At 68.2% G+C, this 42,778-nt stretch carries 28 protein-coding genes; 5 read left to right on the top strand and 23 right to left on the bottom strand.

Going from position 1 to position 42,778, the window contains the following annotated elements:
* Positions 1-8,885 (bottom strand): SDR family NAD(P)-dependent oxidoreductase (locus tag ACFV15_RS33735; RefSeq protein ID WP_378355548.1); only part of this gene is annotated, 8,885 nt, incomplete at its 3' end.
* 282 nt (positions 8,886-9,167) lie between these two features.
* Positions 9,168-9,833 (bottom strand): methyltransferase, encoded by a 666-nt coding sequence (locus ACFV15_RS33730; RefSeq protein ID WP_378355546.1) that lies wholly within the window; start codon positions 9,831-9,833, stop codon positions 9,168-9,170.
* A gap of 1,059 nt (positions 9,834-10,892) precedes the next feature.
* Here ACFV15_RS33730 and ACFV15_RS33725 point away from each other — a divergent pair.
* Complete coding sequence (locus ACFV15_RS33725) at positions 10,893-11,156, top strand: hypothetical protein (protein WP_378355545.1); 264 nt, start codon at positions 10,893-10,895, stop codon at positions 11,154-11,156.
* 103 nt (positions 11,157-11,259) lie between these two features.
* Here ACFV15_RS33725 and cysC read toward each other — a convergent pair whose 3' ends face one another.
* The 11 genes from cysC to ACFV15_RS33670 are packed head-to-tail and all read right to left on the bottom strand — an operon-like array spanning position 11,260 to position 27,577.
* A complete protein-coding gene (gene cysC / locus ACFV15_RS33720) occupies positions 11,260-14,433 on the bottom strand; it encodes an adenylyl-sulfate kinase (protein WP_378355543.1) in 3,174 nt (1,057 codons plus the stop codon).
* A 22-nt stretch (positions 14,434-14,455) separates the two neighbouring features.
* On the bottom strand, positions 14,456-16,765 hold the full coding sequence (locus ACFV15_RS33715) for a penicillin acylase family protein (protein WP_378355541.1): 2,310 nt from the start codon (positions 16,763-16,765) through the stop codon (positions 14,456-14,458).
* Positions 16,762-17,313: a deoxycytidine triphosphate deaminase gene (locus tag ACFV15_RS33710; protein ID WP_378355540.1), complete on the bottom strand. Its 552-nt coding sequence runs from the start codon at positions 17,311-17,313 to the stop codon at positions 16,762-16,764. The genes ACFV15_RS33715 and ACFV15_RS33710 overlap by 4 nt, the downstream gene beginning before the upstream one ends.
* The gene (locus tag ACFV15_RS33705; RefSeq protein ID WP_378355539.1) at positions 17,310-17,867 is read right to left on the bottom strand and encodes a hypothetical protein; all 558 of its coding nucleotides are present in this window, start codon (positions 17,865-17,867) and stop codon (positions 17,310-17,312) included. Before ACFV15_RS33705 ends, ACFV15_RS33710 begins: the two co-directional genes overlap by 4 nt.
* 4 nt (positions 17,868-17,871) lie before the next feature.
* Positions 17,872-18,936 (bottom strand): hypothetical protein, encoded by a 1,065-nt coding sequence (locus tag ACFV15_RS33700; protein ID WP_378355537.1) that lies wholly within the window; start codon positions 18,934-18,936, stop codon positions 17,872-17,874.
* The gene (locus ACFV15_RS33695; protein ID WP_378355536.1) at positions 18,933-20,579 is read right to left on the bottom strand and encodes an alkaline phosphatase family protein; all 1,647 of its coding nucleotides are present in this window, start codon (positions 20,577-20,579) and stop codon (positions 18,933-18,935) included. The genes ACFV15_RS33700 and ACFV15_RS33695 overlap by 4 nt, the downstream gene beginning before the upstream one ends.
* The gene (locus ACFV15_RS33690; RefSeq protein ID WP_378355534.1) at positions 20,576-21,343 is read right to left on the bottom strand and encodes an HAD hydrolase-like protein; all 768 of its coding nucleotides are present in this window, start codon (positions 21,341-21,343) and stop codon (positions 20,576-20,578) included. The genes ACFV15_RS33695 and ACFV15_RS33690 overlap by 4 nt, the downstream gene beginning before the upstream one ends.
* Before the next feature lies 1 nt (position 21,344).
* Positions 21,345-22,574: a hypothetical protein gene (locus tag ACFV15_RS33685; RefSeq protein WP_378355533.1), complete on the bottom strand. Its 1,230-nt coding sequence runs from the start codon at positions 22,572-22,574 to the stop codon at positions 21,345-21,347.
* Complete coding sequence (locus tag ACFV15_RS33680) at positions 22,571-25,039, bottom strand: PEP/pyruvate-binding domain-containing protein (protein WP_378355531.1); 2,469 nt, start codon at positions 25,037-25,039, stop codon at positions 22,571-22,573. Before ACFV15_RS33680 ends, ACFV15_RS33685 begins: the two co-directional genes overlap by 4 nt.
* Positions 25,036-26,391 carry a hypothetical protein gene (locus ACFV15_RS33675; RefSeq protein ID WP_378355529.1) on the bottom strand — a complete coding sequence of 452 codons (1,356 nt, stop codon included), beginning with the start codon at positions 26,389-26,391 and terminating at the stop codon, positions 25,036-25,038. The genes ACFV15_RS33680 and ACFV15_RS33675 overlap by 4 nt, the downstream gene beginning before the upstream one ends.
* Positions 26,381-27,577, bottom strand: a complete 1,197-nt coding sequence (locus ACFV15_RS33670; protein ID WP_378355527.1) for an ATP-grasp domain-containing protein — start codon at positions 27,575-27,577, stop codon at positions 26,381-26,383. Before ACFV15_RS33670 ends, ACFV15_RS33675 begins: the two co-directional genes overlap by 11 nt.
* A 71-nt stretch (positions 27,578-27,648) precedes the next feature.
* Here ACFV15_RS33670 and ACFV15_RS33665 point away from each other — a divergent pair, with 71 nt between their 5' ends.
* The gene (locus tag ACFV15_RS33665) at positions 27,649-28,479 is read left to right on the top strand and encodes a hypothetical protein (RefSeq protein WP_378355526.1); all 831 of its coding nucleotides are present in this window, start codon (positions 27,649-27,651) and stop codon (positions 28,477-28,479) included.
* On the opposite strand, the gene ACFV15_RS33660 is transcribed toward ACFV15_RS33665, so the two are convergent.
* The 8 genes from ACFV15_RS33660 to argF all read right to left on the bottom strand — a co-directional run bounded on the left by ACFV15_RS33660 (position 28,446) and on the right by argF (position 36,117).
* A complete protein-coding gene (locus tag ACFV15_RS33660) occupies positions 28,446-29,774 on the bottom strand; it encodes a hypothetical protein (protein WP_378355524.1) in 1,329 nt (442 codons plus the stop codon). The two genes, ACFV15_RS33665 and ACFV15_RS33660, sit on opposite strands and share 34 nt — an antisense overlap.
* A complete protein-coding gene (locus ACFV15_RS33655) occupies positions 29,771-30,850 on the bottom strand; it encodes an SDR family oxidoreductase (RefSeq protein ID WP_378355522.1) in 1,080 nt (359 codons plus the stop codon). Before ACFV15_RS33655 ends, ACFV15_RS33660 begins: the two co-directional genes overlap by 4 nt.
* Positions 30,847-31,293 (bottom strand): type II toxin-antitoxin system RatA family toxin, encoded by a 447-nt coding sequence (locus ACFV15_RS33650; protein ID WP_378355520.1) that lies wholly within the window; start codon positions 31,291-31,293, stop codon positions 30,847-30,849. Before ACFV15_RS33650 ends, ACFV15_RS33655 begins: the two co-directional genes overlap by 4 nt.
* Positions 31,294-31,312: 19 nt before the next feature.
* Entirely contained in the window at positions 31,313-32,530 is a 1,218-nt protein-coding gene (locus tag ACFV15_RS33645) for an aspartate aminotransferase family protein (RefSeq protein ID WP_378355518.1), read from the bottom strand.
* On the bottom strand, positions 32,531-33,079 hold the full coding sequence (locus ACFV15_RS33640) for a DUF6031 family protein (protein WP_378355517.1): 549 nt from the start codon (positions 33,077-33,079) through the stop codon (positions 32,531-32,533).
* Positions 33,076-34,131 (bottom strand): DUF6001 family protein, encoded by a 1,056-nt coding sequence (locus ACFV15_RS33635; RefSeq protein ID WP_378355516.1) that lies wholly within the window; start codon positions 34,129-34,131, stop codon positions 33,076-33,078. The genes ACFV15_RS33640 and ACFV15_RS33635 overlap by 4 nt, the downstream gene beginning before the upstream one ends.
* The gene (locus tag ACFV15_RS33630) at positions 34,128-35,090 is read right to left on the bottom strand and encodes a fatty acid desaturase family protein (RefSeq protein WP_378355514.1); all 963 of its coding nucleotides are present in this window, start codon (positions 35,088-35,090) and stop codon (positions 34,128-34,130) included. Before ACFV15_RS33630 ends, ACFV15_RS33635 begins: the two co-directional genes overlap by 4 nt.
* Before the next feature lie 79 nt (positions 35,091-35,169).
* The gene (gene argF / locus ACFV15_RS33625) at positions 35,170-36,117 is read right to left on the bottom strand and encodes an ornithine carbamoyltransferase (RefSeq protein ID WP_378355512.1); all 948 of its coding nucleotides are present in this window, start codon (positions 36,115-36,117) and stop codon (positions 35,170-35,172) included.
* A 263-nt stretch (positions 36,118-36,380) separates the two neighbouring features.
* Between argF and ACFV15_RS33620 the strand changes: the two genes are divergently transcribed.
* Together ACFV15_RS33620 and ACFV15_RS33615 are read left to right on the top strand one after the other, a co-directional pair.
* Complete coding sequence (locus ACFV15_RS33620; RefSeq protein ID WP_378355511.1) at positions 36,381-37,607, top strand: ATP-grasp domain-containing protein; 1,227 nt, start codon at positions 36,381-36,383, stop codon at positions 37,605-37,607.
* Entirely contained in the window at positions 37,600-38,820 is a 1,221-nt protein-coding gene (locus ACFV15_RS33615; RefSeq protein WP_378355510.1) for a hypothetical protein, read from the top strand. The genes ACFV15_RS33620 and ACFV15_RS33615 overlap by 8 nt, the downstream gene beginning before the upstream one ends.
* Here ACFV15_RS33615 and ACFV15_RS33610 read toward each other — a convergent pair whose 3' ends face one another.
* Positions 38,821-39,141, bottom strand: a complete 321-nt coding sequence (locus tag ACFV15_RS33610; RefSeq protein ID WP_378355550.1) for a hypothetical protein — start codon at positions 39,139-39,141, stop codon at positions 38,821-38,823.
* Between the two features lie 712 nt (positions 39,142-39,853).
* On the opposite strand from ACFV15_RS33610, the gene ACFV15_RS33605 reads away from it, so the two are divergent.
* Complete coding sequence (locus ACFV15_RS33605) at positions 39,854-41,881, top strand: right-handed parallel beta-helix repeat-containing protein (protein ID WP_378355508.1); 2,028 nt, start codon at positions 39,854-39,856, stop codon at positions 41,879-41,881.
* Between the two features lie 60 nt (positions 41,882-41,941).
* On the opposite strand, the gene tnpC is transcribed toward ACFV15_RS33605, so the two are convergent.
* On the bottom strand, positions 41,942-42,778 hold an 837-nt coding region (gene tnpC / locus ACFV15_RS33600), incomplete at its 5' end, for an IS66 family transposase (RefSeq protein WP_378355507.1).

The following is a 42,778-nucleotide window of genomic DNA, read 5'->3' as shown; positions in this document are numbered from 1 at the left end:
CACAAAGGACGATCCCGATCCTGGCCATAAGTCGCCAGCAACGCCTGCGCCTCGATCGGATCACCCAGCCTCGTGCCCGTACCGTGCGCCTCGACTACGTCGACTTCGTCCGCCGTGACCCCGGCATTCGCCAAAGCCCGGCGAATCACCCGCTCCTGAGCCATACCGTTGGGTGCGGTCAGCCCGTTCGACGCACCATCCTGATTCACCGCCGAACCACGCACCACCGCCAGCACCTGATGCCCGTTGCGCCGCGCGTCGGACAGCCGCTCCAGCACCAGAACCCCGACGCCCTCGGAAAAGCCAGTGCCGTCCGCACTGTCCGCGAACGCTCGGCACCGGCCGTCCGGCGACAAGCCGCGCTGGCGAGCGAATTCCACCAGCAGGTCCGGCGTGGCCATGACCGTGACGGCACCGGCCAACGCCAGCGAGCACTCCCCCGCGCGCAGCGCCTGTCCCGCGAGATGCAGCGCCGACAACGACGACGAACACGCCGTGTCCACCGTCACCGCAGGCCCCTCAAGACCCAGCACATACGACACCCGGCCGGCGGCCACGCTGGCCGCCATTCCTGTGGTGGCAAGGCCTTCGGCGTCCTCATTGCCGTATCCGTAGTGGCCCGCCTGCAGGCCGAAGTAGACGCCGACATCCTGCCCGCGCAGGGAGCCCGGGTCGATGCCCGCGCGTTCTAGGGCTTCCCATGACGTTTCCAGCAACAACCGCTGCTGCGGATCCATCACCAACGCCTCACGCGGCGAAATCCCGAAGAACGACGGATCGAAAAGGCCCGCCTCACGCAGAAAACCACCCGCACGGGCATACGTCTTGCCCACCGCGTCCGGATCCGCGTCGAACAAACCGTCCAGATTCCAGCCACGGTCGGTCGGGAATTCGCCGATCACATCGGCGCCCGCCTCGACAAGCGACCACAACGCCTCCGGACTGTCCACACCACCAGGGAACCGACACGCCATACCGACGATCGCCAACGGCTCGTCCGCCGCCGGGGCCGGTGCGGACCGCACGTCCTCGCGCTGCGCGACCCCCGACATCTCGGTGACCAGGAAGGTGGCGAGCGAACGGGCCGTGGGGTGGTTGAACGTCAGGGTCGCGGGGAGCGTCAAGCTGGTCGCGCGGGTCAGGCGATTGCGTAGTTCCACGGCGGTCAACGAGTCGAAGCCCATGTCCCGGAACGGGCGGTCGGCGTCGATCCGCGCGGCATCGGCATACCCCAGCACGGCGGCGGCATGGGTCCTGACCAATTCCAGCACCTGCGAGAACTGCCTTACCGTCCGCCCGCCGTCGACTCGGTCCGCCACCTTGGCGGCCCGGCGCGCCGGTCGGCGGATCAGATCGCGCAGGGCTTGTGGCGCGTCTTCGGGCTCGTGCCACCTCGCCGAGTCCAGCCTGGCCGCGACCACGACTGGCCGACCTGTGTCGAGTGCCGCGTCGAACAACGCGAGCCCCTCGGCCGCGGCCAGCGGCACCATGCCCGATCGGCCGAACCGACGCAGGTCGACGTCGGTCAGCGCCCCGGTCATGCCCGCACCCGTCGACCACGGTCCCCACGCCAGCGAAGTCGCGGGCAGCCCCTGCGAACACCGGTGCGCGGCCAGCCCGTCCAAGAATCCGTTCGCCGCCGCATAACTGCCGAGTCCGGCGCTCTCGACCGTGGCCGTGAGCGAGGAGTAAAGGACGAACGCGGCCAGCTCCAGGTCACGGGTCAGCTCGTGCAGGTGCCAGGCGCCGTCGGCCTTGGGCGCCAGCACGGTGTCCAGCCTGCCGGGGGTGAGCCCTTCGACGACGCCGTCGTCGAGTACCGCGGCGGTGTGCACGACCGCCGTCAACGGATGATCGGCGTCGATCCCCGCCAGCATCGCCGAAAGGTCGCCGCGGTCGGCCACGTCGCAAGCGACCACCCGGATCTGCGCCCCGAGCGCGGTCAGCTCGGCGCTGAGCTCGTCCGCGCCCGCCGCGGTCGGTCCCGAACGACTGGCCAGCACGAGATGCCGCACGCCCCGCTCCGCGACCAGATGCCGGGCGAGCAGGCCTGCCAAGCCGCCCGTGCCGCCGGTGATCAGCACGGTCCCTTCAGGATTCCACTCGGACGCTCGCGCGTTCTCGCTCGGCGTGCTGCGTGCCAGGCGCGGCGCATGGAACCGGCCGGCACGCAGGACGAGTTGCGCCTGCCCGGCCGCCACCTGCGCGGCGATGGTCGCGACGTGCCGCTCCAGCATCGCGACGGCTTCCTCGTCGGTCAGCTCCGGGTCGAGGTCCACCAGCACGAACCGGCCAGGGTGCTCGGCCTGCGCCGACCGCACCAGCCCCCACACCGCGGTGCCAGACGGATCGGCGTCCGCCGCCAGCGCGCCACGGGTGGCCACCACGAGCGGGACTTCCCGATCGGTCAGCCATGCTTGACCAAGGGTCAGCATGCGCGTCACCGCGGAACGCAGCGCCTGCGGGCCGGGCGAATCCGCCGACCAGCTCGTCACGACCGCGAGATCACCCGGTCGGTGTTCGGGCAGCGGCATCTCGTCCGGCAGGACTCGAACCATCCGTGTGGCTCCGGCGGGCGGCGCGGCTTCGAGCTCGGTCAGTACCTGCTCGTAAAGGCACTCGCCCGCCGCGTGCTCGGGCGTCGGGCGCAGTTCGGCGGGAAGCGGCCGTACGACAAGAGAATCCACCGAGATGACGGGCTCGCCCGACGGATCGGTGACGACCACGGACACCGAGTCCGCACCAGTCATCCGCAGCCGTGCGTGCAGCACCGTGGCTCCGATGGCGTCCAGCCGGATCCCGGACAGCGAGAAGGGCATGTGCTCCGGCTCGCCGCCGGTCTCGGTCAGGCTGACCGCCGCCCGCAGCACCGCGTCCAGCAGGCTCGGGTGAAGCCGGAACTGATCCGGATCCAGAGACGGGGCGAGCGTGGCTTCGACGAGCACGTCGTCGTCCGCCGCCGATTCCATTGTGGACATTCCGGTGGCCAGGCTCGCTGTCGCGTGCCGCACCCACTGACTCACCCCGGGCTGCTCGGCCTGGGAGTACACCGAGACGTCGTTCCCCTCGACGACGACCTGCAGCCGCAGGCCGCCCTGCTCGGGCACGATCAACGGCGCGTGCAGGACGAGCTCGTCGAGGCCGTCGAAGCCGGTCTCGTCCGCGATGTAGGTGAGCAACTCCACGTACACCGCCACGGGCAGGAGCCGCACCCCCCGCACGGTGTGTTCGCTCAGCCAGGGATGGTCCTGCGCCGACAACCGGCCGGCGAAGACGACCGTGGCCGCGCCTGCGACGCGGGTGACCGTGTCGATCAGCGGATGCGGCCCTGCCTGTGCCCGGTTGCCGCCAGGCAGCCAGAATCGCGTGCGCTGGAACGGATACGTCGGCAACTCGACGTGGCCGCTCAGCGGCGGCAGCGCCCGCGTCCAGTCGACGCCGACCCCGGCGACGTGCAGGCGCGCCGCCGCGCGCAGCAGTTCCCGCCTGCCGCCTTCGTTCCGCCGCAACGTTCCGGTGGCCAGGCCGGCCCGGTCGCCGAGGGTTTCCCGGATACTCGCCGCCAGCACGGGTTGCGGGCTGACCTCGAGGAAGACGCGGTGACCGTCCTCGACGAGCGCGGTGACGGCCTGGTGGAACCGCACCTGCTCGCTCAGGTTGGCATACCAGTAACGGCCATCCAGCTCGGCGGTGCCGAGCCGTCCGCCGGTGACCGTGGAGTAGAAGGGAATCTCCGAGTCCTGCGGCGACACCGAGGCCAGCGCGGCCAGCATGGCGTTCTCGACTCCCCGCACGTGCGGGGAGTGCGAGGCGTATTCGATCGGGACCCGCGCGGCATCGATGTCCAGCCGGCCGCACGCGTCCAGTACGCGCTTGAGTTCGTCGTCGGTGCCGGCGACCACCGTGCTGCTCGGCCCGTTGACCGCCGCGATGGTGAGGCCAGGGATGTCGTCCAGGAGGTCCAACTCGTCGGCGGGCCTGCGGATGGAGACCATGCCGGTGCCGGCAGGCAGCCCTGTCAGCAGCACACTGCGTGCGGTGACGATGAGGGCCGCGTCCGCCAGGGTGAGCGCGCCCGCGACGTGCGCGGCGGCGATCTCACCCTGCGAGTGGCCGATGATCGCGGCGGGCTGAACGCCCCACTGCTGCCAGGTCCGTGCCAGCGCGACCGTGATCGCGAACATCACGGGCTGGACGACGTCGGACCGCATCAGCAGCGCCGGGTCGGGATCGCGCAGCACTGTGTGCAGCCGCCACGGGACGTGCTTCTCGAGCTCCTGGGCGCAGGCGTCGAGCGCCGCGGCGAAGGCCTCGTCGGTGTCCAGCAGTGCCAGTGCCATCCCCGCCCATTGCGAGCCCTGCCCAGGGAAGACGAACACCGGTCCGGCGACCGACGGGTCGGCGGTTCCCACCATCGTGTTCCCGCTCGGGTCACCGGTCCGCAGTGCCTCGAACGCGGCCACGGCCTCCGTGCGGTCATCGGCGATGACCACCGCACGGTGACCGTGCGCCGACCGGGAGGCAGCGAGTGCGGCGGCCACCTCATCGGGCCGGACATCGGGATGCGCACCGAGGTGCCCGGCCAGCCGCCCGGACAGTTCGCGCAGTGCCGCGTCCGACTTGGCGGACAGCAACCACGGCAACGGCCCGGAGTGCGCCTCGGGTCGCCCGGGTTCCTGCTCGGCGGCCACCTGCTCGAGGATGACGTGCGCGTTGGTGCCGCTGATGCCGAAGGAGGACACGCCCGCACGGCGGGGATGATCGGTCTCCGGCCACTCACGGGACTCGGCGAGCAGCTCGACCGCACCCGCGTTCCAGTCGACGTGGGGCGAAGGCCGATCCAGGTGCAGGGTCCGGGGCAGCAGGCCGTGCCGCATCGCCAGCACCGTCGCGATGACACCGGTGACGCCAGCCGCGGCTTGGGTGTGGCCGAGGCAGGACTTGACCGAGCCGACGAGCACCGGGTGCCGACGGTCCTGACCGTAGGTGGCGAGCAACGCCCGCGCCTCGATCGGGTCGCCCAGCGCGGTTCCCGTGCCGTGCGCCTCGACGGCGTCGATCTCGCCTGCCGTCAGGTGCGCGTTCGTCAGCGCTTGCCGGATGACACGCTGCTGAGCCAGACCGTTCGGGGCGGACAGGCCGTTGCTGGCACCATCGGAGTTGACCGCACTGCCGCGGATCACCGCCAGCACCGGGTGTCCGTTACGGCGCGCGTCGGAGAGCCGCTCCAGCAGGAGCATGCCGACGCCTTCGGACCATCCGGTGCCGTCGGCCGCGGCCGAGAACGGCTTGCACCGCCCGTCGGCCGCCAATCCGTTCTGGTGGCCGAACTCGGTGACCATCCCCGGCAGTGCCATCACCGCCGCTCCCCCGGCCAATGCGAGACGGCACTCGTCATGGCGCAGTGCTTGCGCGGCGAGGTGGAGCGCGACCAGCGACGAGGAACACGCGGTGTCCACCGTGATGGCGGGGCCTTCCAGCCCCAGCACGTACGCGATCCGTCCGGAGGCGACGCTGGTGAAGCTTCCGGTCAGCGCATGTCCCTCATAGCCCTTCGCGGCTTCGTGCAACCGCGGGCCGTAGTCCTGCGCGGTGACACCGAGGAACACCCCCGTGTCGGTGCCGCGCAGTGCCATCGGGGCGATCCCCGACCGTTCCACCGCTTCCCAGGCGGATTCGAGCAGCAATCGCTGCTGCGGATCCATCGCGGCCGCCTCGCGCGGGCTCACCCCGAAGAAGTCATTGTCGAACTCGAAGGCGTCGTGCAGGAAACCACCGGTGATCCCGGCCTGCTCCCAGCCGCGATCCGCCGGGACGGGCCCGATCACGTCGCCGCCGGAGAGCAACAGCCGCCAGAGTGCGTCGGGGCTGTCGGTCCCACCCGGCCACCGGCCGCTCATCGCCACGATCGCGATCGGATCGTCCGACCGGTCCGCGACGACGGACTCCGCGGGCTGGGCCCCGGCCGTGAGGTGGTCGATGACCGCTTCGGGCGTCGGATGCTCGAAGGCGAGTGTCGCGGGGAGGCTCGTGCCGGTCAGCCGGGACAGCCGGTCGCTGAACTCGATCGTGGCCGCCGAGTCGAAGCCGAGGTCGCGAAAGGTACGGGTGATGTCGATCTCGTCGGGCCTGGCGTAGCCGAGCACGGCGGCGGCCGCCTGGCGAACCGGGTCGGCCGTGAGCGAGCGAACCGGGCCTGCTGCCGGAGACTCGGGCAGGTCCCTGGTCTCCGGTTCGCGCACCGGCGGTGAGACCGGCGCCGTGTCGATCCAATGCAGGCTTCGCTGGAACGGATAGGTCGGCAGTGCGACGCGCCGGGCGCCGGGGACGGTCTTCGCCCAATCGACATGGACGCCGTGAACGTGCGCTTGCCCGAGCGCCGTGAGGAACTGGCGCATTCCGCCGTGGTCACGCCGCAGGGTGCCTGCCGCCACTACCCCTGGCACGGTGTGCCGGATCGCTGTGGTCAGCACCGGGTGCGGGCTGCTCTCGATGAACACGTCGTGCCCGTCGCCTGCCGCCGCTCGCACGGCCTGCTCGAACTGAACGGGGTACCGAAGGTTCCGGTACCAGTAAGCCGCGGTCAAGGCCTCAGGGGCGATCCGGCCACCGGTCAGCGTGGAATAGCAGGCGATTTCCGTGTTCTGGGTGCGAATGCCGCTCAGGTCCGTCAGCAGGCGACGGCGAAGCGGCTCCATGCCGCTCGTATGCGACGCATAGCCGACCGGGATCAGGCGATGCCGGACATTCCGTCCTTTCAGGACCGCGATCAGCTCGTCGAGCGCGGCTCGGTCACCCGACACCACGGTCGACAACGGGCTGTTGCTCGCCGCGATCTCGAGGCTGCCGCCCCACCGCTCCAGCAGCGTCCGGACTTCTTCGGCGGCCAGCTCCACGGAGGCCATGCCACCACCGGAGCCTGCCGTCAGCTCGACGATCGCCTTGCTCCGCAACGCGACGACGGCCGCCGCGTCTTCGAGCGACAACGCGCCGGCGATGTGCGCGGCGGCGATCTCGCCCTGGGAATGACCGATCACCGCATCAGGTGACACACCGTGGTGCGCCCAGAGCCGGGCGAGGGAAACCATGACCGCGAAGGTCACCGGCTGGACGACATCGTCACGGGCCGGGTCGGGGACGCCCGGCGCACCGCGGAGCACGTCACCGAGCGACCAGTCCAGGTGCGAGGCGAGCGCGTCACCACACTCCTCGATACTGCGGGCGAAGACCGGCGAGGAATCGAGCAGTTCCGCCGCCATCGCCGTCCACTGGGTGCCCTGGCCTGGGAAGACGAAGACCGTCTTGCCGTGTTCGCGGGCGCTGCCACGGACGACGACCGCCGACTCTTCGCCGCGCGCCACCGCCGAGCAGGCGTTCAAAAGCTCTTCGCGACTGCTTCCCAGCAGCACCGCACGGTCCCGGAAATGGGTGCGGGTGACGGCCAGCGACAGAGCGGTGTCCCCGAGCGCCGGACCGTCCGGCGCCTCGAGCAGCTGACGAAGCTGTTCCGCCTGCTCGCCCAACGCGGCGTCCGATCGTGCCGACAGCACCAATGCCGTCGTCGCCGGCTCGTCCGCCTCGGCCTCGGCCTCGGCCGTCGTCTTCGGTGCCTCGCCGACGATCAGGTGACAGTTGGTTCCGCCGAGCCCGAATGACGAGACACCCGCGATCAGCCGACCGCCCGCCCGCCAGTCCTCCAGGTGTTGCTGTACCGCCAGCCTGGCCCCGGCGAAATCGATCCGCGGGTTCGGTGTCTCGAAGTTGAGGCTGGGCGGCAGCGCGCGGTTCTTCAGCGACAGCACCACCTTGAGCAGGCCGGTGATGCCCGCGGCGCCCTCCAGGTGGCCGACGTTCGTCTTGGCCGACCCGACTCGGAGCGGACGGCTCGCCGGCCGTTCCCGCCCGTACACCGTGCCGAGAGCCGCGGCCTCGACCCGATCGCCCAGTGCCGTTCCAGTGCCGTGCAGTTCGACGTACGTGACATCGACGGGGGCGACCGCGGCACGCCGGCACGCCGCCGCCAGCAGTTGCTCCTGCGCGGGTCCGCTCGGAGCGGTGTACGTGTCACCCGCACCGTCGTTGTTGACCGCTCCGCCCAAAATCACGCAATGGATCTGGTCGCCGTCGGCCAGTGCCGAATCAAGGCGCTTCAACACGACCACGCCGCCGCCTTCGCCTCGGACGTAGCCGTTGGCTCGCGCGTCGAACGTGAAACACCGAGCGTCGGGAGAAAGAGCGCCGAACGCGTCGGAAACCGCCAAGCTGTGCGAGGCCAGCATGAGGTTCACCCCAGCGGCGACGGCGAGCGACGATTCACCGCGACGCAGGCTTTCGCACGCCAGATGCACGGCAACGAGCGAAGATGACTGACCGGAGTCGACCACCATGCTCGGCCCGGTGAGCCCTAGGAAATACGATATCCTGTTGGCGATACCGGCACGCTGAAGTCCCGCGAACGAGTGACGAGTGGCGAGTGATTCCGCGGAGTCACCGAGCCGGGCGGCGTAATCGTCCCACATGGTGCCGACGAACACGCCTGTCCGAGTGCCGCTCAGCGTCGCGGGCGGCAGGCCCGCCTCCTCCAGTGCCTCCCAACTCAACTCGAGCGCCAGTCGCTGTTGCGGATCCATCGCGGAGGCTTCTTTCGGTGAAATGCCGAAGAATTCCGCGTCGAACCGGTCCACCTGGTCGAGATAGCCTGCTCGCTCAGCGGCAGCACCCTCGGCACGCCGGCTCGACGGCCGCTCACCGACCGCATCGCGCCCCCGGCTCAGCAACCTCCAGAACTCCGCAGGCGAAGACGCATCCGGAAGTCGGCACGACAGCCCGACGACCGCAATTCCTTCGCTTCGCGAAATTTCGCCAGCTTCACCAGGTGCCACCATATTATCAGCTCACCAATAATCGACTAGTGTTGACAACGAAGGTTAGGATAGTGCCTTTTCACGCGCGATCATCCAGGGCGAGCGGCCTATTCACTATTCCGCCATCATGTTGAAGCAGGAAGACATCGTCAAGGCTGTGAACAAAGATTCAGCCACCGAAGGAAAATGAGGCCAGAATTTGCGCATCACGTGGCCACCGGCAAGCATTTCCGCGACCAACTGGTCAGCGGCAATGATGACGCCCGCCAGAAGCCCCTTTTTCGCACGATAAAATGCAGCCGATCAGGCGGCCGTCGCACTGAACAGAGCGACGGCACCGTGGAGCCGAATCTCGCACTTTTCGAACTGCGCGCTCAGCAGTCGCTCCAGTCGCTCTGGACTGTCATTCCTATTGTGGAACGCACCGATCTGGTTGTACTTCTCGTTCACCCGCCGAGAGAACGGCGTATGGTGGACACCCTTGCCCATAACAGTGGAACCGAAAAACAATCCACCTGGCACCAGAGTGTTGCGAATATTCGCGAATGTCGCTTCCCTGTCACCGTCTTGGTCGGGCAGGCAGTGCATCACGTAGTTCAACGCCACGGAGGTGAACTCTTGCCCGATCTCGAGGCCAGGCTTACAGATGTCCGCGACGATCTTGCGCGGAGCGTAACGAGAGATGCGCCGGGATACGAACTCCAGCGGCGAGGGGTTGAGATCCAACAGCGAAATCGATGGAGTTTCCGGAAATGTGCAATGATCGAGGTAATAGCCGCTACCGGGGCCGATATCCAGGTGTTTCGCGCTGATGTTGCGATCGTAGTGCTGCAACTGAAGACTGGTCGGGCATCGCCACAGCAGGCTGTTCGACAGTCGCAGGATCAGTAGATCGTAGGTCCTCAGCCTGCCCGGACGGTAGTACACCTGATCCTCGTGCGCGACTCCACCATCAGGGGATTTCGTCATGCGGTTGCTTCTCCTGTCCGTCATCCGACGGTCGTATCGTTCGTTGTCGACGAGCAATGTTTGAGACGTACAAATCAGTCCGGGAAGCGTGCGCCTTCCTGGCGATCAAGCAGCCGATCCCCGCCAAGGCGAGATCGGCACGTCGCGCGGGCGCACACCTATAGCTCGCGACTCGATGACACTGTGGAGACCTCCTGCCTGCCTCGTCCTCGATTCCACCACATGCCGACCGTCCGACGAGTCAGCAAAACGCGCAAGTTCCTCCGGCTTCTTCGGACATGCTGCCCAGGTCTTTCGGCGGATCGAGGTTGGTCTAGATTTTAATGATCAGATCCGGACACGCGTGCGATCAATGGTCAAACGATACGTTCCTGTATGCACCGGATCCGTGTCGATCCATGTCATTCGCCAGAGTGAAACCAACACCCGAAGGCTTCGCACGAAGGCGCCGGCGCGCGCCGGGTCCACTGGAGCGGGGCGCGAGTGGGGTGCGAGTGCCGGGGTGTCTGGGACCCCTCACCAGGTCAGGCCGGAATAAAGCCCGCTAAATCCCGAACTCGCACGCCACGTTTGACCTTCCCCTCAATAGAACCTGCCAGCCTGCTCACTGATACGCGACCGGTTTCGGGACGCCAGTGCTCGATCGACTGTCATGCCTGGGCCATTCACTCTTGATCCTGCCGAACTTTTCGCGCCCTCACGAAAAACTCGCACGGTATGCGGAAAGCCGCCCCTTTTTCTCGCTCCACCCACTAGGTTCGACGAACGGGCCGAAGCGCCGCACTGGGAACGGACAGCGCGTCGGCCACCTCCCCGGTTCAGCAGGCCGAGAACCCGACCCCGCTGCCGTCTTGCGCCGCCCTTCGCACCGAGACGGCAGCGGGGTTGTCCATAAAAGGGTGAAACCCTGGTCCGCAAAACCGAGAAAGAGTTCCACAGATTGAGGGGCTCGCCGTTCAGGCATTGAGTGCGACTGGTCCATATACCTAGGATTGTTCAATCCGAAACGCGGAAGCACTCCATGCAGATTCGACAACACTCTGTCGACGGGACGAGATCATGGCTCAAGAACCACTGAACCAGCGCGCGCTGAGCATGCTGAAAGCGGTCCGTGACGGACGTGGCCAGGTCACCATCAGCCGTGAGCCCGACCTCTACGTCGATGGCATGTCGTGCTGCGACCAGCCGACCGCGCACTTACTGAGCAGGTCCGCGCTCATCGCACCCGCGCGATCGGGCAGGATCGGCGAGCGGGTCCCCGCCGTGGTGACCGAACGCGGCCTGACCGCGCTGGCCGAGCCGGGCCTCCCGATCGCCAGCTGACCGAGACGACCCCGCCGGGGATCCGAGTATCGCGGCACCGGGTCGCGAGTGACGGACCACCCGAGCCGAGCACCTCCGCCGCCCCCCTGCGCCGTCAAGCGGGTCAGAAGTTCATCGAACGCAGTTGAGCCATGATCTTCCCGACGGCGTCCTCGGCTGTCTGGGTTGTCGTGTCGATGCGGATCTCGGGGCGCTCGGGACGTTCGTACGGCGAGTCGATGCCGGTGAAGTCCTTCAACCGGCCGCTGCGCGCCTTGCGGTAGAGACCCTTCGGGTCACGGCCTTCCGCGACCACGAGCGGGGTGTCGACGAAGACCTCGCAGAACTCGCCGTCCTTGACAAGCCCGCGCGCGAGCTCTCGCTCGGCGGCGAATGGCGAGATGAAGGACACCAGCACGATCAACCCGGCGTCCGCCATCAGTGCGGCGACCTCGGCGACTCGCCGGATGTTCTCCTGCCTGTCCGCGTCGGCGAAGCCGAGGTCGCGGTTGAGGCCGTGGCGGACGTTGTCGCCGTCGAGCAGGTAGGTGTGCCTGCCTTCGGCGTGCAGGCACTGCTCCAGCAGGTCGGCGATGGTCGACTTGCCCGCCCCGGAAAGCCCGGTGAACCACACGATCATCGGGCGGTGGCCGTTCAAACGGGCTCGTTCGTTCTTGCCGACGGTCATGGGCTGCCAGCGGATGTCGCCTGAGGCCAGGTTACGCAACCCGGCCAGCCTGCCGCGTTCGAGCGGGGAGGCCGGACGCCGGTCAAGCCGCGCCGATAGGACGTCGGCCGCTTCCTCGTGCCGTCCCGCCTTGGCCAGCGCGTGCACGAAGGTGTCCTCGATGACCTCACGCTGGGCGGCGCTGCCGCCGAGGTGGGCGACGCGCGGGCGCACCTGCTCCAGCTGGGCGACCGCCGCGTTCCAGCGCCCCGCGACGACATTCTGCAGCCCGCCGCACAGCGGTGCGACCACTTGCCGGTATACCTCAGAGTCGTGGCCAGCCGCGTAGGTGGCCAATATCCGCAGCCGGGTCTGGTCCTTGGCCGCGGCCATCGCGATCGCCGCGTGCATGGCGGCGAACGACGTCGGCGGGTCGGTCAGCCACTCCTGCGGGGAGGAGGCGAGTACGGCGGTCGCGCCGTCCTTGCGGTCCCAGTTCCTGGTCATCTCGCAGCGCCACAGCAGCGAAGCCGCGTCGACGAGCGCTCGCGGTCCGCGCACTGCGGCGAGGTCACGGTCGTAGCGCCGCCGGACCGCCTCGTCGTCGCCCAGCATCAACTCGTGGAGCGCGGCGTGCCAGGCGAAGTGGATCCGGCCGTCGCTGGTGTCGCCCCAGGCGCCGATCCAGTCGTTGAGCCAGGCCAGTCCTTCTTGGTGCGCACCCGTCTCGTAGAACACGTGTGTTCGCGCGTGCACGGCGTGGCTGGACGCCGGTTCCGCTGCCAGTGCACGGGAAGCGAGTGCTTCGGCCTCGATCCAGCGTCCCTGCTCCTGCCGGACGAAAGCCAGCTGGCTTTGGTACCACCAGTCGTCGCCGTAGTGTCCCGCCAGGCTTTCCACCAGCGACCAGGTTTCCTGCTCGCTGGTGAACCCGCCGAACGAGATGGTCGGCACCGCGACGTTGACCGCGAACGCGTCACGGGGGTGGCTTTCGATGTGCCGCAGCAAAGCCCGGCCACCGGCTCGCGAGTCCGCCGCCCTGGCCGCCACCGCCGCCACGAAGCTGCGCTCCCTGCTGTCGGCACCCGCCGCGAACGCGCGCGCGTCGCGTACCGACGCGGCGATATCGACCGGCGCTCCCCATTCCAGCCCGAGCAGCGCGAGCACCGCGTGACCGAGCGCGAAACCCGGGTCGGCCTCGGTCGCGGCGACGAGGTGACCCAGCGCGCCACGCTGGCCGCGCAGGATCCCGTCGATGCCCTTGCCGAACACCGCGGCCGCCTCCCGGGTCGTGCTCAGCGTCAGGCCGTAGCGGTCACGCGGGCGCCGACGGCTGGACGCCTTCCGCCCGATCGAGGCCGACACGCTGGCGGCGACCGCGGTCGCCTGTGCCCTGATCTCCGGGAACGCGGTGGATTCCCAGAGCGTGCCGACGCGGGTCGCTCCGATCGTCCATAGTGGACCATTCGCGCGCAAGCGGCCGTCGGCGCCGGTATCGAGGCCTAGTCCGTGGGGGCCGCGAACGGCGAGCCCGCTCTCGAGCAGTGACCTCACCAGCGGGTTCGTGGACTTGCTCAGGTCGTGGCACGGACCGGTGCAGTTGACGACCGTGCCGACGCGCAGTGCCTCTCCCCCGGTCAGCTCGGCGCGCAGCCCGCCATCGTCCGGTGTGGTCGCGTCGACTTCTCCGGTATACATCAGAAGTCGTCCTGCTCGCCGGATCTCACGGAGCCGGTCGGCGGCCGCCGGAGCCATCCGGTGCCGGTAGCTGTCCCAGTAGCGTGCCTTCTCGGCGAGGAACCGTTCCCGCTCGGTTTCCGGCAGGCCACCCCAGATCCGGGGGGTGGCCGCGCGCAGACTGTCCACGGCCGAACGCCAGTCCCGCCCCGCCGACGCCACTCGCCACACCGCGTCGAGGTCGGTGACGCCGGTCAAGTCGGGTGCGGGGGGCGAGCTGATGCGTCGAGCCAGGTGCCGCCGGGGAAGCAAGCCGGTGCGGGACACCACATGCAGTGTCCGATCGGGACGGTCGAGCTGGACCGCGAGGTCCACCATGGTCAGCCCGGAACCGACGAGCAGCACATCACCGCCGCGGTCGGCATCGATACCGGGCGCCCAAGGATCCGCGACGAACGCGGGCGACTCTCGCAGCGCGTCCGGCGCCCAGTCGCACCCGGGCTGAGGCACCCCGACCGCGAGCACGGCGGCCGCGACGGCGAGGGCGTCGCCGGACGTCAGCCGCAGCGTCACCCCGTCCGCACACCGCTCGGCGGCGAGGACATGTTCCCGTACCCGGCGCAGGCGGCCACCCACGGCGTCGAGCCGCGAGCCGAGATAGTCACCGAGCAGGCCTCTCGGCAGGAACTCGTCCGGCCGGACTTCGCGGCCCAGCCGTTCACAAGCCCACCGGACAAACTGGCCGGGATCGCCCTCATCGGCGCTCAGCCGGCCGGCCGGGGCGTTGAGCAAGTGCGAAGGTTCCCGCGTCGCGTAGGCGACGCCGCGACCGGCTTCACGCGCCGGATCGATGAGCACCACTTCGAACCGTCCGCCGCCCAGCAAGCGAAGCGCGGTGAGCGCACCTGCTGCTCCCGCACCCACCACGGCGACGGCTGACTCCCGCTCTTCCATCACGATCCCCCAAGCTCGGTTTTCACGGTTCGAGTGCGATTCGCTGCTCTGTTTCCTGCTCCACCAGCGACCTGGTCCACAACATCGGGTGGTACTCAGCGCGGAGCCAGAGTTCGGCGAGATCCGCGTAGTGCCGGTCGCCGGGGCGCCCGGACTGGCCGGTGGCGAGCACGCTCACCGACCGGTCCCAGTCCGCCAGGTCACAGACCTGGCGGTAGGCGCCGCCGCTGTAGGCGGGCGAGCCGTCCGCACTCTGGCCGAGCTGGCCGGCGCAGACCGTGTCGAGGTCGCCGCCGGTCGGGAACGGGCCACGGTTCACCAGCCTGTCGAGCAGCGGGAGGCCGCCGAACGGATGGCACAGGGTCAGCTGGTGCAACCGCCCGTACCGCCAGTCGCCGACATCCGGCCCGAGCTGTCCGGTCAGTTCCGCCAGTGCTTCCCGCCACGCCCCCGTGAACACCGACTGCCAGTCACGCCCTGGCGGCAGCCAGTCGTCCTCACGCGCGGTCAGCCTTTTGAGCGTGTTGGGCGTGGCGACGTACTCCAGGAATTCCAGGCCGGGCTGCCAGGTGAACATGCCGAGCCCCGCCTTCAGACCAAGCGGCCCGGCCAGGTCCGCGTAGGCATGCTTGAGCAGCGCGGTGCGCAGACTCCAGTAGATCGCGCCCGCGCCGCTGTCCGCGGTGAGCTCGCCGTCCCAGCGGACCAGCGCGTCACGGGCCGCGCGCTCGAGCGGGTTCACGGCCGGCAACCGGTTCGCCAGTCCCGCGAGCTCCAGCCCTGGCAGGCTGAGCACGTCGTTCTGGATCCGGGTGAAGGTCCCGACCTCGTGCTCCCCGGCGCCGAGCAGGTCCGCGATCCGCCTGGCCCGGTAGTCCGGAATCCATTCACCGGGGATCCGCTCGGCCTCTTCGATCCGGTTGTTTGCCGTGACCAGCAGGTTCGTCGCCGGGTCGAGAGCTCGGGGCAACTCGTCCGCGGCGACCAGCCCGGTCCATTCGTGGGTGCCGGTCCAGCCAGGGGCCGGCACGCTTCCGTCGCCGTCCGCGCGCACCGGCACCGCCCCGGCGAGCCGGTACCCGATGTGCCCGTCGACGTCGGCGTAGACGAAGTTCAGCGCGGGCTCGGCCCACCCGTCGAGCGCGCGGTCGAACGCCGCCCAGTCTTCGGCGGCGTTCAACGCCAGCAGGGACGGCAGCAGGCCGCCCGGGATGTTGCCGGTCCAGCAGAACGCCAGTTCCCTTGACCCGCCGAGCACTTCGGTGACGAGCGGTCCGTGCCCGGTCGCGCGGACCTCGACGACCTCGTCGCCGCCGCGCCGCACCGAGATGGTCTCGCGGGTGACCGTCAGCGGCAGCCACCGGTCCCCGTGCAGGTAACGCCCGTCCTCGACGCGTTCCTCGAACAGGTCCTGGACGTCGGCGCGCGCGTTCGAGAACCCCCACGCGATCCGGTCGTTGTGCCCGGTCACCACGCCGGGCGCGCCGGGCAGGCCGGCGCCGGTCACATGGAAGTCGGGCGCGTGCAGGTGGTTCTGGTACCAGATCGCCGGGAAGGAGATGTTCAGATGCGGATCGCAGGCGAGCAACGGCTTGCCGTGCTTGCTCAGCTTTCCCGACACGGCCCAGGCATTGCTGCCCTGAGCGACGTGGGAGCTACCCAGCAACGGGTCGGCAGGCAGCTCTGGGGACTCGGCTGCGGGCACCGTCGAGCACTGGCCCGGCAGGTACCCGAGGTCGTGCCGGGCGGCCGCATCGGGCCCGAGCGCGTCGACGATCCTGGCGCGCAACACCTCCGACGCCCAGTTCCCGGACATGCTCAGGCCGAGCGCCTTGCCCCAGACGAGCACGTCCACCGCGGTCCACGGCCGGGGCCGATGGCCGAGCAGCCGGAATTCCGGGGGAAGACCGCGACGCGTGCCGAGGCAGGCGTTGACACCGCGGACGTAGGCCTCGACCGCCGCACGGGTCGCACTGTCCAAAAGCGACACTTCGGCCTCGGCCGTTCGCCTGAGCCCGAGTGTCCTCGCGAACCGGTCGCCGTCGAGCGCGTCCGGGCCGACCAGTTCAGCCAGCTCGCCGCGGCCCAGCCGTCGTTGCAGTTCCATCTGCCACAGCCGGTCCCGCGCGTGGAGAAAACCCTGCGCGGCGAACAGGTCCGCCCGGTTCCGCGCGTAGACGTGCGGGACTCCCCACCGGTCACGCAGCACCTCGACCGGCTCGGACAGCACCGTGACGCGGATTCGCTCCCGGCTGCGGGCCCGTGGTGGTATGGCGATCCTGGCCGCGACGGAAACCAGCCGCACCGCGTCGGCGAGCAGCCTGAGCCTCACGGAGCGCCCGCCGTCTGCAGTTCCGGCCTGGTGGCCCGCTCGGTGCTCAGCCGGGAGACGACGGTCGTTCGTGAACCGGTGTACTTGCCCGCGTAGTTGACCGCTTCGCCCTGCATGGACCAGAAGGCGAGCTTGCCGACGATCATGCCCGGATAGACCCGCACCGGCGCGGCCACCTTGATCTCGAGCGTCCATGGGAACACCGCGCCGCTGTGTCCGAGCGGCGCGGAGTACTGGATCCAGATCCCGAGCGTGCTGACCGAGCGGCTCGCGTACAGCGTCGCGGCATAATGCGAGCTGCCCATCGCCTCCATCGTGGCACCGAGATAGAGCCGGTCCGGCAGCAGCACGACGCCTTCCGTGCCGATCGCCTCGCGATGCGCGACGGGCGCTTCAAAACAGTCGACGATCTCGTCCTCGTACCACAGGAGATCGGCCGCCAGCCGAAAGCCGTAACTGTTGGGCTCCAGCCGTTCCCGGTCATAGTCGTCGATGTGGATACGACCGGCCAGCACCTCACGGTCGATGTCACTGCCGGTCAGGATCACTGCCAGCCTTCCAGTATCTCGGTGGCCCGTTCCCGGAACCGGGCGAGCTCCCCGCTGTTGTCGATGACGACCTCGGGGTGGATCAAGTCCAGTTCGGCGGTCGACCGGTCCGAGTGGCTGAGATCGCCGCGACGCGTGAGCCTCGCCGTGCGAACCGCCTCGTCGGCGGTGACCCGGACGATCCGGAACCCGTGACGCCGCAGCGCTACCGCGTCCACGTGCGGATCGCGCAGGTCATCGTTGACCACGACATCGGCTTTGATCGTGGCAAGGCGCCGGAGGAAGTCGGTGGCCAGCGACGCCGGCTGGATTCGGCGGAGCTCGCCTGCGAGGTTTTCCATCAGGATCTGGTCCTGCGCACCCGGCGGGACTTTCATCCCCGCGACGGCGTAGACCTTGTCCTGCAGCGTGTAGAGCGGGGCCGCCAGTTTCACCGTGGCGAAGCTCAAGCCTCGATCGGCGGCGAACTCCGCGGCCAACGCCGCGAAGGTCGACTTCCCACAGCCGGTCAGCCCGATTATCGAGAGCAGCACCGGGTTTCGTCCGATCAACACCACGTCAGCGCACCGCCGCGCCGGCACGGAGCACGACATCGGGATCGACGTCCAAGGTCCCGCGCAGGCGGATCATCGGCACGTTCCCGAGGTGCGCGGGCAGTGCGGACAGTGCGGCGTAGAAGGCCGCGTAGTCAGGGACCAAGTAGGACTGCCAGCCGAAGAATGTGGTGTCGACCTGCCGGTCCACGATCTTGTTGAGCTGTGCCCATCGCTCGTTGGGGTCAGTGAGATGCCGGGTCGTCATCGGCTCGCCTGGACGCACCTCGGGCAACAGAAGTGCCGCGAGCCGCCGCGGCTCGGCGGTGAACTCGGTGCCCAGCCACTGTTCGAAGACATCGGGATCGAGCAGAAGCTTCTTGTCGGGCAGCAACTGGTCCACCCCGGGCGCGACTGTCGCGCGAACCAGCTTCGTGAGCGCGGGATCCGCGAGGATGGTGCCAACGCCGACGTACGGGTAGTCCCGCCAAGGGTAGACGTCGACGCCACCCTCGACCGGGCGGCAGAACAGCTTGTCACCGGTGAAGTAGCTCCAGGAGGAGTTGCGGAGCATCGAAAGCATTGTGGTGGTCTTGCCAGCGCCCTTCGGCCCGGCGATGACCAGTGCCGTGGTCTCGTCGCGGACCGCCGAAGCGTGCAGCACCACCGTGCCGCGGGACTCCTGGTCCCGGATGACCAGGTCACGGACGAAGTCCAGCATCTGCACCTTCGACCTGGCCGTGATGCGGATTTCGAAGGTGTTGTCCACTCTGACGTCTCTGGGCACGTCGAGCAGGGTCGCCCCGTTGACGTAGTGGCGGCGCCCCGGCCTGTCGACGACATGGGCGTGGAAGCTGAATGCCGCGGCGCTGCTGCGCCTGATCACCGACTGCTCGATCTCCCACACCGACGCGGGGACGTCGACGTCGGGCCGGTAGCCGCGCACGGCGATCCGGAAGGTCGGCTCGCCGTCCGGGCGCTCGGACATCAGGTGCCGGAAGAACGCCCGCACCGGGGCGTAGGTCTCGGCCGCGTCGTCGGCGACGTCGAACAGCACGGTGGTGCCCAGGAAATTCAGGTACTCGATCACAGTGTTCCCTTGCTGGACTTGAGGTTGGCGTGGTCGGGCGGCGCCCCGAAGCCGAGCTGGTGCGCCACCAGAGCGGCTGGCAGCGTGTTGTCCACCACGCCCAGGTCGAGGCCGGCGGACAGGCCCGGCCCGGCGGCGGCGAAGACTGCGTGCAAGCGGTCGGTGCCGGTGTTCACCACGTGCGCTCCGGTCTTGCCCATGGGCCGCACCACGGCACCGCCGTCGACCGCGGCCGACGGCTGGTAGTCGTCGTCGAGCACCAGGAACGCCACGGTGTCCTCGGGGCGCGTCGGCCCGCCGTGTTCGTCGACGAATCCGCGCACCCCGGCCAGTCCGGACAACGAGGCCATCGCCTGCCGCAGGGTCCGTGCGGCGTGGTCGGCGGGTACGACTCCACCTGGCCGTGCGTCGTCGTTGACCACCAGCGAACCGTTGCCCGCCGGGTGGTAGATCACCGAGGACCTGGCGGGGTCGAACGCGCCGTCGGCCGTCGACGCGGCGAATCCGGCCTCGATGAGGTGCTCGTTGACATTGACCTGAAACGCGCTGCCCACCATGCCGTGGTCCGCGGTCAGCAGGACGGTGTCGTCGGGTCCCGCACGGTCGAGCACCCGGCCGAGTGTGCTGTCCGCGTCCTGGTAGCAACGCTTCAGCAACGTCCACACCGCATCGGCCACGTCCGGCCGGTAGGCGAGGCTGGCCGTATCGCACCAGCCCGCGAACTCGTGTCCGACATCGTCGGTCGTCGGCAGGTAGATCACGACCAGGTCGGCGTCGGTCCCGGCGAGCACCGTGCGTGCCGCGCCGTCGAACGCGCGGTGCGCACATCGGACAGAGCCAAGGAAGATCTCTTCCGCGCTGCCGTCGCCGCCGTCTACGAGCCGCGGCCCGAGCAGCCCGGACCGGTAGTACGAACCAACACCTTCGCCTGCGAACAGCGGAGCACGGGCCAGCCGTTCGGTCAGTGCTGTGTCCGAACCCCCGGCACGCGGTGCCCAGATGCCGGTTCGCACCACCGCCGGGCCGCCCGCGTGCACGTACCGGGCCCAAAACCCGAGACCGTCCGGCAACCGCACCGGCGTCCAGTCGTCGTCGGCGCCGAGCTCGTACAACCCGGCGCCGGTATCGAGCCGGACCGCCCCGTCGCGCGCCGTCACCGTGGTCTCGAACCCTGTCACCGGCCAGCTGTGGCGCCAGCCAGGCACGACAGGCAGCCGGTCGTGCCGGGAGCGACGCGAGCTGTAGGCCTCGATCGCGGCCTCGGTTCCGGCCGCCACGTTCCCGTCACCGTCGAATACCCACGGCGCGTGCACGAACGCGCTGCGCACGCCGTGCTCGGCCGCCGTGCGCCAGACCGTCGGCCTGAGCGGAAAGTCGGCGGCAAAACCAGAAGTCACCGCTGCGACGGGTCCGGTCGGCGGTCCCGGAACGGTGAACCCCGTGACGCCATGTTCCGCCGGCCACGTCCCGGTGAACAACGTCGCCAGCGACGGCGGCGTCTGGCAGTTCGGGGCCGGCGGCCTGGCCACGGCGGTGATCCCGCGTTCACGCAGACGGCGGACCGCCGGAAGCGCGCGCTCGGCGTCCATCGCGTTCACGATCCAGCTCGCGGCGGCGTCCCAGACCACCCAGTACACGGTCATGACCACATCCATGGCAGGTCGACGACAGACCCTACGGTCTTCACCGCCGGGGAAACCTGCCCCGCGCGCACCTGGTCCGCGTACTTTCCGGTGCGCACCTGGATGACCTGAGCCCCTGCCGCCAGCCCGCCTTCGATGTCGGTCGACACGTCGTCGCCCACGACGAGACACGCGTCGATCGGGACACCGGCGTCCGCGGCCGCGGTCCGGAAGAACTCAGCCGACGGCTTGCCCACCACCTGGGCCGCTACCTGTGCGGAGTACTCCAAAGCCGCCACGATCGCACCGGAATCGAGGTGATCGCCGTCCGGCCGTTTGAAGTACCGTCCACGTTGCAACGCGACGAGCTCCGCCCCTGCCCGCAGCGCGCGAAACGCGACATCGAGCATCGGATAGCCGAGTACCTCCCGGCAGTCGCCCACCAGCACATGGGTGAACGGCGGCGCGCTCGCCGTGGGAAACAACCCGCGCAGCGAGTCCGACACCAGCGGGAGCACGTGCGCGTCCGACGTCTTGGCGAACAACGCGAGCGCGGCGGAGATCGGCGTGTGAAGCTCGCCTGGCCGCACGTCGAAGCCTGACGCTGTCAGCTCGTCCGCGATCGCCTGCGGCCGCCGGGACTCCACATTGGTCAGATAGCGGATCGCCAGCCCGCTCTCGCGTAACGCCGCCACGGCGCTGACCGCGCCGGGCAGCGCGACGCCGTGGACACAGAGGGTGCCCTCGACGTCGAGCAGCACGGCCTTTACTTCGCGTGGACGCATCTCAGCTCACCTCGATCGCGAGTTCGGGCCGCGCGGCCACCGAGTCGAGCAGGAAGGTCATTTTCGAGTAGTAGCCGCGTTCGTCGGTGAGCCCGTGCTCGCGCAGGAAGCCCTCGAGCCAGGTGGCGATCTCCGCGATCTCCTTCAGCACCGCGCTCTCGTCCGGCTCGAGCACCGTCCGGCTGCGCAGGTACTCCACTTCGCACTGGTTGAGCACCATTTCCGGGGCTTCGATGAGGCTGACGTGGTCGAAGAAGATGCCGTAGACGTGACCGGTGCGGGTGGACTCGAAGTTCACGTCGTAGCGGACCCGCCGGAACGACGGCAGCCGGGTGGCCGACACGCCCAGTTCGTCGCGCACGTAGGCGTCGAAGCCCGCCGCCGGGCGTACCCCGTAGGTATGGCTTTCCCTGCGCTCGAAGGCATCCGACTCGAACCACTTGCGCTTGACCAGGTTGGCGCCGTCGGTGGTGGGCACGAACGAGACGTACCCGCGGTCGGCTTCGGGCGCGGTCACCTGGAACAGATGGTTGAAGTAGTCCCAGGCCTGAAACTCGTCGCGGTACTCCATGAGGTAACCGGACAGCGCGCCCGCTCGCAGCCGCCGGTACAGCTCCACGGTCAGCGTCCAGATGTCGACCGGTGGTTCCAGCGTGTACTTGTACTCGAGTTCCTTGCCCGCGAAGCATTTCCGGTAGTACTTCTGATGGTTGTTCAGAAACAGTGACTCGCCCGCGTGCCGGTCGAGGAACTCGTCCAGCCATCCGAGATCGTCGGGCCCGGTCACGGCGACCGGCTCCGGGGTGAGCCGGATGAAGCAGGCGTCCTCGGCGAGGAACCGGATCTGGGCATACAGGTGGGCCAGGTACCGGCCATCCTCGAAGACCGCGCTGACATAGCACAGCGGCACAATCGGCTGCCGCAGACCGTCCTCAGTGGACACCGCGGCGGCGATGACCCGCAGGGCCTGTCCCGGCAGCATGTCACCGAAGATCTCGGCACCGTCGGCGCTCGCCTCGGCCCGGTGGGCACCATCGACAGAACCCGCTCGCAACCGCACCTCGCCGAGTTCGTCCCAACTCAGCACAACCGTGTTCACCGGATCACCGTCTTCGAGCGGAGCTTGCAGTGGAACCACCACGACCGGATCACCGCCGCGCGGACGCGCCGTCCCGTTCAGGTAGCCGAGCTTGCCCAGCACCAGCCAGGCGGCCCGTTCACTGTCCGTCATCGTCCTTGCCTTTCACCGTTCACGGTCACCATTCCGTCGCTGATCACGACTTCTTCCGCGGTACGGACACCCGTGGCCGCCACCGCGGGCACCCCTGCCTCACGCAGCAGGATCGCCAGATGGCCCAGCGTCGAGCCCTGTTCGAAGACGAACCCGGCAACGTGTCCAATAAGGACGGACAAGACCGCGTACGGGCGGCTGGCGTGGATGATCGGTTTTTCTTCCAGCGCCTTGATCTTCTCGACGATCGTGGCGAGCCCCGCGTACTCTGAAAGGTCGGCCGACTTCGAGATGCTCACCGCCGGGCCGATCGAAAGTCTGCTCAGCAGTTCGTCCTGGTCGAGCGGGTACAGCCGCCCGACGGCGGTGCCCGGCGAGATCCGCACGCCGCCCGAAGACGTCACGACCATCGGGTCGTCACCGAGGATCGAGTAGTCCACGAAGTAGATCCGGTCGTCGGCGTAGACGCACTCGATCGTGACGGATCCGTACTTCGCCCGCATGGCGGCGGCGAAGTCCTTGAGCTGCCCAAGATGCGGGAGCAGCCCCACCGCGTCCTCGTGCGCGGTCGGCGTGTCGACCTCGCCGGAGGCCGACATGACCAGCGTCTGCCCGCCCGCGGTGCCCCGGTTGAGCGCCATCAGCCCGGCCGAGCTGTACTCAACGACCACGCCGTGATCGGCTTCGCGGACGATCACCCCGAGCTCACCGCGGATGTAATCACGCACGACCGCGGCGCGCAGCGCAGTCCCGTCCGGACCGGCTCCGGTGAGCTCGGCCAGCCTGGCGAGCACGTCCTCCTTCGCCACCACGATCTGCCTGAGGTTGTCGCCCAGGTCGAGCACGCATTCGCCAGAGCTTCCGGTGGCCAGCTCCGCGCGCAGCCTGGCGGCGGTCTCCTCATCGTGGAGGCCACGCCCGTTGAAATGGAGTACCCAGCCCGCGCCGACCGCGACGCCGTTGGCGGCGGCCAGCCGGTACGCCGGGCCGCGCTTGGCGACGTATCCACTGTAGACAGCGGCGACGTCACCGAGTTCGAACGACGCAGGCACCTGGTCGAAGTACAGGCTGCACGCGGCGCCCACCGGTTCCTTGACCTCCGCGCGGTCGAGCGTGGCGGTCAGCGGGCGGATCTGGATCAGCCAGACGCCGCTCTCGTCCGCGGCCCACTCGATGTCGACGTCGTGCCCGTGCTGTTCCTTTAGCAGCCCAGCCAGCTCGACCACCGCCGAAAGCTCGACGAGGTGCTCAGTGCCCAGGTCACTCGAATCCACGGTCGTCGGCGCCGCCACGCCGGCGACGAGCCTGTCGGCGAGACCGGTCACGTACTCGATCGTGGTCCGCTCGCGCTCGCCTGCCGCCAGCCCGGTGAACGCGATACCGGCAATGACCGGATCGATCTGCTCCTGCACGATGACCGCCAGCCGCGGCAACGCCTCGAAGTCGCCGTCGCGCACCCTGGCGGCGACGGCAGGCGCGGCGTAGTACGAGCGCCAGCACTGCTCGACGGCTGCCACGACCTCATCCGGCCCGCGCACCCCGAGCACGGTGTCGTGCACTCCGGCGAGGCTGCTCGTCGCCGTGTCCTCGCGGATACCGGAGGAGCGGACCGCGAGCACATCGGATTCATCGAACACCTCCCGCAACCGAGCGACGAGCAGGTTCCGTTCGCACTCGGGGAAGGTGATCTGCTCTGCCAGCTCCGCGATCCGCGCCACCGACTCGGCGAAAAACGCGCCCACGGTCGCACGCAGGTCCTCGAACGCCTCGGCCAGCTGCTCCAGCAACCCGGTGTCGATCGCGTCGTCGAAGACCTGCTCCGGCACGCAGAACGCCGGTGGCACCCGGAACCGGCTGCTCGCCTCGGCCAGCGCGGCGAACTTCGGGCCGACACTTCCCGGAACGAGCGTGGCACCGAGCCCTGGGAACCGGTCTCGGGCGAACTGCTTCTCGAAATCGACGTGGATATCGCTGGACCGAGGTCCGGACGCGCCCTGGTATTTGCCTTCGTACAACTGGATCTCCCCCTGCGTGCGCCACCACATCATCTGGCCGATGTTGATACCGGCATAGACCCGGACGCTGTGGCTCGTGTAAAGCTGGAGCGTCCATTGCCCCTTGTAGCCGATATCCCCCAGACTCGCCGACAAGTTGATGAAGATGCCCAGCCTGGCTATCGACGAGCGCGCGGCGAATGTAGGCGCGTAATGGTCGCTGCCGAGGATTTCGATCGTGTGAGCCAGAAAAAGCCTCCCCGGCTCCAGCACGTAACCCTCGTCCGGGATCTCGATCTCGTCGAACTCGTTGACCTGACGTGGGTCGAGGCAACCAGGCCGGTAGACCCGCAGCGTCCGGCCGAGCCGGAAGTTGTAGCTGTTCGGGTTGACCTGCTCCGGAAAGAACGGATCGATGGTGATGCGGCCGTTTCGCCACTCACGCTCGATTTCACGACCGGTGAGAATCATTTCGGGCACCCGGCTTCCGGGTGGTGGAACAGGCAGCCGATCATGGCCGCCACCCCGCCGATCACCGGATCGTTCTCACTGGGCATCCCTCTGGTCATGCCGCCCGCGTAGCCGTCACCGAACACGTAAAGCCCCCAATTCACGGCGAAATCACTTATCGCGTCGTCACCCGGTTCCCGGAACGGCTCCGGGTCCGGTGAAACCCGTTCCTGCACCACGAAGCTGTGCGAAGCGGCGTACGTCAGCGTGTCGAGCCAGGTGCGCTCGTCACAGGCCCAGCCCGGCACGATCCCCCCGGCGCTGAAGCCCGACGAGGGCTTGAGTACCAGGCCGGTTCGCCGGGCCCGGCAGTAGTCGAACAGGTCCACGCGCCCCTCGGGTGACACCACCTCGCCGGGCACGAGCGGACGGCTCCACGGCAGGATCCGGTCGATCACCGCGAGCTCGTCGGCGGCGAACACCTGCCGGTTGCGCTCGTCCGAGAGCATCGCCAGCGATCTCTTGTTGCTGTACAAGGAGTACTCGAAGGGCAGGAACATCGGCGTCGTCCTGGCCTCATGCGCCAGCAGGAAAGGCTCGGCGAGTTCGAAGCCGCCTGCCGTGCCCGCGATCTCCTTGAGCCCGAAGAACCGGTAGAGCAGATCGACCTTCGCACCATGCAGGAAGACGCCGTCCGCCGAAGCCCGCAGCTCCCCCATCGCGCAGCTCCGGACTTCCAGCGCTGGCCCGTCGAGCCGCTCGGCCAGCATCTCGAAGCTTTCGATGTGGTGCTCGTAACTGCCAGGCCAGTCGGTCAGCACGACAAGTGGGCGCTCGCCGCCCGTTTCCCGGCGGGCGTGGCGTGTCAACTCGGCCGCGATCGCGGCAAGCGGATCGTGAAAGCCGAGTTCGTGTTCTTCGGCGAACCGGGCGAACTCGGGCGCGGCGAGCAGCGCGCGGTTGATGTCCACCCACTCCATGCCGCCGATGGAGCTGCCGAGGTTGAACTCCAGCAGTTTGAGCTCACCACCACGCAGGTACAGATCACCCCGGCCGAACACCGTCGGTTCGGCGACGCGGGTCCGCCCGGCGAGGCTGATCTGGGCCTCGGTCAGGCCGAGCGCGCGGCCGTAGGCGGCAAAGTCCCCCTCGAACAACCGGTCCGGCAGTGACACCAGCAGGTCGAACAGGAATCGCATGTCGGCGCCCGCCCGACGAGCTTTCTCTTCGGCGAGGAAGAGGGGACGGGAAAGGAGGCCACGCACATCCCTGGCCCTGATGCCCGGGGGAATGGCGACCCGGTCCATGAGACCGGCGAACGGGCCGCCGGGCCGCGCCAGTTCAAGGTAGGCCGTCGTGACGTCAGGCCTCACTTTCGACCTCGATCCGGATATCCGCCACCGCGTCTCGCGCGAGTGCCAGCGCACGATCCGCGTCCTCGGCGACGACGATCACGAAGCCGCTGCGGTCATCGCTGCTGCGCAATTCCGGCAGCAGATCGCCTGGCTCACGGGTGAACTCCGCTTCGCGGACACCCGCGCGCAGCCTGGCTTCGTCCACACCGGACACCGAGACAAGTCTTCCAGCGGGCGGTGTGAGGAACAGGATCGCCATCGCCCGTCCGGCAGGCACTTCTTCCGGCGGCAGCGGCCGGTCACCGGAGGCGACCGCGAACGCAGCCTCGACCAGGTGCACGCCGTATGCGCCCGCGACCAGGTCGGTGATCCGGTCGCCGCCGACCCGGTCATGTGACTCCACGATCACCGGTCCGTCCTCGCCGAGGATCACCTCGGTGTGCCCGAGGCCGTCGGTCAGCCCGATGACGTCGAGGAACCGGAGGACGAGGCCGCGGATCGCCGCGTCCTCCGCCGGGGTGAGCCTGGCGGGCACGACGTGCCCGGCCTCCACACCGTTGGCGCCGAGGAACTTCTCGGTGATCGCGACCAGTCGGTGCTCCCCGCCGAGGGAAAGCGACTCGACACTGAACTCGCGACCCTCGACGAACTGCTCCGCGAGGAAACGTTCGCAGCCGGACTCCCGAAGGCTCGCCACCGCCGCGGGCAGTTCGGTGACATCGTCGATCCGGAAGATCTGCCTGCTGCCCACGCCGTCGATCGGCTTGAGCATGATCGGATAGCCGCGTTCACCGAACGCGCGGCACCCGGCTTCGTCGGTGACTTCGGCGTGCCGCACGATCAACGCCGGCTCGTGTTGAAGACTTCGGCGCATCGCCAGCTTGTCCCGCAGCATCGCACTCGCCCGCGCGGACACGCCGGGCACGCCGAGCGCCTCCCGCATCCTGGCCGCGGGGACGAGCGCGTGCTCGGTCATCGCGATGATCTGATCGATCGGCTTGACCGCGTGCAGCGCCCGCAGCACCGGCACGATGAGGTCGAGGTCGGTGTAGTCCAGCAGCAACGCGGCCGCCGACGCGTCCCGATGCTGATCGGTGAACTGGGCCGGGTGCTGCAGATGCACCACTTCGTAACCCTGCCGCCACGCGGACTCGAGGTTCTTCGCCTTGCCACCGACGACAACGACGCGCCAGTTCCCCGTCACAGTCGCACCTCCTCTTTCTTGGGATACCGTGAGCACCTCGGCACACCGAACTCCGACGGACGGAAAAACCTTTGCGCTTCGGACGAAAGCCATTCGCGAATCGCCATCGCGGGGATGATCCGGTCGACGAGCGTGGTCTTCGCGGTCTCGTCACGCTGTGTCTGCGCGACTCCGGCCAGCTGCCCGAAGCGAAGGTGACGGCCAAGACTCTGGTGACCGACGGCGCGGTGTCCACAGAGGACGTTCTCAGTCTGTCCCGCGCCGCCATCTGGGCCATGGAGCAGGACGACGGATGGCCGGTGGGGCTCGTCATCGGCGACATCGCCTTCGCCGCGCGGGCCGCCCTCCCCCGCGCCGGCGCCGCGTACCGCCTGCTGGGGTGCGACCGGGTCGAGATCGCGCATCTGGCGCTGATCCACCGGCCGGACGCGAACCTGCTCCGGGAAGCCACCCTGGTCGGCGCGCAGGTGCTCGCCGACGCCGAAGCGGCAGGCGACACCGCGACGCTCGGCAGCACCGCACATCGGCTCGGCTGCCTGTACCTGGACCCATGGTCGCATTCCGCGCAGGGGTACCACGACGAGCACCGGCTCTGGCTGAGCCTGGCCGCCGACGACGCCGCAGTCGCCGGGCTGCCTGAACCGCTCGACGCGCTGCACCGGGCGGACGTCTACCTGCGGGTGGCGGAGGAAGCGCGTACCGGTCCGGCGCTGGGACTCACCCTGAAGGCGCGCGCCCAATGCCTTGCGCAGCTGCGCGACCTCGGCGCCGTCATCGCCGAGCGAACGATCGAGGACCTCTGCACCCGCGCGGGCCGGCTGCTTCCCCCGGAGCTCGTCGAGGAACGGCTCGCGCTCGAAACTCTTTCCTACAGCCATGTATCGACCGCTGCCGGATCGTAGCCGAGCCGCCTGGCCATGCCTTCGACCGCGGGGATGGCCAGGATCTGGTCCAGGCCCGCCCGGTCACGCCACCGCGCCCGTCGTCCGGTCACCGTCTGGTTCACCGGTTTCGGGGCCGCCGCCGCACGGGCCATGGCCGCGCCGAAGTCGAGCCCAGCCGCGCCGGCCGCCTGCTCGAACATGGCGCGGCGATCCAGTCCGCCGCGCTGGAAGTCCTCGAACAGGATCCGGCGTGCTGGGGCGGCGTTGGCCAGTATCCGCTGGTGCGGGTCGGCCCACTGCCAGGCGCAAAGCTCTGCCAACGGTGCGTCCAGCTGTTTCTGCCAGCCGTCGAACAGATCGAAGTTCCAGTGTCGTCGGTCTACATCAGACTGTCCGAAGTGGCCGGTCGCGCTGAGGTCGTGCTGCCAGAAGCAGGTGTGCTCCCAGCCGTCGATCAGCCCGTTCACGGCGGCCAGCGGATTGCGCACGAGGTGCAGCTCGTTGATCCGCCAGCCATCGAAGAGCTCGTGCAGCAACGGGATCCGGTAGGCGTCACTCGACGCCTTGATCATCAGTACCGGCCGTGCTCCGGGCACCGGCCGTCGTGTCGGGCTGAGCGCGAGGAACGGCGAGATCTCGATGATCGTGCTCGCGGGCGGTCCGGTGGGGACGGCGATGTCCGGGAAGGCCGAGCGCACCAGCGCCGGATCCAGGTCGTAGTAGTACGGATTGACCGCGACGCCGTGGTCGAGCAGTGTACGCATGACGGTGAGGGTCGACTCGGTACGCCAGTCGTGGCGGGCGAACGCGTCCACGAGCCAGCCGACGATCTGCTCGAGGTCGAGGTCAAGCTCGGGCCACTGCAGCCGCAGCCGCAACGCCCATTCCCAGGCGAATCGTTCCCGCTCGCCCTTGTCCGGCTCGGGAATCGGTTCGCCGTGGCATTCCAGTAGCAGGCTGTCCAGCAGGAACTTCCGGTCCGCCGCGGCGAGTGGACCGCGTTCGGCAGCCTCGGCGTCCCCGCCCGAGTCCGGGAAATTCAAGCCCAGCAAGGTGAAGAAGAGCCGGTGTTCGCCGGGCAAGGCCAGCGCGTTGTCGGCGGCGGCGAGCACCTGCTTGATGACGCTCGTCCCGCCACGCGGGCTTCCGAGCAGGATCGAGACGGTCCGCGCGCGTTCGCTCGCGGACTCGAAGTACTCGGCCTCGGCGGGGAAGGTGTCCAGCAGGTAGGCACGTACCGCGTCGCGCTCTTCGCGGATCCGCGCGAAGAGCTCACGCCGGGTGGCGAGGCGTAGTGCGTCGTCGCACGTCATGCGGTCACCAGCCGTCCGGCCCGGCTCGTCCGGTCCAGCCAGTAGTCCACGACGGCTGGCAGGTATCCGGTGAACGCCGGTGCCGGCGCCGAGACACCGCTCGGGGGCAGCACCCGATCGTCCTCCAGATACGGCCGGTAGGTATCCATCAGCAGGTCCAGGATCCGCGCCGGTGGCAGCGACGCGGTGCCCGCCTGCCACACGACGAGCGAGCGGCGCAGGAAGTCCCATTGCCGCATGCTGAACACCGCGATCTCGGGTAGCCGCGGCCGTCCTTCGGCGTCCCGGCGGCGGTTCACCGTCTCGGCGACACCGGCGATGAGCTCCGGCAGTTTCGGCGCGCCGGCGCCCGCCGAGGCGACGACGTCGCGTGGCGATTCGCCCGCGACGGCCTCGGCCAGCAGATGACACAGCTCGTCGGCGACCCAGTCCACCGGCACGATGTCCAGACGGCGGCCACGGTCGCCGGGCACCACTGGCACCTCGTAGCCCTCGATGAACTTCAGCAGCGGGTACAGCCCGTGGAACCGGGCCACCGCACCGGTTTCGCTGTGCCCGACGACCAGGCTGCAGGAGAAGACCGAGACGTCCAGGTCGGGGTACTCGGCTCGGAGCATCCGCTCGGCCCGAGCCTTGGATTCCTCGTAGGTGTTGCGGTAGAGCCAGTTCTCGGGCGAGGTGAAGGCCGACGATACGTAGATCATCCGCGCGGAGCCCGAGCTGGCCCTGGCGAGGTCCGCGACGTTTCTCGTCGCCTCGACGTTGGCGGTCATGGCCACGGCGAGCGGCAACGTCCACGCGGTGTTAGCGGCGGCGTGCACCACGACGGTCCGCTCGGCCGTGCCGAGCACAGCCGCCAGCGCCGCCGTCTGCGCCGGATCGGTGAGATCGCAGACTTCGGCGCGCAGGAATCCCCGCAGGACGGGGTCGGCGCCGTCGAGAAAGCGCAGGCGTGACTCGGGGCTGGAGAACACGCCGACCACCTCGGCGGCACCAGCGAACCCAGCCAGCCTCGTCGAAAGCTCGGTGCCGACGACACCCCCGAGCCCCGTGCACAGGATCCTCGTGGCCGTCACCGGTGCGTCACCGGCTCACGCTGCTCGCTGATCGCGGTGAGCATGGTCCGGGAGTTGCTCTCGATGGCCTGGATGCCGATCGGGTCGAGCACGGCCGCGAGCGACGGGATACCCATGTCGAACTCGAGGCTCAGCGAAACCCGCACGCCGCCTTCGATCTCACTGAGGAGCCACGAACCGCGGAACACCTCGAGATCGCCGTCGATCTGCTCGAAGTCGATGCGGCTCTTCGGAACGAAGACATCCCGTTCTTCCCAGGTCATCTCGCTGCCGTTGAGCAGTACCCGCCAGGCGCTGACCGCCTCGGTCTCGGACCGCTCGAGGAAGTTCACCTCGAGCACGTCGGGCATCAGCGGCGGGTAGCGGTCGAAAGCGCAGACCACGTCCCAGACGTGATCGAGTGTGGCGTCGGCGATGTCCACCGAGGTGTAGACGATCGGCACGGATTCTTCTCCTTGGAAGTCAGACGGCGGGTTCGGGAATGGCGGACACAGCGCCCGCCAGCGCGTCGAGCCCGCAGGTGAGGTCGTCGTCGCTGATGACGGCAGGCGGGTACACCCGGACGACCTGTGGATAGCTAAGGCAGAAACTGACCAGCAGGCCCCGTTTGGCCGCCTCGACGACGAGGTGCCCGGCCACCGACGGGGCCGCGGTGTCTATCCCGATCATCAGGCCCTCGCCGCGCACTTCCCGGATCCTCGGGTCGTCCGCGAACGTGGCGCGCAGTTCGCTCGTCGCGCGGGCGCCCAGCTCACGGACACGGGCGAGCAGCTTCTCGTCCTGCACCAGGCCGAGCACCGCCGATCCGATCCGGCAGGCGAACGCGCCACCCGCGAACGAGGAGGCGAGCACGACCGGGTCGGTGGCGACCGAGCCGATCACCGAGCCGTCGAAGACCACGGCCGACAACGGGACGAGGCCGCCGCCGAGTGTCTTGCCAGCCAGCAGCAGATCCGGCGGAACGTCGTCGGCCGAACGCCACCGGCGCCCGGTCCGCCCCAGCCCGGTCTGGATCTCGTCGAACACCAGCGGGGTACCGGTCGCCGTGCACAGCCCGCGCAGCCCCGCCAGGAACCCTGGCGAGATCGGCCGCACTCCGCCTTCGCCCTGCACCGGCTCGACGAACACACCGGCGACGCGCCTGGCGGCCAGAATCCGCCGCACCGCTGCCAAATCTTCCGGCTCGGCGAAGTGCACCTGGTTGCGCAAGCCGATGGACGCCGCGGTCTGGACCGTGTCGGACAGGCTCAGCGCGGCGACGGTCTTGCCGTGGTAGGACCGGTTGAAGGCGAGCAACTCGTCGCGCCCGGTGGCCAGCAGCACCATCTTGACCGCCATGTCGACGGCCTCGGCGCCGGTGTTGGCCAGCGTCACCCGATCTAGGTTCGGCGGTGTCGCCGCCAAGAGCGCCTCGCCGCACGAGGTCGCCGCGGCGTTGCCGAGCACCTTGCCGGACAACCCCATCAGGTTCAGCTGCTCGTGCGCGTGTGCGGTCACGACCGGGTGCCGGTGTCCGAGCAGGTGCACGCCGAACGAGCCGAAGTCGAGCCAGCGGCGGCCGCCAGTGTCGGTGATCCAGGCCCCGTCCGCGCTCAGCTCGCCGCCGGTCAACCCGGCCATCCGGAGCATGAACGCCCCATTCCGGCCGAACGCGGCAGCATAACGGGCGAGGAAGGCCATTCAGGCGTCCTTGAGGAACGGCTCGAGGAACGCGGCATCGATGCCGGTCGCCACCGCGAGCTTGGACCACGTGCGCAGCGCGCGCAGGATCTCACCCTGCCCGGCGGGCACCAGCGGGTCCGGGACCTCGCCGGGGAAGAACTCGCAGAGCCGCTCCCACACGTCGATCACCCGCGCCACCACTTCGCCGGTCGCGCCGAACTGGTCGTCGAGGCCGAACACGCCTGCCAGCGACGCACCGTCCGCCGCGAGCACATTGTGCAGGCCGTACTCCCACGCGAGCGCCAGCTGGTGATCAGCCGGGACGCCATCGCGGCCCGCGAGCCGCGCGTCGATGTCCGCCAGCAGTTCCACCAGCCGGATCAGCACCACGCGGCGCATCTCAGGTTGGTCGACGCCACCGTCGAGGTCCTCGATATAGGCGCGGCCCTCCACCGACAGCAGCCAGCCCACCGTGGCCCAGCCGCACACGGCCGCTTCGGTGCCGAGTGTCCGCCCGGCGCGCAGTGCGGGCAGGAACGCCGCGTCCGCGAAGCGATGTGTCGTCACGCGGCACCTCCGAGGTCAAGGAAAAGAAGACCGGCACGGGCCGCGCTCAGCAGTTCCCGCGCCCGCGCCGGAGCGATCTCCGCTGGGTCGCAGGCGTGCGTTTCGAACGTGAGCTCACCGCCGCCGGTGACCGGGATCGCGACCGATCCCTTGAGCAGCATTTCGGCGCCCGGCAGGAACGGGTGCCGGACCTGGGCGCCGGACACGCGTGCCCGCAGCGGCGGTTCTTCAACTCCGGCAAGGGTTTCGAGCACATCGTGGACGAGCGCGCGGAATATCGGCGTCAGCTCGGCCGCGTAGTCGGGTTCACGCGCGGCCGCCATGACGGCGGCCCTTACCTGCTCCAAGTGCGCTGCGGCGTCGTGCTCGCGGCCCGGATCGGCGGCGAGCCACCGGCTCCATCGCAGCAGGAACCACTTGCGGTTGGAGTAGACGTCGCCGTCGCCGCTGAGGATCGCGTCCATCAGGTACAGCACCGCGTTCACCGCGTAGCCCAGCCGCCCGCGAGTCTCGCCCGCCGCCTCCGCCCAGCGCAGGAACAGGATCTGCTTGAGCGCCCGGTGCAGCGATCCCCACATCCACACGACGGCCAGGTCGCCGTGGGAGTCCGCGTACGGCAACGACCAGTCCTGCGCCACGCCGTTGACGATGCGCTCCAGGTACTTGGTGCGGACCTCGTGCGCACGGTCCCAGCCCTCGAGCCCGGCGATCAGCTCGGCCGGGGCACGCCCCGCCAGCTCCCGCAGGTCGGCCAGCGCCTGTGAGACCTCGTCCGAGCCGAACGAGATAACCTCCAGATGGTGACCGTCCTCGAAAATCTGCGTCGCCATCCGCGGCACGGACAACGGCGACTCCTGGATCCGGATCAGGTCGATGTCGCTGGAGGCGTTCGCCAGCCCCTGCACCGGCGAACTGGTCAGCAAGACGTGTTTCGCCGCTCCCGTACGGTTCTCGGCGATCGCGCCGAGCCGTTCGTAGGCGATCCCCCGATCCAGCAAGAAGCCCTCGATATGCCCCCGGCGAAGGGCACTGCCCTTCAGCGCGCCTGTCACGCTTCCTCCAGTTGACGCCGCTGATATCCGGCTTTCACGTGACTGAGCACGCTGTTCCGGCCGAACAAGTATGAATCCGAAATCTCCGCACGGCGCCGGACATCGGCATTGCTCATGAGCAACCGATGCAGTTTCGGCAAGTTGTAGAACGGGACGCTCGGATAGAGATGGTGCGCGAGATGGTAATTGATCCGGCATGGAGAGAAGAGCCACCGTTCGACGAAGTTCGCCAGCACGGTGCGGGTGCCCTCCAGCCCGCCGGTTTCGGCACAGCCGACATGCTCGGCCACCGCGCGAAGCCGCAGGATGAAGCTCAGCGCGGTGAGCATCGGCAGTATCCAGTAGAGCAGAAGGTCCACATAGGACGAAGTGAGCACGGTCGCCGCGACCACCACAGCGAGGAACCCGGCGAACATGATCAGTGGCCGCCGCCCCATTTTCGCCGCCACCTGCCGGTTCCCGCGCAGCACCGGCAACAGCGAGAACTGGTCCAGCGTGTCGACCGTCTTCAGTATGTTCACCCCGGACGCGTCGCCGAGGAACACCTTCACCCAGTCCCTGGTGGAGCGGTCCAGCGCCGACAGATCACGGTCCGGATCCCGGTCCGTGTTGAGATAGCGGTGGTGGTCGAGGTGATGGCGCCGGTAGAGCGTGGTGCTGACGAACAACGGAAACGCCAGGAAGAGATCGCTCACGATGTCGTTGCGCGACCGGCCCGCCAGCAGCAGTCCGTGCGCGCCGTCGTGCATCAGCACCGCCAGCGCGTGCTGGCGGGTCGCGATCACGACGATCGCGAGCACCGTGATCCACCAGGTGTCCACCCAGTGCGCGGCGAAGATCGCCAGCACGATGCCCAGCCATTGCCGGGCGATCGCCGTCATCGCACGCGCGGGGCGGCGCGTGGAAAGGACGCGCAGTTCGGCGACGCCGAGCACACGCGTGTTCGTATTCGAATTCACTATCCCCCATTTAGCCGTCTTCAGATATGGCGTCGTAAGGCCATACCTGAAGACGTCGACACAAAGCACGAAAGCGCACTTACCGCACAGTCAGAACCATGACTGCCTTCGCCGTGTGCATCCGGTTCTCCGACTGGTCGAATACCCGGCTGCGCGGTCCTTCGAACACGTCGTCGTCGACCTCCCGCACGTCCGGATACTGCCGGGCGAAGTCGGTCTCGAGATCGTGGAAGGCGGGAAGGCAGTGCAGGTAGACGCTGTCGTCGCGGCCGGTGGCCGCCATCATCGAGCCGGTGACCTTGAATTCACGCAGCGCCGTGATGCGCTCGTCGATGAGGTTCTCCTCACCCATCGACGCCCAGACGTCGCCGTAGACGACCGCGCTGCCGTCCAGCGCCTCCGCCGGGTCGGCCGTGACCAGCACCGAACCGCCGAGAGCCTTCGCGTCGGCCCTGATCTCGTCGAGCTCCTCCGGCGAGGGCCGCAGGCTGTCTGCGGTAAGGATGCGGAAGTCGAGTCCCATCTTGACCGAGGCGATCGCGAGCGAGCGGGCCTGGTTGTTCCGCCCGTCACCGACGTAGGTGACCGGAAGACCCTTCAGGTCACCGAAAACGTCCCTGACCGTCAGCAGGTCCGCGAGCACCTGCGTGGGGTGGTAGTGGTCGCTCAGCGCGTTCCACACCGGGATCCCGGAGTACTCGACCAGCGTCCTGAGCACGGCTTCGTCATAGCCTCGGAACACGATGCCCTCGAAGACGCGGCCGAGCACCCTGGCCACGTCGCGCACTGATTCCTTGATGCCGAACCGGATCTCCTCCGCCGAAAAGGACTCCATATTGGCGCCCTCGTCCGCGGCGGCGACAAGAAAGGACACCCGGGTCCGACAGGACGGCTTGAGGAACACCATCGCGATGTTGCGGTGCTCGAGACGACGAGGAAAGACACGGCTCTTCTTTTCGTCACGCAATTGCGCGGCGGTATCGAGCAGAGTCCCGATCTCTTCGGGATCATAGGATCGCATCGACACCAGGCTGCGCCCCCGGAGGCTATCCGGCAGCGGTTTTGAAGGCTGAGAACTGCTCGTCACGATCCGATGATCACATGGCCGGACTAACCGTAGCAACAGACTTACAGCTATGTGGTCTGTTTCACGTAATGAGATTCCGCATTTCGCTGACACGCTTCCGAGAAACGCGCATAAATCATGCTAACAACGAAAAAGACGGTGAGACTCAATGCTAGATTGACGTTCCACCAAGCAACAGGTAATCATTGGGAGACGACTCGAGCGTGCCACCGAAAATTCTGCTGGTCAATGGATGGAAGTCCGGTGTGCCCGCCCGCCTGCGTGCTTGCGAGCCGGAGGCCGAGATCCACGTGATCACTGAGCCCGCGTGCGCGTCGATGTACGACCCCGCCGACACCCCGCTGTATCTCGTCGACGACATCGCCGACCTGACCGCGGTACGCACCCACGCGCTCGCGCTCAACAAGGGACGGCCGTTCGACCATGTCGTCGCACCGGCCGAACGAAGCCTTCCGGCGGGAGGGTATCTGCGTACGTTGTTCGGACTGCCTGGGATCGGGTTCGAAACGGCGAACCGGTTCTCCAACAAGGCGGCCATGAAGCGGACCCTGTCGGCGGCCGGGCTGCCGACAGCCCCGTTTCGCACGGTCTCCGACCTCGACGAGGTGCCGGCCGCGGCCTCGGCGCTCGGCTGGCCGGTGATCGTGAAGCCCGCGATCGGCGGTGGCTCGCAGAACACGCACGTCCTGCGCTCGGCGGCCGACGTGGCACGGCTCGCGGATTCAGCCGCAGGGGAACCGTTGAAGCGGCTCAACTGCCAGCTGATGGTCGAAGCGTTCTTGACGCTGACCGGTGAATACCACTGCGAAGGCGTGGTCGAGGACGGCGTGATCGGCTTCACCTCGGTCGGCCGCTATCACCGCCCGCTCTTCGACAGCGTGGACCAGTTGACCGGATCGGTCGCGCTACCCGACCACGACCCCACCGCCAAGCAGATCCGCGAACTGCACGAACTCGCGGTGGTCTTACTCGGCCTCCGGTCCGGGGTCACCCACCTGGAGGTCCTGCGGACCGCGGACGGCCTTGTCATCGGCGAGATCACCTGCCGCCCGCCGGCCAGCATCACGAAGCTCGTCGAACTCCAGCACGGCGTCGACCTCTGGTCGGCTTTCGCGCAAACCGCGCTGGGCAAGCCCGTGACACTGCCCGAACCACCCGCCGATTCCACCTCGACGGTCGCCGTCACCTGTGAGCTGCCTGCCAAACCCGGCATGGTGCGGCGGATTCCCACCGCCGACGCCTGGGCCGACCTGCCCGAAGTCGTCGAAACCACGATGGCGTACCGGCCGGGTGACGTGATCGGCACTCGCCTCCACTCGTCCTCGTATGCAGGCCTGGTGTGCCTGCGTGCGAACGGGCTCGACGACGTCCCACGGCTGCTGGCCGAGGTGGCTTCGCGCTACTTCCTTGACGTGGAACCGAATGCGTGACGCACTGACGCCGGTGCTTCACCGCGACAAGCGATGGCGAAGCACCACCGTCAAGATCTGTGCCGCCATGTTCTGGACCAACACGGTCAGTCTGGCCGGGGTGCTGGCCATTTCGCTGTGGCTGCTCGCCACCACGAACTCGTACCTGCTCTCTTCGGCACTGTTCGGATGCCAGTGGCTACTGCCCATGCTGATTCCCAAGGGGATCGCGTGGCTCATCCGCGACCGTTCGCCACGTGCCGTCGCGGTGGTCTCCGAACTCGCGACCGTCGCGATCTACCTGCTGCTGACTCTGTGCGTGGCGACGGGTTTCGTGCCGGGGGTATTCTTCTTCGTCATTTTGCGCGGCTACACCAGCGCGCTGACCAGGGCCGCGGCGTCGTTGGCGATCAAGCTCGACGGCGCCGGGTCAAGCGCGGTCGAAGAGGGAATCGGGCGGATCGAACTGTGGGGGCTCATCGGCAACTCCGCGTCGGGCATCCTGTTCGCCGTTGCCGGAGCGACGACTTCGGCGCCGGCCATGCTGTTCGTCGGCGCCGCGGCCTACCTGGTTTCAGCCGGGATCTACGCCACGCTCACGTTGCCCGCCCGCACGCCGTCCGGCGACGAGCCACGCCGTGCCGCGAACCCGACCCGGATCCGCGACGCCGTGCGTGCGGAGCCGATGGCCGCGATGCTGCTCGCCCAGCTCACGATCATCACCCTGTTCCAAGGCGTGCACAACGCCGTCCGGGTCGCCTACCCCGACCAGGTGCTGCACGAGGGCGCCGACGGTATCGGGGTGGTGAGCACGGTGGGCACCGCCGCGCTGCTGTGCGGCAGCTGGCTCGTCACCCGCGAAGCGGTACGCGCCAGGCTCGGGTCGACACTCCCCTGGGTCTTCGTGGTGGTCACCGGACTGCTGGCGGCGTTGGCCGTCTCAATCACCGTCCCGGCTTCGAGCTACGCCGTATACTTCCTCTTCTTCATGACGTTCGAGGCGGGCTTCGTGCATTTCAACCGGAAGTTCGTCGCGGCGGTCGACCTGGACAACGCGTCGGTGCTGCTCGGACTGCGCGCGGCGGTCCTTTGTGGAGCGGTGGTGGCCGGGATCGGGCTGACCTCACTCGCACTCGCGGTCACCACCGTCGGCTGGAGCGTCTACCTGGTCTCGGCGGTGGCCATTTGCCTGTCTTTGGCCGTGTACCGGCGATACCGAAGGCTGCCAGCTTGATCATTCCTTGGTGGCACCGGCGAGCATCCCGGACACCAGTGCTCGTTGGGAAAACAAGAAGACGGCCAGGACCGGCACGATGGTGACCAGGGTGCCCAGCGCCAGTTCGGGTCGCATGATCTGGTTTCCGGTACCACTGGAAGTGTTGAACAGTGGCGAGGCCGCGAGAAGGTTGTTCAGGCCGACCTGGACGGGATAGTCGGCGCTGTCGGGCAGCATCACAAAGGGCAGGAAGAAGTTGTTCCAGTTGCCGACGAAGTTGAAGAAGCTGACCAGTGCGATCACGGGTTTGGCCAGTGGCAGGGCGATGAGACGGAAGATCTGCCATTCCGAGCAGCCGTCGATGCGTGCGGCGGCCAGCAGGTCGGCGGGGATGCTCGAGGAAAGTAGATGTAGGTGAGGTAGACCCCGAACGGGAAAAGGAGAAAGGCAGGATCACCGACCAGATCGTGCCTTCCAGGTGGACGGCGTTGATCTCCAGGTAGACGGGCAGCACCATCGCGGCCGCGGGCATCAGCATCACGAGCATGGTGATGGTCAGCAGCAGTCGTCGTCCGACGAACTGGGTGAGCGCCGGCGCGTACCCGGCGGGAATCGTCGTCGCGAGAGTGATCGCCAGTGCGCCGAACGCGTAGACCGCCGAGTTCTGCAACCAGGTGAGGATGGCGCCGTCCTGGAAGGCGTAGAGGTGTTGCCAGGCGTCGGCGATCGCGGTGAAGGAGCCGAAGGAGAATGGGGCGTCCCGCACGATCTGGCCGTCGGTCTTGGTCGGGGCCAGTAGTAGCCAGGCCACCGGGATGCAAAAGAACAGCAGGAACAGACCCATCACGATGATCCAGGTCAGCCGGGCGTCGGCGGCGCCTGCCGCCTCGTGCACGCAGCGGCCCGCCCCGCGGGGATCGCAATTCCGGCGGGTTCGATCTGCCAGCTTGACGTCATACGTATGACGTCTTATGTTGCAACGGCGTTTCATTACCGTTTCACCACCAGGCTGTCCCTTTCACCGGGACACCCAACCCCCTGAAGGTGGCCGATGCGTCCTCTCCGTAGTGCTCCCCCTCTGCGTGACCGGCTTCGCTCCTGCCTGGCCGCGGTCGCGGTCCTCACCGCTTCGGCCGGGGGCGTCCTCGCCCTGGCCACCCCCGCGTCAGCCGCGACAAAGACCCTCTATGTGGCTCCGAACGGCAGCGGCAGCACTTGCTCAGCAAATAGCCCCTGTGCCATCCCCCAGGCCAAGACCAAGGTCCGTGCCATCAACGACGCCATGACCAGCGACATCGCCGTGATGATCGCCGATGGCACCTATCGACTGACGGAACCGCTCACGTTCACCTCCGCGGACTCCGGCACGAACGGTCACATCGTGCTGTGGAAGGCGGCTTCGGGAGCCCGCCCGGTCCTGACCGGAGCCCAAAGGGCCGGTGGCTGGACCCTGCACGACTCGGCGAAGGGCATTTGGCGGGCGAAGGTCGGTACCGGATTCGACACCCGGCAGCTGTACGTCGACGGTGTACCGGCGAAACGCGCCAGCCATGAGATCAACCGCTCCGATCTGACCGCGACCACCACGGGCTACACGTTCACCAGCAGTTCGCTGAGGTTCCTCGACAACCTCGCGCGCTCCGGCCGCACGGAGATCCACGGCATCGGATCCTTCACCGACCGCTACGCCCCGGTGTCCGGCATCAACAACGGCACCATCACCATGGACCAGCCCTCGTGGGACAACAACACCTTCGGCTATGACCCGCTGACCCAATCCTTCCGGCCAGGTCCGATGTCGATCGAGAACGCTTACGAGTTCCTCGACACGGCCGGCGAGTGGTACCTCGACAACGGCACCCTGTACTACAAGCCGTTCCCGGGCCAGAACATGGCGACCGTGGACGTTGAGGTACCGCGACTGCAGTCTCTCGTGCGCATCGGCGGAACCTACTCCTCTCCCGCCACCCACCTCACCTTCACCGGGCTGCGGTTCTCGGGCACCAGCTGGCTGGGTCCCAACACCGAGAGCTACGCCGACCAGCAGACCGGCGCGTTCATTTCCGGCACCTGGAACCGTCCTCCGGACGCACTGACCTCCTGCCAGATCGGCTGCAAGCTCTTCGAGGCGACCCGTCCCCACTGGCACCAGATGCCCGCGGCCGTCCAGGTCTCGGCCGCCGACCACATCACCTTCACCGGTAACCGGTTCACCCAGCTCGGGCAGGTCGGCCTAGGTATCGGCAACGACGCCAACGCGCATGCCACCGGCGTCGGACTCGGCGCCGACACCATCACCGCGACCGGCAACGTCTTCACCCAGGACGCGGGCGGCGGCATCGTCGCAGGCGGCATCCAGCAGGACGCCCATCACCCCCGTGACAGCCGGATGACCAACCGGAACATCACGCTGAGCAACAATCTCATCCATGACGTGGCGCTCGACTACCGCGACATGACCGCCATCCTGCTCACCTATGCCGCCGGCGCCACCATCGCGCACAACGAGCTGTACAACCTGCCTTACTCCGGCATCAACATCGGCTACGGATGGGGCGCCAACGACGTCGGCGGCAGCCCGGAGTACCGCAACCGCGGCCTGTACGACTACCAGCCCGTCTACTCGACCGCGACCACCGCCAAGAACAACCACATCACCGACAACTACATCCACGACGTCATGCAGCAGATGAACGACGGCGGCTGCATGTACAGCCTGTCGGCCTCACCCGGCAGCACCTTCGAACGCAATTACTGTCACACGAACAAAGGCCACTTCGGCTTCTATCACGACGAGGGCTCGAGGGGCTTCATCGACATCAACAACGTCTTCCGCGACGTCGGCCAGTGGGCCCACCAGAACGCGGGCCCCACCCAGACCACCGGTGCCCAGACCGTGACCGACAACTGGACGAGCAACCCCAGCACCAACATCACCGACGGCGGCAACGACAACGTGGTGCGCGGCACTGTGGTCGTGACCGACGGCAACTGGCCCGCCGGCGCGAGGGCCGTCATGGACAACGCCGGTATCGAGCCTCGCTACCGGACGCTCAAGACCGGACCAACGCCGGCCTGATGCCGCGCAACGACAGGGGTCGTGAGTGTTCCCGACGGTTAGAACCGCCGGGGTAACTGGTCAGGTGGTTGCTGGGTTGGTTGGTAGCCAGGGGTTGCCGGTGATGGCGTTGCGGAGTGCGGTGAGGACGTGGACGCCGTTTTTGCGGGTGGTGGAGATGTAGGACCGCACGGTGAGCCAGGTGATGGCGCCGGTGGGGGTGCGCCAGCCGGCGAGTTTGAGTTGTGTTTTGGTCATGCGGATGTCGCGTTCGGCCTGGTTGTTGGTGAAAGGCACCGTCAGGTCGAACGCGAACCGCAGGACATCGTCGCGGTGTCGGTGTAGTCGTTCCAGTAAGGCCCGGGTTGTGGTTTGGCGGGGCCGGCCGCCTTGGGGGTGCCCGGTGTTGTTGCGGGCATGCAGGTCTAGCCCGGCGGCGAGGTGCTTGTCGAAGCGGGTCACCATCGGGCCCCGGACCTCGGCGGGCAGTTCGGGCAGGTCGAGTTCGCGGGCGGTGTGGGCGGCGACGTTGAGTTCGTCGAGCACCGCGATCAGCTGGGCGGGCCAGTCCTGGCCGGGGTTGGTTTCGGCGGCGGCGATGAGTTCTCGCTGGTGGTGGGCGTTGCAGAGCGCGTGGGTGACCTCGGTGTAGGTGCGGTAAGGGTGCCAGCCGTCGTGCACCGCGATGCCGGTGAAACCGGGCAGGACACCGAACGCGTCGATGGCGTCACGGCCGCGTTTGGGATGCAGCAGGTAGGTCGTGAGCCGCTCGGTGGAGGCCGAATGCAGCCAGAACCGGGCGCTGCCCGCGCGCAGTGCGGTCTCGTCGAAATGCGCCACCGGCGCCGCCTCCAGCGCCGCGCGGGTTGCCGAGACGAACGGGTCCAGCTCCGGGGAGAGGCGGGCCAGCACCGAAGA

Origin of the sequence: Amycolatopsis sp. NPDC059657 (assembly GCF_042734395.1) — a bacterium.
Taxonomy (GTDB): Bacteria; Actinomycetota; Actinomycetes; order Mycobacteriales; family Pseudonocardiaceae; genus Amycolatopsis.
This window is presented reverse-complemented; position numbering and strand designations above follow the sequence as displayed.

Coding starts and splice junctions, on each gene's coding strand:
- ACFV15_RS33730 (WP_378355546.1), bottom strand. CDS start 9,833: ATGACGAAATCCCCTGATGGTGGAGTCGCGCACGAGGATCAGGTGTAC.
- ACFV15_RS33725 (WP_378355545.1), top strand. CDS start 10,893: ATGGCTCAAGAACCACTGAACCAGCGCGCGCTGAGCATGCTGAAAGCG.
- cysC (WP_378355543.1), bottom strand. CDS start 14,433: ATGGAAGAGCGGGAGTCAGCCGTCGCCGTGGTGGGTGCGGGAGCAGCA.
- ACFV15_RS33695 (WP_378355536.1), bottom strand. CDS start 20,579: ATGACCGTGTACTGGGTGGTCTGGGACGCCGCCGCGAGCTGGATCGTG.
- ACFV15_RS33690 (WP_378355534.1), bottom strand. CDS start 21,343: ATGCGTCCACGCGAAGTAAAGGCCGTGCTGCTCGACGTCGAGGGCACC.
- ACFV15_RS33685 (WP_378355533.1), bottom strand. CDS start 22,574: ATGACGGACAGTGAACGGGCCGCCTGGCTGGTGCTGGGCAAGCTCGGC.
- ACFV15_RS33680 (WP_378355531.1), bottom strand. CDS start 25,039: ATGATTCTCACCGGTCGTGAAATCGAGCGTGAGTGGCGAAACGGCCGC.
- ACFV15_RS33660 (WP_378355524.1), bottom strand. CDS start 29,774: ATGACGTGCGACGACGCACTACGCCTCGCCACCCGGCGTGAGCTCTTC.
- ACFV15_RS33645 (WP_378355518.1), bottom strand. CDS start 32,530: ATGGCCTTCCTCGCCCGTTATGCTGCCGCGTTCGGCCGGAATGGGGCG.
- ACFV15_RS33615 (WP_378355510.1), top strand. CDS start 37,600: ATGCGTGACGCACTGACGCCGGTGCTTCACCGCGACAAGCGATGGCGA.
- ACFV15_RS33605 (WP_378355508.1), top strand. CDS start 39,854: ATGCGTCCTCTCCGTAGTGCTCCCCCTCTGCGTGACCGGCTTCGCTCC.